53 protein-coding genes (2 of these 53 running past the window's edge) are annotated in these 57,671 nt (G+C 41.6%); 26 read left to right on the forward strand and 27 right to left on the reverse strand.

Going from position 1 to position 57,671, the window contains the following annotated elements:
• The 16 genes from DFQ04_RS13425 to DFQ04_RS13500 all read left to right on the forward strand — a co-directional run.
• Nucleotides 1-146, forward strand: the 3' end of a protein-coding gene (locus DFQ04_RS13425; RefSeq protein WP_133556671.1) for a quinol:cytochrome C oxidoreductase. Its footprint begins 1,150 nt before the window's first position; 146 of the gene's 1,296 nt are visible here — the last part of the coding sequence; its start codon lies off the left edge, out of view; its stop codon occupies nucleotides 144-146.
• A gap of 24 nt (nucleotides 147-170) precedes the next feature.
• Complete coding sequence (locus DFQ04_RS13430; protein WP_133556673.1) at nucleotides 171-1,208, forward strand: cytochrome c oxidase subunit II; 1,038 nt, start codon at nucleotides 171-173, stop codon at nucleotides 1,206-1,208.
• A 10-nt stretch (nucleotides 1,209-1,218) separates the two neighbouring features.
• Nucleotides 1,219-3,105, forward strand: coding sequence for a cytochrome c oxidase subunit I (locus DFQ04_RS13435; protein ID WP_133556674.1), 1,887 nt, complete (start codon nucleotides 1,219-1,221; stop codon nucleotides 3,103-3,105).
• Nucleotides 3,089-4,159 (forward strand): COX15/CtaA family protein, encoded by a 1,071-nt coding sequence (locus DFQ04_RS13440; protein WP_133556676.1) that lies wholly within the window; start codon nucleotides 3,089-3,091, stop codon nucleotides 4,157-4,159. Before DFQ04_RS13435 ends, DFQ04_RS13440 begins: the two co-directional genes overlap by 17 nt.
• Nucleotides 4,160-4,167: 8 nt before the next feature.
• Nucleotides 4,168-5,073: a heme o synthase gene (gene cyoE, locus DFQ04_RS13445; RefSeq protein WP_133556678.1), complete on the forward strand. Its 906-nt coding sequence runs from the start codon at nucleotides 4,168-4,170 to the stop codon at nucleotides 5,071-5,073.
• A 3-nt stretch (nucleotides 5,074-5,076) separates the two neighbouring features.
• Nucleotides 5,077-5,658 (forward strand): cytochrome c oxidase subunit 3, encoded by a 582-nt coding sequence (locus DFQ04_RS13450; RefSeq protein ID WP_133556679.1) that lies wholly within the window; start codon nucleotides 5,077-5,079, stop codon nucleotides 5,656-5,658.
• A 28-nt stretch (nucleotides 5,659-5,686) separates the two neighbouring features.
• On the forward strand, nucleotides 5,687-6,463 hold the full coding sequence (locus DFQ04_RS13455; RefSeq protein ID WP_133556681.1) for a cytochrome c oxidase subunit 3: 777 nt from the start codon (nucleotides 5,687-5,689) through the stop codon (nucleotides 6,461-6,463).
• Nucleotides 6,464-6,483: 20 nt separating this feature from the next.
• Nucleotides 6,484-6,813 (forward strand): cytochrome C oxidase subunit IV family protein, encoded by a 330-nt coding sequence (locus tag DFQ04_RS13460; protein ID WP_133556682.1) that lies wholly within the window; start codon nucleotides 6,484-6,486, stop codon nucleotides 6,811-6,813.
• Between the two features lie 74 nt (nucleotides 6,814-6,887).
• Nucleotides 6,888-7,556 (forward strand): SCO family protein, encoded by a 669-nt coding sequence (locus tag DFQ04_RS13465; RefSeq protein ID WP_133556684.1) that lies wholly within the window; start codon nucleotides 6,888-6,890, stop codon nucleotides 7,554-7,556.
• Nucleotides 7,543-8,097 carry a DUF420 domain-containing protein gene (locus tag DFQ04_RS13470; protein ID WP_133556686.1) on the forward strand — a complete coding sequence of 185 codons (555 nt, stop codon included), beginning with the start codon at nucleotides 7,543-7,545 and terminating at the stop codon, nucleotides 8,095-8,097. The genes DFQ04_RS13465 and DFQ04_RS13470 overlap by 14 nt, the downstream gene beginning before the upstream one ends.
• 21 nt (nucleotides 8,098-8,118) lie before the next feature.
• Nucleotides 8,119-8,364, forward strand: coding sequence for a hypothetical protein (locus DFQ04_RS13475; protein ID WP_133556687.1), 246 nt, complete (start codon nucleotides 8,119-8,121; stop codon nucleotides 8,362-8,364).
• A 53-nt stretch (nucleotides 8,365-8,417) separates the two neighbouring features.
• On the forward strand, nucleotides 8,418-12,119 hold the full coding sequence (locus DFQ04_RS13480; RefSeq protein WP_133556689.1) for an ATP-binding protein: 3,702 nt from the start codon (nucleotides 8,418-8,420) through the stop codon (nucleotides 12,117-12,119).
• 42 nt (nucleotides 12,120-12,161) lie between these two features.
• Nucleotides 12,162-15,626, forward strand: a complete 3,465-nt coding sequence (locus DFQ04_RS13485; protein ID WP_133556690.1) for a hypothetical protein — start codon at nucleotides 12,162-12,164, stop codon at nucleotides 15,624-15,626.
• 62 nt (nucleotides 15,627-15,688) lie between these two features.
• Nucleotides 15,689-16,393: an SDR family oxidoreductase gene (locus DFQ04_RS13490; RefSeq protein ID WP_133556692.1), complete on the forward strand. Its 705-nt coding sequence runs from the start codon at nucleotides 15,689-15,691 to the stop codon at nucleotides 16,391-16,393.
• Between the two features lie 3 nt (nucleotides 16,394-16,396).
• Nucleotides 16,397-18,379, forward strand: coding sequence for a (E)-4-hydroxy-3-methylbut-2-enyl-diphosphate synthase (ispG, locus tag DFQ04_RS13495; protein ID WP_133556694.1), 1,983 nt, complete (start codon nucleotides 16,397-16,399; stop codon nucleotides 18,377-18,379).
• Between the two features lie 152 nt (nucleotides 18,380-18,531).
• Nucleotides 18,532-18,726 carry a DUF6728 family protein gene (locus DFQ04_RS13500; RefSeq protein ID WP_133556696.1) on the forward strand — a complete coding sequence of 65 codons (195 nt, stop codon included), beginning with the start codon at nucleotides 18,532-18,534 and terminating at the stop codon, nucleotides 18,724-18,726.
• Nucleotides 18,727-18,748: 22 nt separating this feature from the next.
• Here DFQ04_RS13500 and DFQ04_RS13505 read toward each other — a convergent pair whose 3' ends face one another.
• Nucleotides 18,749-19,372: a hypothetical protein gene (locus tag DFQ04_RS13505; RefSeq protein WP_133556698.1), complete on the reverse strand. Its 624-nt coding sequence runs from the start codon at nucleotides 19,370-19,372 to the stop codon at nucleotides 18,749-18,751.
• A 10-nt stretch (nucleotides 19,373-19,382) separates the two neighbouring features.
• Nucleotides 19,383-20,633 carry an LVIVD repeat-containing protein gene (locus DFQ04_RS13510; protein WP_133556700.1) on the reverse strand — a complete coding sequence of 417 codons (1,251 nt, stop codon included), beginning with the start codon at nucleotides 20,631-20,633 and terminating at the stop codon, nucleotides 19,383-19,385.
• Between the two features lie 198 nt (nucleotides 20,634-20,831).
• Here DFQ04_RS13510 and ppsA point away from each other — a divergent pair, with 198 nt between their 5' ends.
• Together ppsA and DFQ04_RS13520 are read left to right on the forward strand one after the other, a co-directional pair.
• Nucleotides 20,832-23,231, forward strand: coding sequence for a phosphoenolpyruvate synthase (ppsA, locus tag DFQ04_RS13515; protein ID WP_133556702.1), 2,400 nt, complete (start codon nucleotides 20,832-20,834; stop codon nucleotides 23,229-23,231).
• Nucleotides 23,212-23,970 (forward strand): glucose 1-dehydrogenase, encoded by a 759-nt coding sequence (locus tag DFQ04_RS13520; RefSeq protein WP_133556704.1) that lies wholly within the window; start codon nucleotides 23,212-23,214, stop codon nucleotides 23,968-23,970. Before ppsA ends, DFQ04_RS13520 begins: the two co-directional genes overlap by 20 nt.
• A gap of 29 nt (nucleotides 23,971-23,999) precedes the next feature.
• On the opposite strand, the gene DFQ04_RS13525 is transcribed toward DFQ04_RS13520, so the two are convergent.
• A complete protein-coding gene (locus DFQ04_RS13525; RefSeq protein ID WP_133556706.1) occupies nucleotides 24,000-25,181 on the reverse strand; it encodes an MFS transporter in 1,182 nt (393 codons plus the stop codon).
• 166 nt (nucleotides 25,182-25,347) lie between these two features.
• Here DFQ04_RS13525 and DFQ04_RS13530 point away from each other — a divergent pair, with 166 nt between their 5' ends.
• Nucleotides 25,348-25,809: a GNAT family N-acetyltransferase gene (locus tag DFQ04_RS13530; RefSeq protein WP_133556708.1), complete on the forward strand. Its 462-nt coding sequence runs from the start codon at nucleotides 25,348-25,350 to the stop codon at nucleotides 25,807-25,809.
• A 72-nt stretch (nucleotides 25,810-25,881) separates the two neighbouring features.
• Here DFQ04_RS13530 and DFQ04_RS13535 read toward each other — a convergent pair whose 3' ends face one another.
• The 5 genes from DFQ04_RS13535 to DFQ04_RS13555 form a co-directional block, all read right to left on the reverse strand.
• Complete coding sequence (locus tag DFQ04_RS13535; protein WP_133556710.1) at nucleotides 25,882-27,024, reverse strand: BamA/TamA family outer membrane protein; 1,143 nt, start codon at nucleotides 27,022-27,024, stop codon at nucleotides 25,882-25,884.
• A gap of 171 nt (nucleotides 27,025-27,195) precedes the next feature.
• Nucleotides 27,196-27,948, reverse strand: coding sequence for a subclass B1 metallo-beta-lactamase (gene bla / locus DFQ04_RS13540; RefSeq protein WP_133556712.1), 753 nt, complete (start codon nucleotides 27,946-27,948; stop codon nucleotides 27,196-27,198).
• Between the two features lie 99 nt (nucleotides 27,949-28,047).
• On the reverse strand, nucleotides 28,048-28,797 hold the full coding sequence (locus tag DFQ04_RS13545; protein ID WP_133556714.1) for a DUF6090 family protein: 750 nt from the start codon (nucleotides 28,795-28,797) through the stop codon (nucleotides 28,048-28,050).
• A gap of 136 nt (nucleotides 28,798-28,933) precedes the next feature.
• A complete protein-coding gene (locus tag DFQ04_RS13550) occupies nucleotides 28,934-29,410 on the reverse strand; it encodes a DUF4188 domain-containing protein (RefSeq protein WP_133556716.1) in 477 nt (158 codons plus the stop codon).
• Nucleotides 29,411-29,429: 19 nt separating this feature from the next.
• Nucleotides 29,430-30,167 (reverse strand): hypothetical protein, encoded by a 738-nt coding sequence (locus DFQ04_RS13555; protein WP_133556718.1) that lies wholly within the window; start codon nucleotides 30,165-30,167, stop codon nucleotides 29,430-29,432.
• A gap of 291 nt (nucleotides 30,168-30,458) precedes the next feature.
• Here DFQ04_RS13555 and DFQ04_RS13560 point away from each other — a divergent pair, with 291 nt between their 5' ends.
• On the forward strand, nucleotides 30,459-31,178 hold the full coding sequence (locus DFQ04_RS13560) for a hypothetical protein (protein ID WP_133556720.1): 720 nt from the start codon (nucleotides 30,459-30,461) through the stop codon (nucleotides 31,176-31,178).
• Between the two features lie 18 nt (nucleotides 31,179-31,196).
• Here the strand turns inward: DFQ04_RS13560 and DFQ04_RS13565 are convergent, their stop codons facing one another.
• Together DFQ04_RS13565 and DFQ04_RS13570 are read right to left on the reverse strand one after the other, a co-directional pair.
• A complete protein-coding gene (locus DFQ04_RS13565; protein WP_133556722.1) occupies nucleotides 31,197-31,646 on the reverse strand; it encodes a DUF1569 domain-containing protein in 450 nt (149 codons plus the stop codon).
• Nucleotides 31,647-31,799: 153 nt separating this feature from the next.
• On the reverse strand, nucleotides 31,800-33,323 hold the full coding sequence (locus DFQ04_RS13570) for a sialate O-acetylesterase (protein ID WP_133556724.1): 1,524 nt from the start codon (nucleotides 33,321-33,323) through the stop codon (nucleotides 31,800-31,802).
• Nucleotides 33,324-33,584: 261 nt separating this feature from the next.
• Here DFQ04_RS13570 and DFQ04_RS13575 point away from each other — a divergent pair, with 261 nt between their 5' ends.
• The 3 genes from DFQ04_RS13575 to DFQ04_RS13585 all read left to right on the forward strand — a co-directional run bounded on the left by DFQ04_RS13575 (nucleotide 33,585) and on the right by DFQ04_RS13585 (nucleotide 36,925).
• Nucleotides 33,585-34,070: a hypothetical protein gene (locus DFQ04_RS13575; RefSeq protein WP_133556726.1), complete on the forward strand. Its 486-nt coding sequence runs from the start codon at nucleotides 33,585-33,587 to the stop codon at nucleotides 34,068-34,070.
• 284 nt (nucleotides 34,071-34,354) lie between these two features.
• Nucleotides 34,355-36,169, forward strand: a complete 1,815-nt coding sequence (locus DFQ04_RS13580) for an adenylate/guanylate cyclase domain-containing protein (protein ID WP_208110537.1) — start codon at nucleotides 34,355-34,357, stop codon at nucleotides 36,167-36,169.
• A gap of 192 nt (nucleotides 36,170-36,361) precedes the next feature.
• Complete coding sequence (locus DFQ04_RS13585; protein WP_133556730.1) at nucleotides 36,362-36,925, forward strand: hypothetical protein; 564 nt, start codon at nucleotides 36,362-36,364, stop codon at nucleotides 36,923-36,925.
• A 52-nt stretch (nucleotides 36,926-36,977) separates the two neighbouring features.
• Here the strand turns inward: DFQ04_RS13585 and DFQ04_RS13590 are convergent, their stop codons facing one another.
• The 4 genes from DFQ04_RS13590 to DFQ04_RS13605 form a co-directional block, all read right to left on the reverse strand.
• A complete protein-coding gene (locus tag DFQ04_RS13590; RefSeq protein ID WP_133556732.1) occupies nucleotides 36,978-37,754 on the reverse strand; it encodes a glucose 1-dehydrogenase in 777 nt (258 codons plus the stop codon).
• 267 nt (nucleotides 37,755-38,021) lie between these two features.
• The gene (locus tag DFQ04_RS13595) at nucleotides 38,022-39,743 is read right to left on the reverse strand and encodes a hypothetical protein (RefSeq protein WP_133556734.1); all 1,722 of its coding nucleotides are present in this window, start codon (nucleotides 39,741-39,743) and stop codon (nucleotides 38,022-38,024) included.
• 373 nt (nucleotides 39,744-40,116) lie between these two features.
• Nucleotides 40,117-40,872, reverse strand: coding sequence for a DUF6090 family protein (locus DFQ04_RS13600; RefSeq protein ID WP_133556736.1), 756 nt, complete (start codon nucleotides 40,870-40,872; stop codon nucleotides 40,117-40,119).
• Between the two features lie 60 nt (nucleotides 40,873-40,932).
• Nucleotides 40,933-41,823: a dioxygenase family protein gene (locus DFQ04_RS13605; RefSeq protein WP_133556738.1), complete on the reverse strand. Its 891-nt coding sequence runs from the start codon at nucleotides 41,821-41,823 to the stop codon at nucleotides 40,933-40,935.
• Between the two features lie 374 nt (nucleotides 41,824-42,197).
• On the opposite strand from DFQ04_RS13605, the gene DFQ04_RS13610 reads away from it, so the two are divergent.
• Nucleotides 42,198-42,674, forward strand: a complete 477-nt coding sequence (locus DFQ04_RS13610) for a hypothetical protein (protein WP_133556739.1) — start codon at nucleotides 42,198-42,200, stop codon at nucleotides 42,672-42,674.
• 542 nt (nucleotides 42,675-43,216) lie between these two features.
• Here the strand turns inward: DFQ04_RS13610 and DFQ04_RS13615 are convergent.
• From DFQ04_RS13615 to DFQ04_RS13650, 8 genes are all read right to left on the reverse strand, one after another.
• Nucleotides 43,217-43,711, reverse strand: a complete 495-nt coding sequence (locus DFQ04_RS13615) for a Mov34/MPN/PAD-1 family protein (RefSeq protein WP_133556741.1) — start codon at nucleotides 43,709-43,711, stop codon at nucleotides 43,217-43,219.
• Complete coding sequence (locus DFQ04_RS13620; RefSeq protein ID WP_133556743.1) at nucleotides 43,708-45,468, reverse strand: ThiF family adenylyltransferase; 1,761 nt, start codon at nucleotides 45,466-45,468, stop codon at nucleotides 43,708-43,710. Before DFQ04_RS13620 ends, DFQ04_RS13615 begins: the two co-directional genes overlap by 4 nt.
• On the reverse strand, nucleotides 45,465-46,535 hold the full coding sequence (locus DFQ04_RS13625; protein ID WP_133556745.1) for a cyclic GMP-AMP synthase DncV-like nucleotidyltransferase: 1,071 nt from the start codon (nucleotides 46,533-46,535) through the stop codon (nucleotides 45,465-45,467). The genes DFQ04_RS13620 and DFQ04_RS13625 overlap by 4 nt, the downstream gene beginning before the upstream one ends.
• Nucleotides 46,536-46,549: 14 nt before the next feature.
• The gene (locus DFQ04_RS13630) at nucleotides 46,550-47,170 is read right to left on the reverse strand and encodes a Cap15 family cyclic dinucleotide receptor domain-containing protein (RefSeq protein WP_133556747.1); all 621 of its coding nucleotides are present in this window, start codon (nucleotides 47,168-47,170) and stop codon (nucleotides 46,550-46,552) included.
• 129 nt (nucleotides 47,171-47,299) lie between these two features.
• Entirely contained in the window at nucleotides 47,300-48,397 is a 1,098-nt protein-coding gene (locus DFQ04_RS13635) for a DUF6544 family protein (protein WP_133556749.1), read from the reverse strand.
• A gap of 46 nt (nucleotides 48,398-48,443) precedes the next feature.
• Nucleotides 48,444-49,664 carry a DUF711 family protein gene (locus DFQ04_RS13640; RefSeq protein ID WP_133556751.1) on the reverse strand — a complete coding sequence of 407 codons (1,221 nt, stop codon included), beginning with the start codon at nucleotides 49,662-49,664 and terminating at the stop codon, nucleotides 48,444-48,446.
• A gap of 81 nt (nucleotides 49,665-49,745) precedes the next feature.
• Nucleotides 49,746-50,396 carry a DinB family protein gene (locus DFQ04_RS13645; RefSeq protein ID WP_133556753.1) on the reverse strand — a complete coding sequence of 217 codons (651 nt, stop codon included), beginning with the start codon at nucleotides 50,394-50,396 and terminating at the stop codon, nucleotides 49,746-49,748.
• 25 nt (nucleotides 50,397-50,421) lie between these two features.
• Entirely contained in the window at nucleotides 50,422-51,594 is a 1,173-nt protein-coding gene (locus tag DFQ04_RS13650) for a DUF1624 domain-containing protein (RefSeq protein ID WP_133556755.1), read from the reverse strand.
• A gap of 302 nt (nucleotides 51,595-51,896) precedes the next feature.
• Here DFQ04_RS13650 and DFQ04_RS13655 point away from each other — a divergent pair, with 302 nt between their 5' ends.
• Both DFQ04_RS13655 and DFQ04_RS13660 read left to right on the forward strand, forming a co-directional pair.
• Nucleotides 51,897-52,241 (forward strand): MmcQ/YjbR family DNA-binding protein, encoded by a 345-nt coding sequence (locus DFQ04_RS13655; RefSeq protein ID WP_133556757.1) that lies wholly within the window; start codon nucleotides 51,897-51,899, stop codon nucleotides 52,239-52,241.
• Between the two features lie 247 nt (nucleotides 52,242-52,488).
• Nucleotides 52,489-53,448, forward strand: coding sequence for an ABC transporter ATP-binding protein (locus tag DFQ04_RS13660; protein WP_133556759.1), 960 nt, complete (start codon nucleotides 52,489-52,491; stop codon nucleotides 53,446-53,448).
• 188 nt (nucleotides 53,449-53,636) lie between these two features.
• Here DFQ04_RS13660 and DFQ04_RS18470 read toward each other — a convergent pair whose 3' ends face one another.
• The 5 genes from DFQ04_RS18470 to DFQ04_RS13680 form a co-directional block, all read right to left on the reverse strand.
• Nucleotides 53,637-53,759: a hypothetical protein gene (locus DFQ04_RS18470; RefSeq protein ID WP_262709443.1), complete on the reverse strand. Its 123-nt coding sequence runs from the start codon at nucleotides 53,757-53,759 to the stop codon at nucleotides 53,637-53,639.
• 51 nt (nucleotides 53,760-53,810) lie between these two features.
• Nucleotides 53,811-55,331 carry an arylsulfatase gene (locus tag DFQ04_RS13665; protein WP_133556761.1) on the reverse strand — a complete coding sequence of 507 codons (1,521 nt, stop codon included), beginning with the start codon at nucleotides 55,329-55,331 and terminating at the stop codon, nucleotides 53,811-53,813.
• 108 nt (nucleotides 55,332-55,439) lie between these two features.
• Nucleotides 55,440-56,855 (reverse strand): alanine/glycine:cation symporter family protein, encoded by a 1,416-nt coding sequence (locus DFQ04_RS13670; protein ID WP_133556763.1) that lies wholly within the window; start codon nucleotides 56,853-56,855, stop codon nucleotides 55,440-55,442.
• Nucleotides 56,856-57,083: 228 nt separating this feature from the next.
• A complete protein-coding gene (locus DFQ04_RS13675; RefSeq protein WP_133556765.1) occupies nucleotides 57,084-57,356 on the reverse strand; it encodes a DUF4242 domain-containing protein in 273 nt (90 codons plus the stop codon).
• A gap of 207 nt (nucleotides 57,357-57,563) precedes the next feature.
• On the reverse strand, nucleotides 57,564-57,671 hold the end of the coding sequence (locus DFQ04_RS13680) for a sugar phosphate isomerase/epimerase family protein (protein WP_208110538.1). Its footprint extends 804 nt past the window's final position; 108 of the gene's 912 nt are visible here — the last part of the coding sequence; the start codon falls outside the window, past its right edge — the gene reads right to left on this strand; its stop codon occupies nucleotides 57,564-57,566.

The raw sequence follows: 57,671 nt of genomic DNA on the forward strand, positions 1-57,671 counted from the left end.
ATGGGGGTATTGGTTTCATGGAAGTAGGTATGTTCTTGGTTTATGGGTCCGCGGTGGCGTTGGTTGTGTTAGGAGGGTTGGCTAAGAAAAACCTGATAGCGAAAAATCATCCAATGCTTGAAGAAAGCTATCATCATCACATTTAATTAATTATCCGAAAAAAATAAGATATGTACGGATTTCTGATTGGAGTTGGGGTTTTACTGTTACTATCCATTATTTGGATGGTTTACAGAATTCAGACCTTGGTGTCTGTAGTCAAAGGCTCAGACAAAAAAATTGCAACAGGCAGTAACAAGGTAAATGCGATTTTATTCGTTATTTTCCTATTGGGTACTGGATTCCTGATGTTCTGGTATTCTATCAAAGAATTTGACAATTACCAGCTTCCGGTTGCTTCTGAGCACGGAGTGGTGACTGACAATCTTTTCTGGGTTACTATGGCAGTAACAGGTATTGTTTTCTTGATTACTCACATTTTGCTATTCATTTTCCCTTACAAGTATCAGTATAGAGAGGATAGAAAGGCAAGCTTCTATCCTGACAACAACAAGCTTGAAGTTATTTGGACAGCAGTTCCTGGTGTTGTTTTGGCGGTATTGGTTCTTACTGGCTGGATGGCTTGGTCTGATATCACTGCCCCTGCACCTGAAAAAGCCCATGTGGTTGAAATTATGGGTTATCAGTTTGCATGGGAAGTAAGATATCCTGGGAAAGACAATGTATTGGGAGATTATGATTATAGATTGATCACTGCTTCCAATTCTCATGGTATTGATTTTACTGATAAAAACTCTTTGGATGACTTCCCTTCTCCAAAAGTAGTTATTCCAAAAGGTGAACCTGTTTTGTTCAAAATCAGAGCTCGTGACGTGTTGCACTCTGTTTTTGCACCTCACATGAGATTAAAAATGGATGCCGTCCCTGGTATGCCAACTCGTTTCTGGTTTGTTCCTACCAAAACAACCGAAGAAATGAGAGCTGAACTGAATGATCCAGAATTTGAATATGAAATCGCTTGTACAGAAATCTGTGGGCGTGGGCACTTCTCAATGAAGAAGGTGATAGAGGTAGTAGAGCCAGAAGCTTATCAAAAGTGGTTGGCAGAGCAGAAATCTTTCATTCAGCAGAATCCTTCCCTAGCGGAAAATTTGCCAGCTGAAACGAAAGAATTGGCAGAAATTCAATTGAGCGAAAGTAAAAAATAAATTATAGGATATGGCTACAGCAACTGTCGCACATCATGAAGCAGCTTCTCACGATCATCACGATCATGAGCATCATGATAATTTTATAACGAAATATATCTTTACCCAGGATCATAAAATGATCGGTAAGCAATTCCTTGTTACTGGTATTTTCTGGGCTATCATCGGTGGTTTTCTTTCCATCCTTTTCCGACTTCAATTAGGTTTTCCTGATATGAATTTGGAATTCCTTCGTCCTCTTTTGGGAGGTTGGATTGATGAGTCTGGAAAATTAGATCCTACTTTCTATCTAGCTTTGGTAACAATGCACGGTACCATCATGGTATTCTTTGTATTGACAGCTGGTTTGAGTGGTACCTTCTCCAATTTCTTGATTCCTCTTCAGATTGGAGCAAGAGATATGGCTTCCGGATTTATGAACATGCTTTCTTACTGGTTCTTTTTCTTGTCCAGTGTGATCATGTTTATCTCTCTTTTCATTAAAACAGGTCCTGCAGGTGGTGGATGGGTTGTATATCCTCCTTTGTCTGCATTGGAGCAAGCTATTCCTGGTTCAGGTTTAGGTATGACCTTGTGGTTAGTAGCAATGACCTTCTTCATCGCATCGTCCTTGCTTGGAGGTATTAACTACATCACCACAGTGATCAACTTGAGAACAAAGGGTATGTCTTTCTCAAGACTTCCATTGACGATCTGGGCGTTTTTCTTGACTGCTGTTATCGGTCTATTATCATTCCCAGTATTGTTTGCAGCAGCTTTGTTGCTAGTATTCGATAGAAGCTTTGGAACTTCTTTCTATCTATCTGATATCTATGTAGCAGGTGAGGCTCTGCCAAATACGGGTGGTAGCGCAGTTTTGTATCAGCACTTGTTCTGGTTCTTAGGACACCCTGAAGTATATATCGTATTGCTTCCAGCATTGGGTATCACTTCTGAAGTAATCGCTACCAACTCTAGAAAGCCAATCTTTGGATATAAGGCAATGATCATTTCCATGTTGGGAATTACCATCCTTTCGTTCATTGTATGGGCTCACCACATGTTCGTATCAGGAATGAACCCATTCTTAGGTTCAATCTTCATGTTCTTGACCTTGATCATTGCGGTACCATCTGCTGTAAAAGTATTTAACTACTTGACTACACTTTGGAGAGGTAACTTGGTGTTTACGCCTGGTATGTTGTTCTCTATTGGTCTAGTTTCCTTCTTTATCTCTGGAGGTTTGACAGGTATTTTCCTCGGAAATTCCGCAATTGATATCCAACTTCATGATACTTACTTCGTAGTGGCTCACTTCCACTTGGTAATGGGCTCTGCTTCTTTCTTCGGTTTGATGGCAGGTGTTTACCATTGGTTCCCTAAGATGTTTGGTAGAATGATGGATGCTAGATTGGGTTATGTCCACTTCTGGTTAACCTTTACTGGTGTATACTTGGTGTTCTTCCCAATGCACTACATCGGTATTGCAGGTTTCCCAAGAAGATATTATTCCTGGACGAACTTTGAGTTCTCCAACATGTACACTGACTTGAACATGTTTGTTTCTGTGGCAGCGATCATCACTTTCGCAGCTCAGTTCATCTTCCTTTTCAACTTCTTCTACAGCATGTACAGAGGAAGAAAAGCAACATTGAATCCATGGAGATCAAATACTTTGGAGTGGACTACGCCTTTGCACCCAGGTCATGGAAACTGGCCAGGAGAAATACCTACCGTGTACAGATGGCCTTATGACTACTCTAAGCCAGGTGCTGCTGAGGACTTCATTCCTCAGACTGTTCCTCTTTCTCAAACCCCTGAATCCAATCTTCCTCATGAGCAAGAATTGGTGAAGATGGAATTGGAAATCATGAAAGATGAGGAGCAGGTTTTGGTAGCTAATGAATCCAAACATTGATAAATCTTTAAACAGCTTCCGCCGAACTTCCTTTGTTACGGTGGTAGCTGTTTATTTCCTGATATTGGTCGGAGGGATTGTCCGAAGTACCGGTTCCGGTATGGGATGTCCCGATTGGCCGAAATGCTTTGGGAGTGTGATCCCACCTACTAGTGTGAATCAGCTCCCATTAGACTATCAGGAGAAATATCTGGCAATCCGCCTGGCTAAAAACGAAAGGTTTGTAGCATTACTTGAAAAGTTGGGCTTCACAGAGACTGCAGAAGCAATAGCCAATGACAAGTCCATTTTGGTAGAGGAGGAGTTTAATGCAGTGAAAACCTGGATTGAATATCTGAATCGCCTTGTTGGAGTTGTAATTGGATTGTTGATAGTTCAAACAGTCTGGAAATCCTTGAAACTACGAAATGTTGATCCTTGGATTTTCATCTACTCTATCATCGCCTTGATTCTTGTTGTTTTCACAGCTTGGATAGGGTCAATTGTAGTTTCGACTAACCTTCTAGCCTGGATGATTACTTTCCATATGCTGTTGGCATTGGGAGTAGTTGCATTTCTATTGCTAGCCAACCATCGGTCTGAGCGTTTGGATCGTCAACATGGGGTGAAAATGGAAGTGCCAAGGAAAGTTCAGACCATTTTGATATTGGGTACGATCCTAATGTTGATTCAGGTGGTTTTGGGAACTCAAGTCCGGGAGCAAATTGATCGAATTTCCTTTTCATTAGGAGGATTGCTTCGAGAAGAATGGGTAGAAAGAGTAGGGGTGAATTTTCTTATTCACAGATCCTTTTCTCTTCTTCTTCTATCTATTCACGGATTGTACTTCTTTTGGGCTTTCAAATTCACGGTTAGAAAGACAAAAGTTAATCTGTGGAGTCAAGTATTAATAGGACTTATCATCCTTGAAATAGCGACAGGTATGTCGATGGCTTACTTCGGTATTCCAGCCTTCCTTCAACCTGTTCATCTTTTGTTGGGGTCCTTGATTTTGGGAGTTGAATTCGTTTTGATTCTCCAGCTTAAAGATCACATTCAGTTTAAGATTAATTAGAAAATAAAATGAGGACAGTTAATGTAACTGACCATTCACTTTCAACCTTTATTCTATCAAGAGTAAAGGCATATTCTGACCTGATTAAGGTTAGGCTTTCTGCTTTGGTTACCTTCTCAGCCGTTTTCGGCTTTATTTTAGGTGATCGGGGAGTAAGTTTTGGCTGGTCTGGATTCTTAGGATTAGCCTTGGGTGGATTCCTGATTTCGGGTGCTTCTGGCGCTGCAAATGAAATCATGGAAAGAGACTTGGATAAGCTAATGAAGCGTACCCAGAACAGACCACTTCCGCTTCAGATTATTTCCCTTCAGGAAGCCTATTGGTTCACATCGCTGGTAGCTTTGCTTGGAATCACTCTGCTTTGGGTATTCACTAATCCTTTGACTACCTGGCTTGGAGTATTGAGCATGGTACTTTACGTATTTGCTTACACCCCGTTAAAGAGAGTTGGACCAATCGCAGTATTCGTTGGAGCTATTCCTGGAGCAATGCCTCCATTATTAGGTTGGACGGCTGCTACAGGTGCAATTTCCCATGAAGCCTTAATCATCTTTGGAATTCAGTTTATTTGGCAATTCCCTCATTTCTGGGCCATAGCTTGGGTGAGCGATGAAGATTATAAAAGAGCTGGATTTAAGCTTTTGCCAAGTGGTGGCGGTCAGGATTTGAATACTGCTATTCAAATCATGATTTACACGCTGTTCCTACTTCCTCTCGGTCTATTGCCTACTTATTTTGGATTGACTGGCCTTAATTCTGGTATTGTTGCCACGATTTGCGGGGTTTTGTTTTTGGCTCAAACATTCTCCTTGATGAGAGATTGTTCAAGAAAATCAGCTTTGAAAATCATGTTTGGTTCTTTTCTCTATCTACCGATAGTGCAGATTGCCTATTTACTGGATAAAATGCCTTAAGAAATGGAAAGAGAATTAAAGTATATCGATATAGTCGAGCAGCCGATCAGCATGCATCCTAAGAAGTTTGCATTGTGGCTGTTTATGGTCACTGTGGTAATGCTTTTTGCTGCCTGGACCAGTGCTTATATAGTTCGTCAAGCTGAAGGAAATTGGCTGGAATATGATCTTCCTGAAATATTCTGGTTTACTTCTGGAGTGGTGGTTTTAAGTTCTGCTTTTTTGCAATGGGCTTATTACTCAGCAAAGAAAGATAACATGACCAATGTGAGAATCGGGATGGTAATTACCGTAATCCTTGGAGCAGTTTTCTTAGTAGGGCAGTGGTATAGTTGGGTAGCTTTAGTGGACAGAGAAGTCTTCTTTGTAGGTAATCCTGCCGGATCTTTCCTCTATGTCATTACAGGAATGCACGCATTACACTTAATCAGTGGTTTAATATTTCTGATTATTGTGCTAATTTCGAGCTTCAGACTTAAGGTCCATTCCCAATCCATGAACACCATGGAAATGGCCACAACTTACTGGCACTTCTTGGGAGGACTTTGGCTCTACTTGTTTATGTTTTTGCTATTGAATCATTAAAATAAAACCTGGTACAAATCAATAATTTATGTCTGCGCATTCTACTGCTATAGGAGTAAGCTCGAAAAGAGGCGTTTGGGGTGGAGGTAACGAACCCCTGAAAGCTAGCTATGGAAAACTCATGATGTGGTTTTTCCTGCTCTCCGACATTTTCACTTTCACTGCGTTTTTGATCACCTATTTGGCGATTAGAGTTAGTTACCCAGCTTATGCAGGGTCTTTGGATTCTTTCACAGGATCTAATGAATACTGGCCAGTTCCTGAATTGGTGTTTGAGGCTGTTCCATTCCTTCACGGAATTCACGCTCCTCTAATTTTCGTAGGTATCATGACCTTTGTTTTGATCTCCAGTTCCGTAACCATGGTATTGGCAGTAGAAGCTGGTCACAGAAATGATAGAGGAGATGTAGTTAAGTGGATGCTTTGGACTATGCTTGGAGGTATTACTTTCTTGAGTTGCCAAGCTTGGGAATGGAATCACTTCATCCATGGAACTGAAGGCGGATCTGTTTTGACCTATATTAACTCTATCGGCCAAAATGTAACAGAAACCGTATTTGGAGCCAATTTGGTCGTAAATGAATATGGACCGCCTGCGTTCGCACAATTGTTCTTCTTCATTACTGGTTTCCATGGATTCCACGTAACCATTGGTGTGGTACTTCTCTTCTTAGCCTTCTATCAGGCGGCTGTTGGAGTATATGACAAAAGAGGCCATTATGAAATGATCGAAAAGATCGGACTCTACTGGCACTTTGTTGACCTAGTTTGGGTATTTGTGTTTACTTTGTTCTACTTGATCTAAGCGTTCAAAAATTTTGAAATATGGAAATCCAAGAAAATAAATCAACTCTCCAAGTTGAGCCTAGAAACGAGGAGAAAGTAAAGAAAATCTGGAAAACCGCCGGAATCCTTTTGGCGATCACGGTAGTTGAATTTATCATGGCATTCACTCTTCCAAGAGGCCTGATTCTTTACGCACTGTTTATCATTCTAACTGTGTGGAAAGCAAAATACATCATGATGGAATTTATGCACTTGGGCGACGAAGTGAAGCCTTTGTTCTATTCTATCATCGTTCCTTTGATCTTCTTGGTTTGGTTGCTGATTGCTCTCGCCAAAGAAGGAACTGATATTTTCATGTTGCGTTGGTAAAAATCCATTCAATTTGATAAAAAAAGTGGGTTGGGGTGAATCACTTCAACCCGCTTTTTTGTTACTAGGCTATTATGCGAAGTTTAAGAATTCTCCAAGGTCTTGTCCTGGTTTGTATTCTATTGATTCCAGTTCTGATTTTCATGTTTCTCAGAGGATTTGGAAAAAATGAATACGATTTACCCATCTATTTCCAAAACGGCGTAGATAATCCCTTTCAGGAATGTCCAGCCACTGATACCACCCAACATTACATTCCCGAATTTTCCTTTGTCAATCAGGAAGGGAAATCTGTAGGCAGAAGCCAAATGGAAGGAAAAATTACCATTGTTGACTTTTTCTTTACTTCCTGTCCATCTATCTGTCCGATCATGTCCAAAGAGATGGAACGGGTAAATGATATGTTCAGAGATGAGGATCAGGTGCAAATTATGTCCATCAGTATTGACCCGGAATATGATACTCCTGAGATTTTAAAAGAGTATGCAGATCGGCATAATGCGATTCCCGGGAAATGGCATTTTCTCTCGGGACCAAAGGAGGAAACGTATCAACTTGCCCGATGCGGATTTGTTATCCCAACTATAGATGGAAATGGTGTTCCAGATGACTTTGTTCACACCGATAAATTCATGCTAATTGATGAGTTAGGGAGAATTAGGGGCTATTATAGCGGAACAAATCGTGAAGATGTTGATTTATTAATGTTGGAAACAAAAGTCTTGTTGCATGGAAAAAAGTAATGAAGGAGTCCTTCAAGAAGAAGGAAAAGTGAAGGGTTGGATAGTTGGAATTTCCGTAGCTATTCCCATTGCAGTAGCGGTTTTGCTATTTATGCCTGCAAAAATTACAGCCTTGGGTGATTGGGTTTATTTTCTCCCACATTTGAATGCAGTCATTAATTCAGCTGCGTCACTTGCTTTGATTTTGGCTTTAGTATTTGTTAAAAACAAAAAATACGCTCTTCACGGTGCGACTATGACTGTTGCCTTTGTTTTGGGAGCCATATTTCTTGTTTCGTATGTGATTTATCACAGTGCAGCAGAAAGTACAAGTTTCGGTGGAGAAGGAATCATTAGGCCTATTTATTATTTTCTGTTGATTACCCATATCATCTTTGCTGCGGTGGCTTTGTTCCCGATCTTATTCGCTTATTACTATGGTTACACCGATCAGCGAGCAAAACACAGAAAAGTGGTTAAATTTGCTTATCCGATCTGGTTGTATGTATCGGTAACCGGCGTAATCGTTTACCTGATGATTGCCCCTTATTACACCCATTAATCATCTCAAAACCTCTAAGTCATGAAACTCAAATCAATTCTTCTGCTGGTTTTATTCTTTGGCGTACAGGTTTCGTCTTGGGCTCAATGCGCCATGTGTAGAGCTTCGGTAGAAAATAACGTGAGCAACGGAGATACGACTATCGGGGCAGGATTGAACAATGGGATTCTGTATCTATTTGTCATGCCGTATTTGATGGCAGCAATTGTGGGTTATTTCTGGTACCGCTCAGCAAAAAAACGGAAAGCTAAACTGTCAATTCGATAAGTGATTGAAAGCAAAGTTTGATACCAGACTTTGCTTTTTTATTTTTAGATCAAATGAGCATTCCCTCCCGAAGTCTTTTAATTCTGCTGAGTATTGTTTCCTTCCTTCTGGTCCTGATTCTGAATTTTTTTGTTTTTCAGAAAAGTGAGGAGGATAAGTATTTGGAGGCGATTCAGCAAAAAGTCCAAAAAATAGATGAGCAATTCGATGCCGACTTTATTAATGTCTTGATGAATGTGCGGCCTGAGGATCCGGTCACTTTCACCCAAATCAGCAATCCCGATCACCAGTATCCCATGTTTCTTTTGGATCTGGAAAAAAATCTACTTTTCTGGTCTGATTTCACGGTTAATCTCAACTTTTCCTCAATCGATTTTTCCAAAGAATATCAGATTCTTGAAGATCCTTTTGGGACTTTCCTGATCAAAACCAGAAAGGTCAAAAGAAACTCCAATGAGTATTTCCTGGTACATGCCTTTAGACTGATTTGGCCAGGATCAATTGAAAATGATTACCTGAAGACTGGGCCTAATCCTGATATTTTCGGGAATGATCGATTTCAACTCTATTCCGATCCTGCAGAAGCAAATTTTCAAGTCATAGCCAAAAGTGGTAAGCCGATTTTTGGGATAAATTTTCTTTTGGGATATCAGCCCGTAAGTAGGGTTTCCAATACGGCTCTGCTAATTTTTATTTGTTCCATTTCATTGCTTTACTTTTTAATCAGCTTTGATTTTCTCAGGAAAAAATGGAAGAAAGGACATCGCTGGCAGGCGATAGGATATGGGGCCTTATTGTTTGTAGTAATCCGGCTTTTAATGGTGGGTTTGGATTTTCCGGGTGGATATCTGGAATCTTCTCTTTTTAATCCTCTGAATTATGCCTCCTCTTGGATCAATCCCAGCTTGGGAGACTTGCTGATCAATACTTTAGGTTTGGTATTTCTTTTGGGATTGGTTATTTACGAATTGGCTTCCAAACCTACTATCCAAAAGGCTGAAAGGATCGTGAACAAAATCAGTCTCCGAAATGCCCTAGGTATTGTATTCCTAGTCAGTAGTGGATTTTTCTTTCTGGTATGGTTTCTCCCAAGAGATTTGATTTTCAATTCTCAATGGGTCTTGGACATTCGATCTATCCCTTCTTTTGATTGGTTTAAGGGAATAAGCTTTTTGATTCTCTTTCTTTGGGCTGCTGTTTATTCGCTACTGACACTGACTTCATTTAGCCTGCTTCTTCAAGCCAAAGGAAGTAAGGACTTTTACTACCGATGGATTCCAGCTCTGGGTGGAATTATAGCCATAGGCTTGTTTTTCTATTCTTTCTGGTTGGGGATTGCATGGATCATCCATGTGGTTTTTATCCTTTCGGTGGTGAAGTATGAGCTCTACAGAAATGTCTTTCGCTTGGGACTGGACACCTTTTTGACCTTTTTCTATGCTGGACTTTTACTGGCTGGAATTATGGGTGTCAGTACCTTCCAGACAGAAAGAGAGCGTTTGGTCCAGTCCAAGACCCGATTTGCCACGCAAAACTTGATCGAAAATGATGTCATGACCGAGTTTTTCTTGGGTGATATTTTCGGCAGGCTGAAAAATGATCTCTTTGTTCAAAACCGGTTAGCCGATCCTCTTCTTTCAAAGGATCCGGTGGAAACCAAAATCAGAAAGATTTATCTGGATAATTACTTCGATCAGTTTGAAGTGGTCATCCGGATTTTCTCTCCTTCGGGTCAGCAAGTCCTCGGTCCTTTGGAAAGAGTAGAATTGCCGACTTTGCAAAAGGAGTTTATCAAAAGTGATTATGCCACTGGTGTTAGGGACCTATATTTTATCAGGGGAAGGGAGACTGGAGCGAATAAAATGGTTGGCTTTGTTCCTATCGTTAAAGAGGATAATCTTCTTGGAACTGTTTTCTTGGAGCTCAATCAATTGAGAATCCAGCCGGGTAGTGTTTATCCAAAATTGCTCCTAGATAGAAAATATGCTGAGAAGCTTGAACCAATAACTTATCCCTATGCCGTATTTCGGGAGGGAGAGCTTTTGCGTAGCGCCGGTGTTTTCAATTATTCCCAAGCCACATTCCTCAAAAACCTTACTCGAGATCAGCTTTTTGAGTCTGGAGTAACCAGTCAAGGCTATCACCACTTTGGGATAAAAAATGGTGAAGAGGTCATCATCATTTCTTCCCCAACCTGGACGGTTGCTCAGTTTTTTGGGAATATTTCTTTGTTCTTCGTGGCTTTCGTCTTCCTGACCTTCTTGGCAATTCTACTAAATACCTTTTTCAAAGGATATAAGAATTTTGAATTCAACTATTCCACCAAGCTTCAGCTTTACCTGAACTTTGCCTTCTTTTTCCCGATCATAATCATTTCTATAATCACCATCGGCTTGTTGACAGGTAGCTACAAGGATGATCTGAACAGGCAGTATGTTGAAAAGGCCAATTTGATTCGCTTTAATTTGGGAAGCCTGCTCAATAATCAGAATCCAGCCAGTGTGGACAGGGATTTGTTGAATGAAGAAATCAACTCCCTTGCGAATACCGTTGCCAGTGATATTCTTTTTTATACCCCGGATGGAGTTCTTGAATCCACCAACCGGCCAAATATTTTTGATAAAAAGATCTTGTCCCAATTGATCAATCCAGTCGCTATGGCTGGGATTATGGAGCAAAATCAAATCGAATTATTACTTCAGGAGCAAATAGGAAAACTGAGGTATCAGACCGTTTACTTAGGAATTCCATCCCAACTCGATCAATCTATTTCAGGGATTTTGGCTGTTCCGTTTTTTGAATCGGAGACGGAATTGAATTCTTTGATTTCAGATGTCCTGAGTAATATTTTCAATGCCTTTGTTGTCATTTTCATCCTGTTTTTGATTGTGTCCAGCTTTGTGTCGAGGAACCTGACCTTGCCTTTCAAAATCCTGACTCAAAAGCTCAAGGCAACTAATTTGGAAAACAACGAACCCATGTATTGGGCTGCAAAGGATGAAATTGGGCTTTTGGTCAATGAATACAACAACATGTTGTATAAGTTGGAAGCCAGTAAGAAGGTCTTAGCTTCCACAGAAAAGGAGTCTGCATGGAGGGAAATGGCAAAGCAAGTGGCGCATGAGATCAAGAACCCACTTACTCCGATGAAATTGACTTTACAGCATCTTATTCGCTTGGAGCACGAGGGTAAATTGGAGGATAAAGAAAAGCTCAAAAAATCCCTGGAAACCCTAATTCACCAGGTAGATGCATTGAGCGGAATTGCTTCCTCATTTTCCACCTTTGCTAAGATGCCTTTGCCGAAAAACGAGCGCATGAACTACAAGGCAGTTGTGCTAAAAGTTCTGGAGCTTTTCCAAAACGATAGAAGGGTTAACCTGGAATTTCAGGATGATTCGTATACGGATGAGATTGCAATTATGGGAGATGATAAGCTTTTCGGAAGAGTCATTGCCAATCTGATCATTAATGGAATTCAGGCTGTGGAGCCGGATCATAAGCCCCATATCCGGGTTTGGTTATGGATGACTGAGCAAGCGGTTTTCTTGGAAATTACGGATAATGGCAAAGGAATTCCTCCTGAATTACGAGACAAGATTTTTATTCCAAACTTCAGTACCAAATCCCAAGGCTCAGGTTTGGGATTGGCAATCGCAAAAAGTGGAGTAGAGACTGCTGGCGGGAAAATCTGGTTTGAAACCGAAGTAGGAAAAGGGACCACATTCTATCTCACATTTCCTCTGGCCGAATAGTTTATGCTTTTTAGTACCTTAGAATAAAAAGCAAAGTCCAAAATGCGCCTTAGGTTTTTTTTCCTGATTTCATTTTTTGTTTTGGCTTGGGAAAGCCAAGCTCAGGAAAAATGCCGATGGTTTCCTTCAGCCGAAGTTGAGAAAGCCTTTTACTTAGATTCTTTGATAGCTATCGAAGAAAGCATCCGAGTAAAGGACAAAAACGGAATCTTCTATCCATTTACGTATTATTCTGCCAACAAATCTCTTCAGGTCCTTTTTGAAGAAGGGGGAAAGCCCGACTCAGTTCAGGTTTGCTATCAAACTTTGGGCGTACGATTGGATCGCACCTTTGCTCGGAGAACACTTTTGGCGGATTATGATTCTACGGCGATTTTTAAGGATACCAGAGTCCAGAAACTTCCTGATTTTGACATTCGAGAGGAGCTTTTTCCCAGTACAAATCTTTATAAAACCGGAAGTCTTACTAGAGGGGTTTCTTTTGGGAATACCCAAAATGTCTTTGTCAATTCTGCTCTGAGTCTTCAGTTGGATGGGGAGATTGGAGAAAATCTAAAGATCCGGGCGAGCATTACCGATCAGAATGTTCCTTTTCAGCCGGAAGGAAATACCCAGCAAATACAGGATTTCGACAATGTGTTAATTGAATTGTATAATGATGACTTCAGTTTGGCAGCAGGGGATGTGGTCTTGCAGCAGCGGCAATCGGAATTTCTCAGGTACTACAAAAACGTTCAGGGACTTCAACTCACGACGAAATATAAAGTGAAGAATGGCTGGGAAGCAAGTACGCAAGGGTTTGCTTCAGTGGCCAAGGGGAAATTTGCTTCTATTCAAGTTCCCATTTTGGAAGGAGTTTTGGGTCCTTACCGACTTAATGGCCCTCAAGGTGAAAAGTTTGTCATCATCATGGCTAATTCGGAACGGGTCTTTTTGGATGGAAAACAGCTTCAGCGGGGCTTCAATGCAGATTATGTGATTGACTACAATCAGGCAGAAATCACCTTTACTCCCAAAGTCCTGATCACTCAATATTCCCGGGTACGAGTGGATTTTGAATATGCGGAGCGAAATTATTCCCGCTTGATTTTGGGAGCCAATCACCTCCAAACTAATGGGAAGGTGGATTTTTATCTCAATTACTATCAAGAAAAGGACAATAGAAACCGACCGCTCTTCACGGATTTTACTCAGGAAGAATTGGTCTTATTAGCCTCAGTAGGCGATCAAACCCAAAATGCCACTATCCCAAGAATTGACTCAATTGCCTTTGATCCAACCCGGATTTTATATGAAAAAATATCCGAGGTGGATAATCAAGGAAATCTTTTGGTATTCTACAGGTACTCCACCGACCCTGAAAAGGCCCACTTTGCCTTGTCTTTTTCTCAGGTCGGGGCTGGACTCGGGGATTACAAAAAAAGCAGACAATTAGCCAATGGGACTGTTTTTGAATATGTGCCAAAAATCAATGGGCAAAGCCAGGGGGATTACTCGATTTTGACCCAACTTCCAGCTCCCGACTCTAAAAGAATGTTGACTGGAGGCACAAGAATCAAACTCGGGGAGCACGAAAAAGTCTACACAGAATTGGCGCTTTCTTCCCGAGATAAAAACCTGTTTTCTGAATTGGATAATGAGGATAATCAAGGTTTAGGCTGGAAGCTGGGAATACAGTCAGAAAACCGAGAGGTGGGTTGGCTAAAAGGTTATCGATTCAAAGGACAAACTGAATTCGAGTACAATTCCACCAATTTCAATTTCATTGATCGATTTAGATACATTGAATTTGATCGGGATTGGGGATTGAATGTGGAGGATTTACAAAAAGCGGCTGCAGAGCGACTATTTTGGACTCAAGTGGCTTTGGAAAAAGATGCCAGCAATAGGTTTCAATACCGACTTTACCTTCGGAATCGAGCAGAAAAGCTAACAGGAACCCAGCATGCGGCTACTTGGAATACAGAGTTGGGAAAAAGATTTCGGATCACTCAGGACTTCTTTTCCCTGAATTCCGACAAGGATACTCTAGCTAATCAATGGCTGAGATATTTGGGTAATGTGAGTTATCAATCCAAAATTTTTGTTCCGGGATATCAGTTTTCCCTAGATCAAAACGAAGTCAGAAACTCCAAAAATGACTCGGTAATCAGCACGGCGATGAATTTCAAAGAGCATCTGGTTTATCTGAAAAGCAATGATACCCTAAATTTTTCCTTTGTGGCAGATGCGGCTTGGAGAAGAGACCGACTTCCGATCTCCGGAAATCTTTTGGATAATACCCAAGCCTTTACTTCCAATTTTTCCCTGAGAAAACAATGGCAAAATCACAACCTTACCGGAACATTCACCTACCGGGAGTTGGAATATCTTCAGCGGGAATTACCTCAGGAATTAACCTTGCTGAGTAAGGTGGACTATTCTGGGGCTTTGGGTAAAAATCTGATCCGAAATGAAATCAGTTACGCCATAGGCAATGGACAGGAACTCCAACGGGAATTTATTTTCCTTCCTGCCCCAAATGGAGACGGAACGCATACTTGGAGAGATGACAACGGAGATGGAATTCAACAGCTCAATGAGTTTTATCTGGCCATAAATCCCGAGGAAAAGCTTTACATCAAGATCTTTGTCCCCACCGATACCTATGTTCAGGCATACACAACGCTATTGAATTACAGGATTCAGGCTAGATTTCCTGATTCGTGGAAACAGAGTGGTGGATTGAAAGCCTTTATGCATAAGTTTTCCAATACCTCCAGTTTGAGTGTGGAAAAGAAAGTGACCTCGGATGAATTCGGAGATAGAATCAATCCATTTATCGGGGGGATCGATCGAGATCAAATTCTTTCTCTTCGACAAATCATCCGAACCAGCTTCTTTTTCAACCGTGCTTCTGCAGTTTATGGGTTTGACCTTTCCCTTTTTGATTCTCAGTTGAAGCAGCTTTTATCCGGAGGATCCGAAGATCAAATCCAACAGGATTGGAGATTGAATAACCGATATAATTTTAATTCTTCCACAACGCTGAGACTTCTAGGAGCTATTGGGAAAAGAGTCTCTGCATCAGATTTTTTAGAGAACCGAAATTATACTCTGGATCAATTTACCCTCGGTCCCGAATTGGCATGGCAGCCCAATCCATATTTTAGGATAACAGGGACTTACTCATTTACTGGAAAGGAAAATATTGAAAATGTAGAGTTTGAAGAGAAATCACTTCTTCACCAAATCGGTATGGATGTACGCTATGCCAAAGCCATTAAAACTACCTTGACGGGAAATCTTAAGTTGATTCAGATTGACTACAATGGTCAAGTCAATTCTCCAGTGGGTTATGAAATGCTTCAGGCATTGACTCCGGGAACCAATATCACTTGGACTTTAAACTGGCTTCAAAAGATAGGAGAGGGCCTTCAACTTAATTTGGTTTATGAAGGGAGAAATTCCGAAGGTCTTGACCGCGTGGTTCATATCGGAAGAATGCAAGTATCAGCGCTCTTTTGAAAAAAAATGTAACTTTGCTCTCTCTAGTTAGTTGTCATACTAACTATTAAACTACTAATCAAATGCCAAAAAGTATCTTGGTCACAGGAGGTACCAAAGGAATCGGAAGAGCCATCGTCGAGCGCTTTGCCAAGGAAGGATTTGATGTCTTTACCTGCGCAAGAAATGCCCATGATCTTGCAAACCTGAAAGCCCATTTGGAGGAAAATCATCCGGGGATTACAGTCATAGCTGAGGTGGCTGATTTGTCCAAAAAAGAGGAAGTTCAATCCTTCGCAGAAATGGTAAAAGCTAAAGGCATACCGGATGTTTTGGTAAATAATACAGGGATTTTCCTTCCCGGAGCTTTGCATAATGAGCCAGAGGGGAACTTTGAATTTATCCTTCAGACCAATCTCTTTTCAGCCTATCACTTGACCAGAGCATTTGTCAATGATATGATAGCACGCAAGTCAGGGCATATTTTCTCCATGGGTTCCATCGCTGGATTGACAGCCTATCCCAATGGAGGAAGTTATGCTGTTTCAAAATGGGCTATGTTGGGCATGACCAAATGCCTTAGAGAAGAGCTCAAGCCTTTTGACATTAAAGTAACCTCAATTCTACCTGGAGCGACTTTTACAGACAGCTGGGCTGAATCTGGTCTTCCTGAGGAGAGATTCATGCGTGCCGATGATGTAGCAGAAAGCGTGTGGGGCGCTTATAACCTTTCCCCTCAAACCGTTGTTGAAGAAGTAATTATCCGCCCCCAACTTGGAGATATTTAAGCTATGGATTCCCTGATCAAATCTCTTGATTCCCTGTATTGCGATAGCCTGACTAGCTATTCCCGAAGAAAAACCATACCTGTCCGCGTGGGGGATGTGATAATCGGAGGAGAAAATCCAATTGTGGTTCAGTCCATGACAACCGTGGACACCATGGATACCAAAGGTTCGGTGGAGCAATGCATCCGAATGATTGAATCCGGCTGCGAATTGATTAGAATCACAGCACCTTCTCTCAAGGAAGCGGAAAATCTAAGAAATATCAAAGCCGAGCTTCGCAAAAGAGGCTACCAAACTCCTTTGGTTGCCGATATTCACTTTACTCCTAATGCAGCTGAGCTTGCTGCCAAAATCGTGGAGAAAGTCCGAATCAATCCAGGAAACTATGCGGACAAAAAGAAATTTGAGGTCATAGACTATACCGATGCCAGCTATGCCGAAGAGCTGGAAAGGATCAGAGATCGATTCTTGCCTTTGGTGAAAATCTGCAAGGAAAACGGAACTGCCATGCGAATCGGAACCAATCACGGTTCCCTTTCAGACAGGATTATGAGCCGCTATGGAGATACTCCGCTTGGGATGGTGGAATCGGCTTTGGAATTCCTGAGAATTTGCGAAGATGAAAAATTCTTCGACATCGTGATTTCCATGAAGTCTTCCAATACCCAAGTCATGGTTCAAGCCTATAGACTTTTGGTTCAGAAGCTCAATGAAGGAGGATTTAAGCCTTATCCTTTGCACTTGGGAGTCACTGAAGCTGGTGAGGCGGAAGATGGCCGAATCAAATCTGCAGTAGGAATTGGGACTTTGTTAGAAGATGGTTTGGGCGATACTGTTCGAGTTTCATTGACAGAGGATCCTGAGTTTGAGGCCCCAGTTGCAAGAGCCTTAATTGATCGCTATACCCATCGTGCTGCGCATGCTCCAATCCGGGAAATCGCGAATTATCCGATTACCCCTTTTGAACACAACAAGAGGCATGTGGCTGAGATTTACAATTTCGGAGGTCATAATGTACCTCGAGTTATTACAGACATTTCCAAGGTTGAAAAGATCTCCGATCGGGAAATGAAGGCGGTTGGTCATTTCTATTTGCCTGAATTGGACAAGTGGAAAATGAATGATATCGGATGTGATTTTGTCTATTCCGGATCAAATCCGATTCCTTTCATGCTACCCAATGGGATGAAAGAAATCCAAGACTTTGCTATTTGGAATCAGGCTCCTGATCAGGTGAATAAGTTTCCTTTATTCCACTTGGATGAATATAAAAAGGCTTCAAGATTTCATTCTGAGATCAACTTCCTGGAAGTTTTGGATACAGAAATCGAAGAAACTATTCCTGCAATTCAAGACAGAACGGATACTGTTTTTATCCTAAAGACCAACAACACGCATAGCATGCCAGCACTGAGGCGAGCTTTTGTGAGTCTTTTGGAAGCGAAATCCACTATTCCGGTTGTTGTCAAAGTGAGTTATCCTGATCAGACTGCGGATATGACCATGCTTTATGCTGCCACTGATGTGGGAGGATTATTGGTTGATGGCTTGGGAGATGGGATTTTCATTTCCTTGGAAAAAGAAGCCGAGCATTCCCGTCAGGAAGTTTTGGATCAAATCAAGCTTCACAATTCAGTGAGCTTTGGTGTGCTTCAGGCAGCCCGTACCCGAATGTCTAAAACGGAATACATTTCCTGTCCTTCTTGCGGCCGAACCTTGTTTGACTTACAAGAAACCACTGCTATGATCCGAAAGCGTACTGATCATCTTAAAGGGGTGAAAATCGGAATCATGGGTTGTATCGTAAATGGCCCAGGTGAGATGGCAGATGCCGATTATGGCTATGTGGGTTCTGGAAAAGGTAAAATCACACTTTACAAAGGAAAAGAAGTAGTCAAACGCTCTGTACCTTCAGAAAAAGCAGTCGACGAACTCATCGAAATCATCCGTGAAGACGGGATGTGGATTGAGCCGGAGACGATTTAAATGTTTTGTCTGATAACTGATGTAGGATGACCGGTAAGCGGAGTTGGAAGGTTGAAGTTTAAAGTGAAGAGTTTAAAGTGAGGGATCAGGGCTGAGTTTTCCATAAAGGCCGTAAATCGTACTTCGTCAATCGTAAATAAAAAAAATGAATCATGTCAGAAAAAAATAAAGTTCAGGAGTTCTTCAAATTAGGTGAGGTGGGCAATTACTTCCTGAGAGTATTTCAAAAGCCTGACCCAAACAAACCTTCTAATTTCAACCTAAGAATGATGCATGGAATCAATAAGATTTCCATTCTCATCTTTCTGTTTGCGATTATTGTCTGGACTATCAAGCGGTTTATTTGATTTGATTGGATACTAAATCCTATCAAAACATCAACCCCATCCTGAACACAAAGCTGTGGTATAAGAAAGCTGTTTCAGTGACTGAATTATATCCAGGAGGTAAAAGGGAGGTCGTAAAAGGCCTGACATTTCCCCGTTCGAAATACCCCTGGAAATACGAAAATTCCTGTCTTTTGTAAGCGAAAGTAAATGAAAGTGCAGTTTTGCCTTTTCTAGACGGAAGTTTAAATCCAGCCATGGGACTAAACATAATTCCTCCTTCGTACCAACTTTTACTCCATTCGTCTTCTTGCTTTTTCTCCAAAACAGCTGATCCTCCGCCTAAATCCAAGCCTCCAAAAATCTGTGGTTTCCCTTCTTTTCCAATAAAACCCCGATAGCCCAAGGCGATAGGCAGCAAAGAAATATCTTGATATTGATCTAGTCCCACCGAAAAACCAATAACCTGCTTTGGCGTGAACCGTGCTCCGTGAAAAGTCTGAAAAGTGAAATCCATTCTTTCCTCACGCTTTCCTTCCCAATTTTCCATTCCTCGTCCATATAGAAAACCCAGTTCTGTCTGGCTGAAATAGAGTTTTTCCTGTGCCAAGCCCTTGACACAGGAAAAATAAAGGCCGATGAAAAGATAGATGAATCTAAACTTCATGGCTCAAAGATCAATTGATAATTACTGGATTGGTCACCTGGATGCAGCTCAATTTTTTCAGTTGATTAGGTTTGGAGTAATCGTATTGACAAACCCCATCTGGCCCGATCACGATCAAGGACTTTGGCCCTGGGATTAGGTCAACAGATTTCATGGAGGTCAAAAACTCAAGTTGGTTTTTATCGATGGCCATCACATCACTTACATTAAAGCTTTTTAGGCCATGCTGCCCCTCAGCTACATAAAGAAAATCTCCCGCCAAACCCAGACCATGAGGATTGAGCATAGGGTAGGCTTTCTTCAACTTGGGTTGATAAGGGTTTTTAATGTCCACGACTTGAAGCTCATTGATTCCATTCCAGCAGGTATTTCCTGTTCGGAGTGTCACGAATGCATGGTCTTCATTGACCACCACAGGGTCACAGGCCATGACATGCTCAAATACCGACATTCTGGTAGGTGAGCTAGGAGTGGAGGCATCATAAATATGCATGCCCCGATTGGAACCGATGAACAGTTTATTTTGGAAAGGAAAAATAGTCTCGATTCCCCAACCCAAATCCACTGGTTTGACGAATTTGGGATCCTCGGCTTTGGTGACGTCAAAAACTCTCATTGTGGATTCATCTACAGCATACAAGTGGTCATTCATCAAGGTAAATCTCGCCATGGAGCCACCTGTGCCATAGCTTTTTGCAGCTGCAGAAAAATTAGCGGCGAAACTCATATCTGAGCGCATCAGCCAGCCTTCACCTCTCCATCCATTTCCATCCGTCACCACCACGGAATCTTTAAAGGTGATAATCTGACCTGTATCGTGCCGATAGAGATGGGTAAAGACATTCTCTACCCGCTTGATCAGGCGGATATCACCCATGTTGCTCAGGTCAAATGCCAGAAGATCCACGTAGTTATCTGCATAAAGAATATTGTTGTTCACTGCCAAATCCACATTTCCCTCGATAGGTATAAACCTCAAATTGATGGGATTGGAAGGTTTGGTATTGTCCAAAATATGAATGCCTTTGGTAGGTTCATTGACAAAAAGGTAATCCCCATAAATGTAGATTTTACCCGGATTGTCTAAGGGCTGAGCTGGTTCCGTCGTGATCAAACGGGCTCTGACATCACTCATTTCCAGGTAAACCGGCATCATGGTCCTATAGGTGTAAGTCGTCGTGATTTCATCCTGACAGGAGGAAAACAGTCCCAGAAAAAACAAAACCAAAAGGAAAGGAAGTAGCGTGGATTTAGTTTTCATGATCAAAGGGTTTGGAATTTATAAAAATGAACAATCAAATCTATTGACGAAGATGGGTTTGACATTGCTACAAGGAGTTCAATAATTCCTGAATTTTTTACCTGATAATAATCAGGAAATCCTCTCTTTCCAGTCATGAAAGTGCCGTGATCAATTGCCTAACTTGAATCATTGAAATTCTAACCAACCCAAAATGCCATGGAAGCTTTGATTATTCCCTTCGAAAAAATAGGAATTGAGGATGTACCCAAAGTGGGTGGTAAAAATGCGTCCCTTGGCGAAATGTACCAAAAGCTCAATCCATTGGGAATTCGAATTCCCAATGGATTTGCAATTACAGCGACCGCTTTTCGACTTTTTTTAGAAGAAAACAAAATCAAGGAATCCATTCAGGATGAATTGAAAAAACTTGATTTGGAGAGTTTCTCCAACCTTTCCCAGGTTTCTTCGAAAATCAAATCTCTTATCCTCAAGGGCCAGTTGCCTGAAGTCTTGACTCAGGAAATCATCCAGCATTATCAGGAGATCAAGGGTAAAAAGGGGCAAGAAGTAGATGTTGCCGTTCGAAGTAGCGCAACAGCAGAGGATTTGCCAGGGGCAAGTTTTGCAGGGCTGCATGAGTCTTTTCTTAATATCCGGGGAACGGCCAATCTTTTGAAGGCAGTTAAGTCCTGCTTTGCCTCCTTGTACAATGGTCGAGCTATCAAATACAGGCACGACAAAGGCTACGACAAACATGAAATAGCCCTTTCGGTTGGGGTTCAGCGAATGGTCAGGGCCGATTTGGCTTCAAGTGGAGTTTGCTTTTCCATTGATCCGGAATCTGGTTTTCAGCAGGCAGTTTTGATTACTGGATGCTGGGGATTGGGAGAAAATATCGTTCAGGGAGCGGTAATTCCGGATGAGTTTTTAGTCTTTAAACCTTCCCTAGAAAAAGGGAAAAGGGCCATCATTTCCAAAAAAGCAGGTTCCAAAACAAAGACCATGGTTTATTCCAAAAAGGGTGGAACACTAAATTTGGATACCCCTAAGAAAAAGCAAAAAGAACTGGTTCTGAATGATGAAGAAGTGGAGACTTTGGGTAAATGGTCTGTCCAAATCGAGAAGCATTATGGTCTTCCAATGGATATAGAATGGGCTAAAGACGGAAAAACAGGTGAACTTTTTATTGTTCAGGCCCGACCTGAGACCGTTCATTTTGAGAAAGATCCGTATAGGCTTAAGGAGTTTATTCTGACTGAAAAAGGTAAAGTAGTAAGTACAGGTTATGCCATTGGATCAGGGATTACATCAGGCAATGTGAAAATTCTGAAATCTCCTACCGAAGCTTCAAAGCTAAAGGAAGGGGAAATTCTTTTGACAGAGATCACCAATCCGGACTGGGATCCCATCATGAAAAAGGCAGCTGCTATCATCACCACGAAAGGTGGGCGAACTAGCCATGCAGCTATCGTAGCCAGAGAAATGGGAGCCTTGGCGATTGTGGGTGCGGAAGATGCCTTGGATGTACTGAAAAATGGTGACGAAATAACACTAGATACTTCCTCCGGGAAGATGGGAAAAATCTATCGGGGTAAGCTAGAGTGGAAGACCATTGAGCATAATTTTCACGGACTTCGAATGCCCAAAACCCATCCTATGTTTATCCTGGCCGATCCGGAAAAAGCCTTCAATCTTTCCTTTTTTCCAAATCAAGGCGTCGGTTTGATGCGGATGGAGTTTGTGGTCAATAGTTCCATTCGGATTCATCCTATGGCCTTGGTTCATTTTGACCAACTGAAAAACAAAAAGGAAAAATCCAAAATCAAGTCCCTTTGCTGGGGGTATAAGGACAAGCAGGAATACTTTGTGGACAAACTTTCCCAAGCTATTTCCACCATAGCTGCAGCTTTTTATCCCAAGGAAGTGATCCTTAGAATGAGTGATTTCAAAACCAACGAATACGCCAATTTGCTGGGAGGACATCAGTTTGAGGCCCAAGAAGAAAATCCAATGCTTGGTTTCAGAGGCGCTTCCCGCTATGATCATGAGCGGTATCGAGAAGGATTCGAACTGGAATGTCAGGCTGTGAAACGTGTGAGAGAAGATATGGGTCTGGAAAATCTGAAAGTAATGATTCCTTTTTGCCGGACTCCTGAGGAGGGGAAAAAGGTGATCACCTTGATGAAAAAGCTGGGATTGGTTCAAGGTAAAAATGGACTGGAAATCTATGTCATGGCAGAAATTCCATCCAATGTGATTTTGGCCAAGGAATTTGCCAAGATTTTCGATGGGTTTTCCATTGGCTCCAATGACCTCACTCAGTTAACACTGGGAGTTGACCGGGATTCTGAGATCCTCAGTGAGATTTTTGACGAGAATAATCCCGCAGTCAAATGGATGATTTCTCAGGTAATCCGAGAGGCCAAGGCAGCAGGGAAGAAGATTGGCTTGTGCGGACAAGCACCGAGTGATAATCCTGCTTTTGCCAAGTTTCTTATCGCTGAGGGAATTGACAGCATATCTTTCAATGCAGACGCATTGCTCAAGGGAATAGAAAATATGAATCAGGCGGAAGCCAAAACTAAATCTAAAACCAATGAAAAAACTGGAAAATAAAATCGCAGTTGTGACCGGAGCTGCCTCCGGAATGGGAAAAGCCATTGCTGAGCTTTTTGCTCAAGAAGGAGCCAAAGTCATTGTGGTCGATCAAGTAGGTGCGGATGCAGAAATCGTGGCTGAGGGAATCCGTGCCAAAGGAGGTCATGCCATTGGCTTGAAATGTGATGTTTCGGATGAGGAACAAGTCAAAAAAATGATCCATGCCGCAGTCATTGAATTTGGTGCCTTGGATATTTTGGTCAATAATGCTGGCATCATGGACAACTTCATGCCTTTGGAAAAAGTCAGTGATGCTCTCTGGAACAAGGTCCTTGCTGTCAACCTCAACGGCCCTTTTTATGCCTCCCGAGAAGCTATTTCCCAGATGCTCAAGCAGGGAAAAGGAGTGATGATTCACATCGCTTCTGTTGGGGGTATCAATGGAGCGAGGGCTGGATTAGCCTATACTACCTCCAAGCATGCGCTTGTGGGGATGAGTAAAAACATTGGATTCATGTATGCGAAAAAAGGAATCCGAAGCAATGTAATTGCGCCAGGGGGAGTCAATACCAACATCATGAAAGACGCTAAGCCAGATGAGGAAGGTGCTGCTTTGTGTAGTTCTGGTGCAGGTTCCATGCCAAGAATGGGTGAGCCTGAGGAAATTGCAAAAGCAGCTTTATTTCTGGCTTCTGACGATTCCTCTTTTGTGAATGGGGAAGTGCTGACTGCTGATGGAGGTTGGACTGCTTATTAAAAGTGCCTAAATAAATGAATCCCGGTTTCCTAATTGGAGGTCGGGATTCTGTTTTTCTTAACCACCCGATTTAAATCCACGGTAAGCAAAATCTTCACCATCAGTATAATTCCTAAAAACCAGAAAAGGGAGGAATAAGTCAGGTAAACTGCCAATTCTCCGAAAATCAAGGGCATGATTGTTATCCCAACATAAGCACTTGCCATCTGTAAGCCCATGATTGCCTGAGAATTTTTCTCCCCAAAATTCCTTGGAGTCTCATGCAAAAGACTGGGGAAAATGGGAGCGCAACCTAATCCAATCAATAAAAACGCAGGAAGCAAAGTTATTTGAAAGGGTAGGGAAAGGGTAATCAATCCAAGAATCAAAACCCCCTGACCTCCATAAACCAATTGCTGATTGGTAAATCGCGTGGTCAGAAATCCTGAAAGAAATCTGCCGATGGTGATTCCTCCGTAATAGAAGGAAACCAACTTGGCCGCATCCTGAGGCTTAAATTCTCTGATCAATACCAGATAACTAGCTCCCCAAAGTCCAAAGGTGGCTTCAATGGTGCAGTAGCAGAAAAATACGATCAAGGCCTGACGGATTCCTGGGATTTTCAAAATTTCGCGGTAAGATGATTTTTTGGATGGCCCATCTGAATTACTTGAGGATGGATTTCTTTTTACCCAAAGCGGAATGGAAAATAAAAGAATGGCTACCAAACCCAACTGAATCCATCCAACCGTGAGATACCCTGAAGACCAAGATTCCCCCCGGGCAAAATAGCTCGACATGATTACTGGGCCAATGGCTGCTCCCACACCCCAGAAACAATGAAGCCAATTCATATGGCTGGCTTTATAATGAAGGGCTACATAATTATTCAGCGCAGCATCCACACAGCCTGAACCCAAACCCAATGGAATTGCCAAAAGAAATAAGTAGATGATGTTATTGGAATAGGCAAAACCAATAATGGCCAAAGCAGTAAACAAAACACTGACTGTAGTCACCACAGCTACCCCAAATCGCTCTATCAGTTTGGTACTGAAAAGACTGGAAATGACTGTTCCTGCTGCTACAATCATGGAAATGATCCCTGCATAGGCGATAGGTACCTTTAGTTCGGGATACATTTCCGGCCAAGCAGCCCCCAATAAGGAATCGGGTAAACCTAAGCTTATAAAAGCCAGATATATGATCAGCAGGAGGACTTTTTTCTTCATGAAATTCAAAAGTGGTTTGAAATTAGTCCATTCCAAACTTGATTTAGAAGTTATACTGTTCTTAAAATAGCTCAAAATCAAACCAAGCCCAAATCAGTCAATTTTTCCTTGAATTTAGGCGGTATCTATTGCATATTCGTTTTTTCAACCAAGCTGCTTACCCCTTATGATTCTCACCCATACAGTTAAATCATTTTATGAGCTCAGCCTCGATGAACTGTATGCTTTGCTAAAATTGCGAAGTGAGGTATTTGTCGTGGAGCAAAACTGTGTCTTTCTGGACCAAGACGATAAAGACCAGAAATGCTATCATTTGATGCTTTACAAAGAAGGTGAGTTGGTTGGGTACAGCAGATTGGTTCCTCCGGGACTTTCTTATTCCGAGACGGCCATTGGAAGAGTGATTACAGCACAGAGCGTAAGAGGAACAGGACTGGGTAAAGTGTTGATGGAATTGTCTATCACGTATTGCCATCAATTTTTTGGTAAGGGGCCTATCCGCTTGGGTGCACAGGTCTATGCGCTTGATTTTTATTCAAGATTGGGTTTTGAAGTGGCAGGAGAGGAATACGACGAGGATGGAATTCCACATGTGGAGATGATTTTTTGGAATTTAAAGGACCGTTAAATACGCCTTCTTTTTCAGCTCAAGCCAAAGCTAAAATTCTTGATCTTTCTAGCCAAGGCAGGCTAGGGAAGCTTATCTCCAAGCGGAACCAAAAACGATGTAGTACCCAAAATTGTCATTGGAAAAGGCAATATCCAACCCCATGCGGATTTTGAATGCCCTTGCTACTAAGTAGCGAACACCTGCTCCGTAGTTGTAAATCCATGGAGAATCTGCAAAGGTGGATCGTGGGGAGACTGCTTTTCCCGTGCCTGCAAAGGCTATCCCGCTCCATCTCAAGCTGAAATCATACCGCTGCTCTGTCTCCACCAAATAGGTGGAAGTTCCTTGATAGCGACCTGCAGGGACGCCTCTCAGATTGATGGATGATTCTAAGAAAAAAGGTACATCTCCAAATTGCTGCTTGGTCTCTGCCCTAAACCCACTGATCCATTTCTTCTGAAGTTGGAAATACTGAAGGATATAGGCTTTGAAAGCCTGGTTGGTATAGTCTGAACCAGTCCAATCTGCATTAACATTGAAATTAGCCTGAAAATAAGTTCCTTTATCTGGGGTGAAGATATTATCCCGCTTATCAAGCTGAAGGATAATTCCTGGGGTGCTTTGCCGGGTTTTTAACGATCCCTCTTCGATAAAGTCAGGGAGGCTTTCACCAGAGGCAAGAAACTCAGGAATCACCTCTGTATTCAAATAAAGGTATTGCATACCAGCGTAAAAATCCGATTTCCCGATCCTCTTGATAAGTTTTCCATAGATCGGAAGGGTTTTGAATTTAAAAGCAAATTCCGTTTCTCCCAGAATAGGCAGATCACGATATAAGTTCATGTTGATCGTGCCATAGCCTGCAAACACGGTATACCGTAGATAGTGTTTGGTTACAGTCCCCGCTCGAAATCCACCCACAAACCAGGATTTGTTGGCCGTATACATCCCCGCTACGGCAGTTAAGGTGGGAGGAGTGTATCGATCTGGAAAGGGATGTTTATTGGGTTGAATGAATAGTGGAGCGATCAACATTCCTATCCCTCCTAAAGCGGGTTCGGTGATCAGTTGTGGCACTGGGATAAAACCATTGGCATCCAAAAGAAAGGAGCTGAAGTCAAACTTCCCATCCAAAGTGTCCTTGAGACTAGGTCTAGACTTTGTCTTGACTTCTTGAGCAAGAGTTAGGGTACCGAGTAGGAGTCCAAAGAGCGTAATAATCCAGGATTTCATGGGAATGGGATGAAGGAGGATTTGGGTAAGGAGGCTCAAAAAATTAGTCTTTTTCACTTTTTTGGGGTTAAATGGGCAAAAATCAGAGCCTAGCCTAAAGATGGAAAGAATCACGTTTGCCAAGTTTAAGGTAATTCTTTAGCGTTTGACTTCCAATAGGGGATGTGGCCTTTAGTCCATGGTTTTCATGACTTTGGTTTTCTTTTTCAGTTTCCTTGCTAAATCAATGGAGTGGTCCAGAGATTCCCCTTGATCATAGGTACTATGGGACAGGATAATCCAACTCGGATTGGGATATTTTTCTTTAACATTCTGAAGAGTCGCCCAATAGTCCAAAGGATTTGCATCCCCCATGTACCCCAGATTTTTAGCGTCAGTTCCTTTGATCAGACAGCCTCCATAGAGAATTTTTTCCTCGCCAAACCACAAGACGAGATTGTCCTTGGTGTGCCCTTCTCCTGGGTAAAAAGTTTCGAAGGCATAACTACCTACTTGAAATACGGTGTCCTGACGGATCATATGCTCGGCTCTTTTTTGTCCATTTTGCTTACTCAATTGATCAGTGAGTTCGGTTGTATAAGTTTGTATTCCCTGTTGGCGGTAGTATTCCAGTCCTGCCGTGCGGTCGCTATGCCAATGCGTGGCAATGCAAAGTTTGACTTTCTGCTGATGCTTGGTCCAGATGCTATCTAGCAGGGGTTGAAATTGCGTGGTGTCCCAAGGGGTATCCAGGAGTACTGCCCCTTCCTCAGTCAGAAGGTAGAGACCATGGGCTGGAATAGCATTGCCCTCATAGGTGCTGTAGGTGGTATATAGGTAGAAATCCCCTTGTAACTGAGTGATTTTTAGCTTCTCCTCCTGAGCTTGGAGAAAAAAAGAATTCCCTAGGAAAAGTAAAAAGAAGGCAGAGCAAAAGGTTCGCATCGGTTCAGGTAAGTGGGTAAAGAAGGACAAAGACTGGACGAAATTCGATAAGAAAATGCTTCCAGACCTAATTTCGGAAGAAAAATAAGCAGATAGGTTTCATTGGTTAGTTCCGCCCTTACACTTTTCACTTAAAAGCTGAAAGGGAGCTTCCATCAATTGATGGATTGTTGCCAAATGCTGCTTTTCCCTTTCTGCCATAGTTAGGTTAAATAGAATTACCTGCTGAAATTTTCGGTAATGGACGTTGTTTTTATCCTTAGTCCAATCCACATTCGGAAGAGTTGCGATAAGCTCTGAGCCCAATTGTTTTTGGACATAATCGTATTCCTGAAGGCCTCCAAAGTCCGGGGAATCATTGAGCATTTTAAATATTTCCTGAATTACCTCGTCACGGTTTTGTTTGAGTTGCACCTGTTTGTTTTCCTGTTCAGCATAGAATTGAATGAGGCTGTTTTTTATCTCGATATCCTGTAGGAGCTTCAGATTTCCGGAAGAAATAAGATCCTTATAGGTAGCATTTCTGGGTACATAAGCCTCACCACGAATGGCTAGCAAGAATTTATTCAAGAGATTTGTTTTGTCCTGAGTTCCTGCATCCAACTCCTGTAAAAGTTCTCTGCTAGTAGCTATTCGTTCATTCGCAAGCTGAATTCTTTCATCAATCAGCTGCTGATCCAGTTTAAAATCATCCAATATTCTGCAATAATAGGCCAGCTCTGCAGCCTCACTTTTCTTCTGATCATTCCAGGTATTCACCTGCAAGGCCAGAAGAATACCAATCATTACCAGGGCGATTTCGCCTAAAGCATAGGCGAGGTATCGGGTTATTTTATTTTGAACGAGCACTTGTTGGCGTATTTTTCTAAAAAAATGAATCATTGCCTAGAATAAGGTAGGTAGAATTTGACTTTTCTGAAGATAGACCTTTGGGCTATGACTTGCAACTAGTAGCCTAATCTGTTAAAATTTAAAAGCTGGGTGTTTAAACTTGGGCTGAAATCCTTTCTGCGGCAGTTTCTCTTTTTCCAGAGACAGGAATTAATTCGCCTATTTTTCCAAGTCCATAAATGGGCATATTGTTGTAGATGCACTCATAATCTCCCGCTTTGACCTTGTAGGTTTCGTGCCAAATGCCCACATCACCATTGCTTTTGATCTTCTTATTGAATTCTCTCCAGGCAGGATAATGCAAACCATCCCTATCCTTGGCGTAGGCCTCCAAATGCTCGAAAGACCTCCAATATTGAACCATGACTGGTGATAATCCACCAGCAGATTGGACTCCCAAAAAACCACTTTCAGGCTTTTTTGAAAGTTCTTCCAGCATCTTTGGCATGGCCATAGCCACTGGAAGCCATTTATGAAACTTCCAAAATCGGTTGATCCGCATACCGATAATGAATACCACAAAATCCCCTTCGATTTTTGCAGTCATCCGTTGATTGATTGTTCTAGCCATGGTCAGGATTTGTTAAATATTAGTACAAAAGGTCTGCATACCCTTGAGCGAAGTTTTGCCAAAACTCACTGTAGCAATACTGCCAAAGAATAGCTCCGACCAAAAAGAAGGTAAATACGATGAGATAAGGTTTGGAATCCTTTTTTCTCGCGAAATCATATCCGATAAACACTCCTGCAATCAACAAATCCAGTACATCAGTGATTGTCAGGGCTGAATGTAAAGAAAGATCAAAAGTAGCCATCAATCCTCGACCTACTCCAGGGCCAATAGCCAAAAGGCCTGTGGCGATCATGTACCGCATATGTGATCCGGAATTTTTTCGATAGGCCATGGCCAAGGCCCAAAAGATGGCGAAGGTGACAAATCCCCGAATGTCCAAAACCATCACGGCAAGGTTGTCACTAGCCGTAAAGCTCCCAGGATTTTGACTGATAAAATCCAATCCTCTCCAATACGAGCCTCTTCCGACTAAAAACATGGAAATGATAATCATTGGGCCCAGGATCCAAGAAATTTTCCCGATGCTTCTGTGAAGTTTTACCTTTTTGAAATTGATCAGCAAGGGTTGAATAACCAAAAGCATCATCCAACCCATCAGCAAAGCTCCATGAATATGAATGACAGGGGTGGCATTAGTGAAGGTGGGAAACTGACTTAAATAGGGTCGATAAAAGCCCCATTGCACGCCTGCGATAATGAGAATCATAAACACTGAGGTAAGCCTGTAGGTGTCCTTGGCTTGTAAAGTAATCATGGCTGGGGTTGTTTGGTATAGGTCTAATCTATTGATTTTCTTTCGTTTGTTAAATAGTTTGACCCGATTAATTGCTGGCCCAGATTACCTCCCTTACTATGTTTTTCAAAAACCATAAAGAATTCAAATTCTGATTCAGGGTTAACTATTCTCTTTTAAATCATCTAGGTTGATGTTCAAAACTGAATAACCGATGCAATTCCCCAATCTTAAAAGGTAAAAGCTAAGAGGATTCTTTTTCTTATATTGATTCAATTAACTTGTTTTTCAAGGACTTAATAACAGCTCTAAATGATATTAGCTGACTTTAAAAATGCCCATAAATGGCTTATTATCCCTTTAGTGGTTGCATTGATCGGATTTTCCAGAGGTTACTTTTTTCGCTTAGATGAAGCTACTTGGCATCAGCACATGCATGGGCTATCTGCCATTTTATGGTATTGTATGGTAATCATTCAGCCTTATTTGATTACCAGAGGCAAAGTGAAGCTGCATAGGAACTATGGGGCTCTATCTTTATTTCTGGCAGGAGGGGTGACCTTTTCAGCGCTCACCATCATTCCACAAAATCTTAAAGCCATTTCTACCCTGGAACCCAATCCAATCGTTGATTCAGACTTTTTTTATGGGGTATCTTTTACGGATATCATCACCATTATTGGCTTTGCGGCGAGTGTATTGATTGCTATAAGCAAGGCGAAAAACCTGGAAGATCATGCGATGTGGATGATTTCCACTGTATTTTGGGCTTTGATGCCTGCCTTTGGGAGAATGCTGATGATTCCAAATATGGTGTTCTTTGGCTCAGCTCCTTATGATTTTATTGATGTGCTCTTTTTCTCCACCATATTTTGTGTGCTTCCTATCCTTATTATTTGCTGGAAGTTAAAGCGTTGGCATCCGGCATTGCTTTTAGTGGCAGGGGCAAATCTACTATACCTATTTATCCGGCCTATAGGAAGCAATGAAGTTTGGAGAGCGATTGCGGATGAACTGTTTAAGTATTCTTAAGCTAGTTTTTGTCCTTACTTAGCTACCAAACTGTTTTAGGTGATGATCAAGATGTTTATAGATTAACCTGGCCCAATCTTTCTGATTCAGTTTTCCGAATAAGGGATGTGGAGCCAATCCCCCTTTTTTCCTGGCTTTTTCGATATAAGTCAGCAATTCATTTTTCTCGGATTCAATATCCTCTAAGGGATAATTATTGGCCAAAACATCCATTTCCTTGGGTGTATTTGCTCCCTTAGGCCAGGGGAGATTCGAAAAGATCAACCATTGGATTAATTTGGTTCGCATCAAAGCTGGACCCTGAATTTGGGCTGGAACCTCCCCAAGTCCCAATTTGAGTTGCATTTGGCAATGAACCAGCATCTGTTGGACATTCATTTTACCCCATTGTTTGGGACTTGATGAAGAAATAGCCAAAATCCTAAGTCTGATTTCTTCATAATCAGCATCGTTTTGAATGTTTTTCATGGGAGGGTCATTTGGTTGCCTTAGGAATTCACGCTCTAGATGAAGTTAGGGTAAAACTTTTCGGTTTATCATTAATCCTTCATTTAAATTGCCAAGGTCATCTATTTAAGTTGTTCAATACTTTATCCAAGACTGTTTACCCCATCCTAAGTCTCATTCTGCCGGCAAGTAAAGAGTCATCGTCCCTTTCTTAAACCGTACCTCGTCCAAATGCCCCATTTTTTGTCGGTCTGCGGTGATAAAGTGCATGTGCAGAAAGGTGTTATGATGGGTGAAAATGGTTTTGTGCTCAGTTGAGAAAAAGCCTAGAATGTCTCCTTGTTCGTTTTCCAGTGGGTAATTTACTTGACCCTGATGGGCTTCGGCTGGGGAACTGACCTTTGCTCCCTCAGGTAAATTGACCACATGGATAATTGCCTTTTCTACTGTCCCGTTGAGTTTGAATAGAAAAGGCCTTGGGGAGTTTTTGGTGATTTTATCCAGGTAGCTTTCCAAGTCTTTTATGGTCTCAATGCTGTCGGGCAAGGATTGGGGTTTCCATTTTGAAATGTTTGCATACCCAAAAAATGGAGCTTTGATCTGGAAGGTTTGTTCCACCTTCATTGTTGAGTCTGAGATAACGGTTGATTTGTAGGACTTCCCATCAAGGATCATTATTTCCCCTTTCAAGTAATCCACAGGACCTAGCCCATATAAATGGGTTTTGTTCTTCAGGGTGTCCAAATCAATATTTCCAAAAAGCTCTCCCTTCCACATCACATTTTTCATTTCTCCGATAAGGGTTACTTGGTTATCAGCCTTTTTGGATCTGGCATTCACCAGTTCCAAATACTTGGCTGCATACCTTTTCCCCATAGTTCTTTGGGATTCGGAATCAAAATGCACCTTATCTCCCTTGTGCTTTAGGTCTTGGGTTTCTACCAATGCCAAATTAGAATCTCGATCCACCACTTGATGGATAATTGAATTGATTGCCTTCCAGTTATTTCGGGATTCTTCAGGTTCTGAAAAACTGCCCAGTTCTCCCAAAACGATGGGAAGTGTCTCATTCTGAACAATGCCTCTAAACTCAGCCAATAAGGAGTCTAGCCTTTGCTCAAAAAAGGGGATCAAATCAGCCTTTGCATTGCTCTCTCCTTGATGCCAGAGGATTCCTTTGATGGTTCCATACTCTTTTGCTAAGGCGACTTTTTCTTTGAAATTATCCAATAGGGTCACCCCTCGGTAGGTCTCATTGCTTAGCCATTGTTCGGTAGAACTCCCACCCACAGCGCAGGGTATAATGGCGATGGATACCCCTTCAGGTAAAGAATCTAGCAGCGTTCTAGCAAAGGACAATCCACAGTCCAAGCCGGTCAGGTTAGGCTCGTAAAAATGAAGGGGCTCTTTGGCATATACCCATGTATTGTTCTGATCTATGGTCAAAATTCTGGGATTCGGAATAGTATCTAAAGGCTCCACAAATCCCCTTCCCGCCATATTAGACTGACCCGCCATGAAGAAGATAAAGAGGCTTTCCGGATTGGGAAGCTTTTCTACCACCTCCTTGGTTTTGGGGAAATTAATCCTCCAATCTTGAGCTTGATTATCTTGCCCATAAAGGCTGGAGGATAAAACCAACAAGAATCCAATCCCTAAAATGAGGAAGATTATTCTTGCATATAAAGGGCTTTTCATGGATGATTTTGCTTTTATGGAGAGTTCTTTTGTCTTGAGTTAATCAATTCTTTTTCAATATCCATCCTCAGCTTTTTAGCCCCAAAAAATCCTTGAATTTTCTGTTTAAATGCGTGTCGAATAAACAACTTCCTAAAGACTCAAAGATCAGATTTAGATAAATCCCGATTTAATCCAATCAAGAGATATTTTATATTAGTGATGGCTTTGAAATATTTTTCCTATATTCTTACAAATAAATTATCACCAATAATGTTCGCTATGAAAAACAACAGCTTTTTATTCACATTTCTGATCCTCATGCTTTTGGGATTAGGACCTGCTTTTGGTCAGGGAGCTAAGGATATTACCATTAATTTTAGAATCAATGCCGAGGCAATTTTCAATGGAGGGGATGTAGCCGAAAACACTAGCCTTTCCGATGACAACGGTGGTTCAAGTGAAAGTGGAAATCCGGTTGATTTTGAGTCAAGAGCCTTCGCTTCCAAATTTATCAATTGGGAAATTTTCGACGTAGGTCCTAATCCAGATGGCTATCAGATTAAATTTTTGGATTTCCCTTGGACTGGAGATGTTACAGCTTTTGCACAGAATCCAATCCCTGGAGGAGGAAGGAAAGCCAAAGTAAAAGTAGAGGATAATACTGCCGGTGGAAATGTGAAATATACCATTCGCTTTACCATCAGATCTAATGCAACAGGAGAGACTTTCACCTATCAGCTCGACCCTAAAATCAGAATTATCTAAGCGAATAAGGTATCCTTTGATCCTGTCGATGTATTCTAAATTCAGTCTATTTTAAAATCAAAAGGGAATCTGATTTTTTGACTCGGGAAAGGCGGGAAAGATCCCTCCATCAAATCAATGTAGATCCAAATCAAATAAATCCTAGGGAATTGGAAGCAATAGCTTATTTTTCCCTAGGATTATTTATTCAAATTTTCAGTCTATTCAGGAGCAAAGAGCAAAAAATACTTTATAGATTTAAAAATAAGACATATCCAAACGTCCTAATTAGCTCACAGTTGAACTTGAAAAATCTAGTTTTCTTTTTCCTGTACTTTTCGATTTTTAATCTGGCTCTTGCCCAGTCTGGGGAGGAATCGGGTCAGATTCGCTTCAAAGCCGACAGTCTAAAGCAATTATACTATTCCACGGGAGAAAAAAATCTGGATTATTTGAATAGTTTGATTGAGTTTGAAGCTAACCCGGATAGCTTGTTGAAATATGGGGAGATCTACCTGGAAAAAGCCTTAGAGGGTTCTTTGGATAACCATATAGCCAGTGCCAATATTATGCTTGGCTATGCCTACAAATTCAAAGGTGATTTGTCCAAGGCTCTGGAATACTTTTTTGAGTCCTTGAAATATGCCCAAAAGTCGGGTTCAATGAGAGCCCAGGGCAGATCTTACATTACGATCGCAGACACTTATTCCGCCAGCGAAAACAGTCAAAATGCCAGCATTTACTACAGAAAAAGTATTGAAATCCTGGAGCAAGAAAGTGATTCTATCTCCTTGGGATCTGCCATCTTCAATGCCGGGGATGAATATTTGAAGATGGGGAAGTTGGACTCTGCCTTGTCCTTTGTCGAGCGGGCTCAATTGATCTTCGAAGCTATAAATTTTGAAATCGGGGAGGCCTATTGCCTTGGCAACCTCGGAATGATCTTGGCAGAATATGGAGACAAATTGACTTCCGAAAAACGCATCAATCAGGCCATCGAGATTCTGGAAAAGTACCATGAATACTATCCCATTTCCGACTATTTAAACTATATGTCCAATATCTATCTGGATAAAAGGGATAGGCAAACTGCCCTGGGATATGCCCAGAGAAGCTTGGATCTTGCGAGTAAGTACGGATTAAAAGACCAGATCAGTGAAGCCAACCTACTGCTCTCGGTCATTTATGAACAATTGAATAATCCTGCAAAAGCCCTGGAGTTTTACAAAAAGCATATCCAATACCGGGATAGTGTGAAAAACATTCAGGCTGTACAGGAAATGGCCAACCTGAGAACAGACTACGAAGTATCCCAAAAACAGGCCGAGGTTGATCTCCTGGAAAGTGAGGCAACCATCGCTACCCTCAGGGCCAAGCGCCAGACCATGGTGCTCTATGGAGTTGTGGTAGTGCTCTTATTGGTGGCCTTATTGGCAATTGGTGCATACAGACGATTCAAATTTGAAAAGGAGACCAATAAAATCATCGAAGAAGAGAAAAACCGATCCGAAGAACTCCTGCTCAACATCCTTCCTGAGGAAATCGCCGATGAGCTCAAGCTTTATGGAAAAGTAAAAGCCCATCGCTTCAATTCAGCCACAGTACTCTTTACCGATTTCAAGAGTTTTTCCAGCATGGCTGAAGAGATTTCCCCGGAGCAACTGGTCGAAAGCATAGACTACTATTTCAAGGAGTTTGATGTGATTACAGACAAGTATGGACTGGAAAAGATCAAAACCATTGGAGATTCCTATATGTGCGCAGGCGGTCTTCCTACCGAAACAGAACGGCATGCATTTGATGTGGTCAAGGCTGGTAAGGAAATGATGGACTTTATCAAAAAGCCAAAACCGGAAGGCATTGTCCAATTTGAAATGCGGATAGGAATTCATACCGGGCCTATTGTAGCGGGTATTGTAGGGGTCAAAAAGTGGCAATATGATATTTGGGGAGATACGGTAAATATCGCCTCGAGAATGGAAAGCAATTCAGAAGAGGGCAAGATCAATATCTCTGGCACCACCTATGAGATCATCAAGGATGAATTCGAATGCGAATACCGAGGCAGTATCGAAATCAAAAACCGGGGAATCTGGGAAATGTATTTTTTGAAAGGCTGATTAGTAGGCAGTTGGCAGTCAGCAGTTTGCAGTAGGCAGGTGGACATCTTATGGATGTCATTTCGGCGAAGTGAAATCAGACCCCAAGGCTTTAAGAAAAATAGCCACTTTGGAGAAATCTGGGAATGGGTATTCTCAGTTTCAAGAATGTTATATTTTCGTTTCCTTGAGCTTATCAAGTTCCAGTTATCCATGTCCGAAACCACCTATTCTTTCCGCAATTCCGCTCTGGAAAAAGAAGAAACCGTCTACCGCTTGACGGATAGGGGATTGGAGCTAGTTTACCCTACCTATACTCATCCCATTGCTTTTTCGGAAATCAAGGAGATCCGTCTGTACCACGATCCTACCCGCTTTGCGATGACCAAGTACCAATGCGATATCACGCTGCACTATGGAACAGTTTTTACTCTGAAAAGCGTGCACTATCGGGGATTTGCTGATTTTGAAGATCGGGGAGCAGCTTATGCCGCCTTTATCCGAACCTTACATGATCGCCTAAAAACCTTTCCCGGCATTGTCTACCATAGTGGCAACCGTCCCGGATGCTTTGCCGGAAATCTTGCTATCCTGATTGGAACGGTACTGCTGGTAGGGTCGGTGCTATTTTTTCTGGGTGCTCCCGGTACTTTGGGAGGTTTGTTCAAGTTCCTGGTCGTGGTGGTGATGGTTTATTTCTCTATTCAATACCTACGAAAAAACAAGCCAGCCACTTATTCTCCAGACCACTTGCCGGAGAAGGTCCTGCCAATGTAGAAATCCAAAGGATTAGTACCTTCAAATATAAAATACCTGTTGAGACAGGTGACTAATCCAAGGTTTGAATCCCTCCACCGTTGACAAATAATACCTGCCCACTTACCCATTCTGAAATAGGAGAGGCAAAGTAAAGAACAGCCCCGGCAATGTCTTCTACTTCTCCCAGCCTTTTGATAGGGGTCCCATGAAGCATTTTTCCTTCGATTTCTGGAGTTAGCACCTTTGCCAATGCAGCCGTTTTAGTCGCTCCTGGGCCTACGGCATTGACTCTGATACCCTGTGGACCGTAGTCAAAGGCCAAATTTGCAGTCATGTGGTTAATTGCTGCTTTGGAACTTGCGTAGGCACTGATGTTCGGACTTTTATTAATGGAGCTCATCGATGTAATATTGATAATCGAACCATACCCGCTTTTCTCCATTTCTGGGGCACATAGTTGGGAAAGTCTCCAGGCACTGAATACATTTAACTGGAATACCCATTCAAAGTCCTTCACCGAAATTTTGTAGGGATTTTCTCTTCCAGCTCCTCCGCCTCCGGCATTGTTGACCAGAATATGGATGCCCCCGAAGGTGTCTAAAGCAGTCTTAACCAATTGGACAAGTTCCTCATCCTTGGTGACGTTACAGGCTACAGCCAGTGCCTTGCCTCCTTTTTCCTGAATGGCCTCAGCTACTTGTTGAGCATCTTCCACCTTTAGGTCAGAGACCACCACATTTGCTCCGTGGCTGGCCAAAATTTCGCAGCAAGCCTTGCCGATTCCGTTGCCACCTCCTGTGACAAGAGCAGTTTTACCGATAAGATTGAAAAGATTTTTTACTTCCATATGTCAAATAGTTAAGTGGCTTTAGTTTAAAAGATCATTTTCCTCCGAAGAGTCTGCATAAAAAGGGGTAAAGAAAAAAGGTCTGATTTTCCGATAAAAAGTAAGAATTTAAGTTTTCATTACTGTATATAATCCGCAAATCCCAGTTCTTTAATTTAATAAACGAGAACCGGAAGTCCATAACTATGAGCATGTTCTCATAAAACGAGGAGAAGAAATCTATTTTGAGGGAAAGACTTCTCACATCGTGCAAGATTGTCACTAAAATCAATTAGGCCCACAAAAGGAAGCAGCAAGTAAGACCAAAGAATTGGGGGATTTGGAGGTAATAGTCAAAGCCATATCTTTCCTTTTTTCTGGGTCTACTTCCGATCCCTTCAATTCAATATCCGCCAATTTCCAGGATTCTTGAAACTCTCTGCTTGCCTCTTCACCTTCCTCCAGTTTTCCTTGGGCCTTTAAGCTTTCTGCCAATCCATTTAAAGCAAAGCCGTTTTTAGGCCAGTTGAACAGATCTTCCCGGAAGATTTTTTCAGCCTGGATAAAATCTCCTTTGGCTAATAATAGATTTCCCAGAACATGCCGAACAGAGAAGAACCAATCTGGTGGCTCGGTATAATTTAGCTGATCTTCTACCGCTATGGCTTCATAAAGTAAGGCAATGGCCTCATCCTTTTTTCCCTCATCAGCTTTGAGCTTGGCATTTAAGACATTGGAGGCTATCTGGCAGACCTCAGTCACTTTGTTGATTCCCCAGTTCAACTGGTTTTCAATGCTGGTGTCCTGCCGAAGAATATTCAGGCTATCTAATTCCTGATAGGCTTCTTGAGTCCTTCCCAAATTTGCCAGTGCCATACCTCTGGCATAGTGCCAGATGGCTCGGGGATAAATCAAGTCCTCGGAAGGTTTGGGTAAGGCCAATATCTTTTCCCATTGGGCAAACTTGACCAAAATATGATTGGGAATGGTCAGGTAATGCTGGACCATTTCGAAGCCCGGTTCAAAGTAATAGGCAGGGTCCACCAATCCGGCTGTTTGGTAGGCGGCCTCAATCGATCGGGCAGCCCGACCTTCAAATGCCGCCGTAGCGGCCAAAAAGTGGTAATTGTGGGTGTAATACATCTGGGGATAATAGCCCTGAGCCTGACACTGGGCAATGTAAATGCTATCGGCAAGGACTGCCCGCTCATTGGCCAAGGATCCCTCATGGTAATCCCCGGTATTGATGTAAATATGGGAAGGCATGTGAACCAGGTGCCCGGCAGCAGGGACCAGATTTTTGAGTCGTTCTGCCACTTCTAGGGCCTTTTCCAAGTTCCCGCTTGCTTCTGTGGCATGGAGATAGAGGTGATTGGCAAGGGGATTTTTGGTGTCTATTTCCAGCACTTTTTCCAGTAAAGTGACGATTTCCGGAGTCCAAGGTCTGGGAGCCCCACCTCTTCCTTCATAAAAATCCCAAGGGTGGAGGTTCATTAGGGATTCAGCATACAGGGTTGCCACAAAAGAATTGTCCGGGAAATCCTCATGCACCTGCTTCATGGCCTGAGAGAAACCCTCATCATCCGAAGTGGAATTTGTTTCCGGAAACTTGATCTGAATGGCTTTGATCAATCCTTTTTCCCAGGGACTTACCTTTTCTAGTAGGGATACCGCTTTTGCAACCGCATTACGGATTTCTTCTACCGTACCCATACTTGCTTCGGAATTGAAATTAGGCCCTAAAACATAGGCAATTCCCCAATAACCCATGGCCAAATCAGTATCCAGGCGCACAGCTTCCCTAAATGATCGCTCTGCCTCAGCATGGTTGAAATTGTTGGCCATGATGATGCCTTGGTTAAAGAACTGCTGGGCATACGCCGATTTGGTGCTGACCTGAATCTCATAAGCACCCAGGTTTTCCAATAAGGGAGCTTGGAATTCAGGGGACTTTTCTTTGCAGGAGTAAGCCAAGGCTATTCCTAACAGAAGTAATCGGAATGATTTCATATGCATGGGGTTTGGATTAAGGAAATCAATGGAAGAAAAAAACCGGCTCTTCAAAAAAACAAAACCAACCCTAAGCCGGACCAATAGCGAAAATGTATTCAGGTTTACCTCCTGAAAATCATAGAATTAAAGGAAAGAAAATATTTTGAGAATTCAATCTGGACTCAGCAAAGTAGTGATGTGGGATTCCTTGGAAGTGAGTGAAAGAGAGAAATTACAAATTCCTAAAAAACAGAAAGGCGTTTTGCTCTCAATAGTTATCGAGGACTACACCCAGTCTTAATTTAACATTGACTACGCTGAGGGGGGGGCTCAGTTAACCTGTTAATTTTAGTCTTTTTGGACTTTTCTTATTTTATCAGCTGCTCCTATATTAATTCAGCTGCTCAGAAAAAATATCAATTTCTTGAACTAAGGCATTTCCTAATTCTATTAAGCCGGCATAATTTCTAACATAACTTTGATCGTCCATGGTTCTGAATACCGACATTTTGAATGCATGGTTATGGATGAGAGGCAAAGCGTCTTCAAGATCATTCGCACTAATCTTTTCACCCTTCATTACTTTATGACCGATAATTTCTAAAGCAGTGGGATCTACCTCTGAGTTAATTTGTGCCTCCATATTTTCAATGAAATTGTTATAGCTTAACTCAGATTGATGAGTTTTTTCTACAAGTCTGTAATAACTGGTAAGTAAACTATCGACTTTTGTGTTATTTATTTTCCCTAAAAAGGCTGAGTTTTTCAGTGCTTCAAATCCGCTTTTGTCAGGGATAAAATAAAATTCTTGAACGACAATACTGCCCGGTAAAATATTCGAGAAGTCAGAAAAATCTCTCCTCATTAATGCCTGTCCAGACCTTGTAGCCGCAGCTCGTACAGAATCTCTTCTTGTTTTTAAGGAATTGATCTGTAGGATGTCTTGAGATACATTTTGTGATATTTTATGGAGATATCCCTTGAGTTGACGGTCTTCTTTTCTGTTTTCGTTCCAATTGTTTAATTGCAGTGCAATCAAAATTCCAATCACTACCAATACAATTTCCCCGACCGCATATTTCAGGTACTTGCCTATTTTTCCATCTGAGAGGAGACTCTGTCGGATTTTTCTAAAGAACTGGATCATAGAAGGGATTTTGTTGGGGCTATCCGCTTTTAGTTTGGTTTCAAATTCCCTTACCCAAGATTATCCCTCACTGTATTTTAAGAATTTCTCACCCGTGAAGGTGTTGTCCCTCGTAGTAACGACCACTTTAGCATCCCCTTTGGGTAACAACTCGAAGGTTGCTTTTAGAGATCCAGTCCCAGCTTCAAATGTATTGTTGCCTATGTACTTAAAACTTGCGATCAATTGACCGTTTCTTTTCATGAACAATAAGTCGTCACTCTTTATAAACTCCAAGGTATTGTTGCTGTCCATCCTGTATAGACCGGTGATCTTATTGTATACTTCCTGGTCGAGCGGAAATTCTTTACCCATTACCACGTCAAAGTTCACTGAACTCTCTCCTGATCCATTTTTGACAATTTCCAAGATTCTGTTCACAGCCTGAGGAGAGGATGCCGATGTGTCCGTATCATTGTATTTGTCGCCTTTAAAATAGATTTGCGTAACTAAGTCTTGTTGTTCGGCTACGGAAACCCGCATATGGATATGGGCTGGTCTCCAAGATTCATCATTATTCGGGTCAGCTTTGTAGGGAACTGGCACAATAGTTTTGAAGGCATACTTTCCGTTCTTTTCAGTCTTTATTGCTCCTCGGAATAAGAAACTATCGGAAGTATTGTCATAATGTTCATTCTCATCACATTGCCATATTTCAACGAGTACATTGTTCAATGGAGTTTTTCCATCTTCTTTAAAAATTGTTCCAGTTAGGTTCATCGGAATTCCTTTCGAATCAGGAGGAATAATATTGCTTCTCATTGGCGCACCCGGCCGATAAAAGGGTCCAAGAATGTCAGTGGTTGTGGGAGTGTCTCCTACAAAGCTCTTCCCATTCCATTGAATGGATCCAAATGCACTAATGCTCAGAGCGGTGAGAGATGAGTTTTTGATAAACGTTCTTCTTTTCATAGTGCTGTTTTTAAATGATTTATAAGTTACTGGTAAAGGTAAGATACGTTTATTTTCGAATTTTTCCAGTTGTTCTGAATTGTCCAGTGGCTTGTCCGCAAAGGTTTCGGCTAGGAGTAGATGCGTGTTTTAGTGATTAATTTTGCAAGTAAACACCGAGTTAGGCTAGGACAAATCTTTAGCTAATGGTCAGTAGGCAGTGAACAGTGGGCAGTAAGCAGTAGACGGTGCGCAAGTAGCAGTGAGCAATCTCCTAAAAAGAACGTAGATTTTTCACCTAAACTCTTGATTTTTATAAAACACTGATTTACATTTATATACAGTTGAATTTTTTCAAACTGTTTAATCTATTTCTCACATTAAATTTTTAACCCATGAGTACAAATTTTTATGTGGAGCTCACAGCTGCTGAGCTTCAGACCCTCAAAGATGCGCAGGCTTCAATCCTGAATGTCCTGGCGCCAAAGCTCAAAGCTCTCAGTCCAGATGAACGACGTGATTCTGTGAAAATGGGAGAGGCCTCCATTCCTTTCGTGCGGAAGATTATGGAGTATGTGGTTTCCAACCCTGAATTTACCCCGGCTTTTGTTAAGCCGGAGGTAATGGAAAAGCAATGGAAATCTATCGATGAATTAACTCCGTTTTTCAATGCCCTGGAGCAGCTCGTCAGCAACCTATCCGATTCGATTCTGGATATGGGATCCCAGCTGATGAAATCCTCCAATGCCTACTACAAACAGACGCAGGTGGCAGTGGAAATGGACGTTCCAAACGCCAAGCCGGTCAATGCGGATCTGAAGGTTCGCTACGAGCGCAAGCCCAAGCCGGCGGTCAATGGAATAGAGTCCTGATCCAAACGGAGTACATTTTTCACTTTTCCTGCCGGCCTGTAAAGGGTCGGCAGTTTTTTTTGCCTGGGCTTTCCCTTGATTTTTAGGACTTTTTCATGATAGCTTGGTAAGATTACAGCAAAAAGCCTCAAGCTTTCAGCTCAAAGCTCGGACCTTTCGGCTCGGAGCTGGAACATTTCACCAAAAAGCCTGAAGCTTTCACCTTTGAGGCTGAACACTTCAGCAAAAAGCTGCAACTCTTCAGCTCAGAGCTCGGGCATTTCGGCTCAGAGCGGCAAGGTTTCAGTAAAAAGCCTGGAACTTTCCCCAAAAAGCCTGCATGTTTCAGCTCAGAACTGGAAGCTTTGGGTAAAAAGCTCAGATGTTTAGGCTTTTAGATTGGATTTAGAATTTTAGGGATTGAATGGGAATTGGAAATTTTTGGAAATAAAAAAGCGGAGTTGGAAATTCCGATTAGTTTAAATAATAATTTTACTTCCAAAAGAAGATAAATAAACTTCTTAAAAAAATAATTAAAATAATAAGAATTTTTTATGTTTTAACTAATCTATTTTTGAGAAATTTTCTTTTAATGAGGTCCATGCAATATTTGTTTTTTCTATTCCTACATTATCTAAAATTCCAATATATAAACTTTCAATTCCTACAATTATTAAAAAAATAAATTTTTCATTTAAATCATTTTTTTCGAATTGGTCTTTAATCATTCTCATATCCTGATTTGAAGGTGTTGGAAAATTCTCAGGGTGAGAATGCCATTCACCTAAATATATTGTTTTTTTTCCACTATTATAAAATTCATAGTTTATTATTGATTGGGCAATTTCTTTGTTTCTAGTAAATCCTGTTCTATGGAACTTATCTTTATTGTTTGGAGTACTTGCCCTTAACAAATAAATTATATTATCCTTTTTTTGGCCTAAAAGAATTCCACCTGATTCAGGTTTTCCTTTTTCAATTTGCCTGTAGTTATAAATAAGTTCAATTAGATTTTCACTTAGAACTATATTGTATTGTCCTATTAAAAATTCTTTCATCTATGAGAAATCAAAGTTTCATCTTTAAAATCATATACCCAATCTTCAAATTTTATTTGACCTTTCAATGATTCTTCTTCATAACCCTTCCAGGTAAAAGATTCTGATTTAGTTGGCTTTTCCTCAATCCAAGATTTTAAATGTGGGAATAATTTGGATAAAAACATGATTACTTTTTCTTTAGAATAAGGTCTGTAAGATGATTGACATCCTGACTCCCTTAAGGAAAGCAATTTATTACCTGCTAAATACTCAGTTGAAGAAATAATATTTCTTTCAAATAAATCATTTTCATTAAAAAATTCCTTGAATCGGTTATCATTGGGATGAATATATAATGCATGCCCTCCTAGAAGGTAAGGTTCAACCCAAATGAAACAAATGGGTATTTTAATTTTTTTTTCAATTTGGGCATCTGATATCCATTTTTCAATATTCCAATTTCCTATGCAAACAAAAAGTAAGTCATATTTATTTATGGTCTCTGGAGAATTTTCAATTTCAGTGATAATAGAACCTATGGAGGATATTATTTCAATATTTGGATTGTAATGTTGAAAAAAGTATTTCAATGCTTTAACTTTTGATCTTCCAGTATAATTAAGTCCTAAGAAATGTCTAGATATATTTTCAGTTTGAATAGAATCTGGATCAATTATGTTAAAAGATGGATTTGGAAAGGAGGAAAGAAAATACATTAGATTTGAACCTATGCTTCCTAAACCAGCAATCACAAATCGATTTTCTTTTCTAAAATTGTTAACAACACCTGCCGTTCTTATATGAAGTCGATTTGAATCTATTGGAATAATTGATAGTCGAGTAATTTTTTTTTGAGATTCTATAGATTGAAATGCCAATTTTGCACTGATTTTTCCTTTTCTAAATCCATTACCTGAAATTGGTAGTTGACCGATTTTTAATCCTTGGATACTTCTTGTTCCTTCTAATCCTGTATCAAATAAAACAATTTTTGAACCTTGGTTTAGACTTAGAAACTTAAAAAATTGATTTTGTAATCTTCTTTCTTTAAGACGTATATGTTTGTTTAAATCTTTGTTTTTTAATTCAAATGGTGGTTTTTTAAAATCTATTTTTCCTACAAAGAATGCTCGTGATTCATTATACTTATAATTCCATTCATCCAAAAAATATTGAATTTTTTTTGAATTTTGGCTATTTCCTAGTAGTATATAATCAAATATTCCAAGTTTATTGTCTAAAACCAAAAAACTTATTTCAGTTCCTTCTGTAAGTTCTTCATTTATAAAAGAAAGTACACCGCTAACTTTAGATTCCTCATTTTCATATGTCTGTTCCCAATATGCAATAAATTCATCTTTATAATCTTCAAAATTTTCTTCCTTTAATCCGGCTTCTAATATTTTTTTTGCTTTTAACAAGCAAAATTGAATCTGTTGGATTGGTTTGTTTGGGTTAGGTATGGACCTTTCTTCATCATAAGTACATATTAATCTATTTTGATCAACATGAGGTAGAAATAGTAATTTTCCGTTATAATTTCTCGGTAAAAAAATTTTTGGTAAAACCAATGGGAATTCTTGGGGAATTCCTACAATTAAATTCAAAAAATCAAATTCAAATAAAATTGAATCAACTGGAACCTTTACTTGCCAATAGTGAGATAATTTGTGTTTTCCTGGAATCTCTAAAGATTTATTTTCAAGGACTAAGATTTCATATTGATCGCTTAAAGCTTCAAGTGCATTTTTTTTTTCTTCTTCAAAATTAATCATTTGGCGCTTCTTGAATCATCTGATTTTATGACTGCAGGTCCAATATATTGTTTTGCACCTTCTATTTCATCTATTGCTAGGCTACAAGGAAATCTATTTCCTAGTGATTGCTTCCATAATAAACAGGCTTCTTTTTGGTTTTGATTATTAATTGCCTGTTTTGCTCTGTTTATGAATGAATCAAGTCTATCTGAAAAATATTTCTTTCGGGTATCAGAATAATTTTCAAATAAGTCTTGACCTTTTGGTTCTGTTGGTCTTGGACACTTGAAACCATTTCCATGCAACCAACTTTTTATACTAGTTAAAGTATCCCTAAGGGATAAATCATCTCGTTCATTAGGGCAATAATTCTCTCCTGCTAAAATTGTCATAACTATTCCTGGTGGCATTTCTCCTCTTAATTCGTCTCCCCATGCTTTAAGATATCGAACTATTCTTCTTAACTGAACATCTTTTTTTCTAATATCAGATAACCAACTTTTATATTCATTCTTGAAGGATAATGATTCATACAAAAATGCTTTTTTGAAACCAGATTCTGTTTTTTTCTCAAACCATTCTATAAATTCAACTGGGTTACTTAACGTCCATTCATTTTCAAGGCATCCAAGGTCTGGACATTCTATATTATCAGTATAATAGCATGGTAAATCAATATGAAAGCCAGCGTCTTTCCCGCTTAGATTTTTATATTTTACACGAATACATGAAGTTTTTTCTTCAATTTTTTCTACTCCTGAAAATTGTCCAATTGACTCAATAACCCATTTATGGTACTGTTTTACAGAAGGTCTATCTTTCTTATTTAAAGATCCTATTAAGTAAATTCCATCATCCAAATCAAAATCATCATCTTTTGGTTGAATAATGGTATCCATAACAAAAGAACCTTGGCTTTGAAAATCTAGTTTGTGGTTAAAATTGTCTTTTTTTGTAATACCGAAGAAAGAACTACTTATCCTTGTTCTAAGGGAGTCCCTTGCTTCAATTAGTGTAATCCTTTTTTCTTCTGAAAGCTGGATTCTCCTATTGAAGTCTAGAAATAAATTGTGACAGTTAGCCATTCTAATTATTTTATTTAAAATTCTCCTCTTAATTTCTTTGATTCAAATTCAACTTCTATGATTCCTTTTGTTTGGACTTGTCTATTTGTAAAATAGTTTCCAATCAATTTCGCTTTTTTATCTTTGGTGCTAGGAATAAATTTAAATGAATTTGCTCCCTCATGGCAATCTAGGGAACTATTCTCCAGGGTACCTGTATTTAAATAAAAAAAATAAAGTTGATAAAAGCCATCTTCCTCTTTTATTTGCTCGATAAGGCTTTTCGAAGAGGTCTTTTCGCCCTCTTCGTTGTTGAAATAGGAGCGAATTGAAATGGAAGATGCTGTCTGACTTATCTCGATCTTACAATCTTTGATTTTGTTCTCGCCATTCCAGTTGGATTTGATTTTTCCAGAGTACCTTCCGCGCATATCTGGGATATTAACCAATTTGTTAAAAATAGGTAAATGCCAAAGGTATTGATTGTGAATACCAAGGAATAATGCAATCAATGCAGAATTACTAGGTGCTCTAATAATTTCAATGTTTGGAAAGCAATTAATAAGAGTCGATATAAAACTATCAAAAATTAAGGCAAGAACAAGAATAACAGGGACAAGAATAGTTGATTTATAATATTTTAGAGAAAATTGCATAATGCTTTTTTTATCGTTGAAATTTTAAAAAAAATGCCCGTTTTAATATTCAAAACCTTTTGATTAAAGACTCTTCAAAAGAAAAAATATATCATTAAGATTTCAATACCCACTAGTTGGTATTTTTTGTTAGTTCAGGGCATTTTGGTTGTAGCGGATCTCCTTGACTTGAAGCTTCAGCCAGGTCCAGCTTTGGTTTGGATCTTTCCAAGTAGAGTGGACTTTACTGGGGACTTGGATGCCTTCGAAAGTTTCATAGTCCTCGATATCCATAATCCATTCCTTTCTTTGGGCATCCGGCTTATTTCCCTGATAGCGTAGGGCAGAAAACTTAGTGACTTCTCCCTTGGAGTTGAATTCGAAGATGCCACTGCCTTCGATCTCTCCATAGCTTAGGGTGGCTTTTGCACTGCTGTCACTGAGAGTTTCCCAGCGTAAGTATGGACTCAGGGCGAAGGAGGGAAACCAGACCATTTCTCCCAAAAAGCGCTGCAAGGTGCCCTCGTCCAGTTTTTCTCCCTGTTCGTTTACGATAGGAATCAGGGAGTTGAGTTTGATCAGCATCTGACCTTTTCCTTCCTCGTACTTATCCCTTCCCCGAAAACTCAGGAATCCATTCATCTTTACCTCTACGCTCCAGATAAAGCCCGGGGAATCCAGAGTGCTGTATTGGATGGCTTGGGCACTCATCCAGTTCTGATCGGGTTTGAGTTGCATCTCTGCTTCCTGGATGACCTTTGCGATATGGATTCGGGGTTTTCCAAGCATTCCCGACTGACGAAGCCAGTTCTTTACAGGTTCGGGTAGCTCTTCCAGATCTTTTTCCTGAATTACTTCAGTGCTTGGAGCTTGGGAAGTTTGGAGTAAGGCTGCGGTTTCTTTTTCCACCATTCGGCTAAACTGGTACTGACCCCAAGCCATCAGGGAGACAAGCAAGATCAGCAGGTTGGGTAGGGTTGCGAACTTGGCATCCTTCCAGAAGATCACGATCAGGACTTGGGAGAGTACAACAGCCAGTAAGCCGATCAGCCAGGAGTATTTCCATTGGCTTAGATAGGAAATCGCATAGAGCAGCAGCACTCCTGCTGCCATCAGCCAGAGGAATCCCATGGGTTTGGAGATCGGAAGGCTTAATTCCTTGACTTCTTTGAGGCCGAAGCCTTTGATAAATCCCAGCAGATGGATTAAAGCATGAAGAAAGACTAAGATTAAAAAGAGGATTCTCATTGCGTTTAGGGTTTTCTCTAAATGGCTAAAGGGAATTTGAATATACTTATTCCACCTTCATCACGGTAGAAGCAGTCAGGAAAGGATTGGTGAAGGTGGCGAGTTCTCCGGCTAGCTTGCCGGGGATCAGAAAGAGTCGGGCGGAAAGGGCCTTGTTGGTATACTTCAGGGAGAGTGCTGCCACATCTGCATAGATCCGCTCGATAGCTTCCACAGGAGTATCTCCGGGGATAGGTACTACATCCAGTCCGGTACCGGATACAGAAGAAAACAATAAGAGTTCCTGAATGGTAAAGCGGTTTTCCATATTCCGCTGAGCCAAGACATTGTCTTCTATGATCGGAAGCATCAGGCCGGAATAGCCCAGGATTTTCAGGTCCAAGCCTTTCAATACATCCGTGATCAAGGCACAGGCTCTAAGTGTGGATGGCCCCCCGAAGGGCTGTTGGGTAAGTGTTTCTATGGCTTCTCCTATACTTGCTCCCGGACCGGGAGCAGGGGAGGTATCTATCCCGTTATAGGTCCAGTTCTTGGATTGGGCGATTCTTTGGGCGATCCCCTCCAGAGGTTTGAGATGGGATTCCAGTGTGGTTTTGAGATTGGTTTGGGCATTGCTCCAGTCAGAGTGCTGGAACACTTCCCTCAAGATATTCGGGGTTTCTACTCCGATGCCGAAGCTTCGGGCTCCCCGGTGGGTGGCAGCTGGAAAGAAGGGGATTTCCGAAGGGCAGTTGGCCGAAGCCGTAAAGCGGAAGTTGGCTTCCCCTCCCGCGCTGTTCTCGGAAAGAGCCTTGGCAATTTCCGCTGCCGCCCGGATGGAATTGGGAAAAGCTCCTTTTTCACTTGTTGAGATGGGCAAGCTGAAGTAAAGATTTTGGGTTTGAGTGATTAGGGTTACGGTCCAGTCGGCGATAGCAGGGTCGTATTCATCGGGAGGGAGGAGTTCTCCGATGGAGAGCATCAACTCTTCCCTGACGGCGATTTGATCAAGGATTTTGAGGAAAGGAAGGGCTTCTGAGTGGCTTTTGTTTCCCAGAAGTTCGTGGAGATTTTGGGTTACTAGGCGGAGGGTTTGCACCTCATAGCCTAGCTCCGTGTATTCCGCTTTGGCCTCCTTTAGAAAAGCAATTGCCTCATGGACAGTCACCGTGTCTGATAGGTCTTTCAGGGTAACTCCCGCGGTAATAGTTCGAATATTGAAAGGGTACTTTTGTCCAAAAGTGCTCAGGGAAGTAAAAAGGAAGACGACAAGAAGGATTTTTTTCATGGCGTTTGAGGATTTGAAAGTCTGAAGAATTGGTTTTAGCCGAACTGAAAAGTTCTTGATAAAAAAGGGAGAATTCAGCGCTTATTGTTCTGGAAGTCGGCCCCGGATGTATTTAAACTGACCATTGTGGTTGGATTCGTGCTCGCAGACATGAAACCACTTGCAGTAATTATTGGTAGGTCCCCAAGGCCAGGATTCATCTACCTTCATTAGCCACTCATCATCCCTTTTTTTGAATTCAGTGAGGGAAATCTCCCGCACCTCTTCCAAGGTGCTCAAGTAAAAGTCAAGGGAATTGCCTTTGATTTTTTGGCGGGCATCTTCTCCCAGATTCATCGCTACTTCAAATCTATCCTTGTCTTTTTTACTCCAGTCTCCCCAAGCTTTTCCTTCCAGGGTATGCACCTGATAAAAGCGCTCCGTAGCTGCCAGATGCAGGAGCATGGAGCCTATAGAATTGGATTGTTCGTCCAGTAGGTAATCCAATTGTTCGGTATCAAGGTCCATTACCGGCATCAGAATTACATTTCTCATCCAGGTCAGCATGGAGACCAGCGTACCCAGCTGTGGGGAATACCCATCTCTTGGACCGATGACATTTTCTCGGTTGTCCGCCCGAAGAGGACTGGCAGAAGTAACCAATGGAATACTCGCCATGCCTAATGTCGCGGAGGTCAGGAGAGTGGATGATTTCAGGAAATCTCTTCGGGAGTTTGATTTATTTTCTTTCATATTGATTTTTAAAAAAGGGGTTAGTTTATAAATAGCTCAGCCACCACTTTTCAGGATGCTGGGTTTTGTATCGATCGTATTTTTTGCAGAGGAAATAGGAGAAAGCAATCACGCCAATCCAAACCAGATAGACCACACCCAAGCTGTATCCATAACCTTGGAGATAAGGGAGTTCTAAGATCCAGTCAGGCAAGACCAAAAGCATCCAGCCATATCCCACGAAATAGCCAATGACCGCCGCCAAGGCATGAATCAGGTAGAGGTGGAAGATGTAAAAGAAGAAAGGAACCCGTCCAAACACAGTGAAGAATTGAACGATTGGCCCTTTAAACTTCTCCGTATTGCCCAAGAAAAGCAGCATCCCGCTTAGGGTTACCAGGAGGAAGAGTAGGGAAGGTGGGTATTTGCTGACTTGGAGAAAAGACATGAGGCTCTGGTCCAGATTTTCATAGTTGACCCAGAGGTTGGAATCCCCATAGAAATTGGTGGCTCTAAGCAGGAAAAACAAAACCAGGGCACCCAAACCTATTTGGGTAAAGGTTTTTTTTCTCTTTTCCGGAGTAAAGGAAGCCGAATAAAAGTCGCCAAAACAAAAGCCCAGGGCCATCACTGCAAACCAAGGAACTAGGGGATAGTCATTGTACCAGACCAATCCACTGGGATAGGTGATCATGTCCTGCTGATGGATTAGCCCCCAAACCATGCTCCCGGGATGCTGGATGGAGTCCAGGAGATTATGTCCCAGAATCACTAGAATGCTCATCCCGAGCACCAGATTTCTGGGAAGATGAATTAATCCTGCAAGGATGATCATGGAGGAGCCAAGCATGGAAATCACCCCAAATCCATTCATTCGAAAGTAGGGATCAAACTGCCAGGCAAAGACGACTACTGTAAATTCCAGGAATACCAGCCAGAGTCCCCGCTTGATCAGAAAGCTGCTGAGTTCTGCCTTCGTTTTTCTCCGACTCACCATAAAGGCCGAAAGTCCTGCCAGAAAGCAGAAAGTTGGGGCACAAAAGTGGGTAATGAATCGGGTGAAAAACAGGATCAGATTGGACTGGGTAGGATCAGTCGGGTCAAATAGATAGGCCGAGGCATGAAAATAGTCCCGAACGTGGTCGAGGGCCATGATCACCATCACCAATCCTTTTAACAAATCAATCGAAGCTATTCTAGTTTTTGGTAGGGAATTCATCAATATGAGGCTAGTGAAAAAGGAAGGCTGGGGAGTTTGGTACTAAAAATCATTCAAAAAGATAAAACAGGATAGGCTTGATTCCTAGCTAATTGACGAGAGAAGCAAATTTTTTTAAATTCAATAGCTTCATTTCTTTAACCGCAAAGACGTGGAGAGAATTGCTGAAGGAAAAACCGAAATAAAATATTGAACATCGAACATCGAATATCGAACTTCGAACAACCAACATCGGTCATCGGACACCGGTCATCCGACATCCCACTAAAAACTTTAAACTTTACCCTTTAAACTTTCACCTCATGACGCTCGACTACTTCCGAGACTATTGCCTGAATCTCCCCCATGTGACCGAGGACACTCCCTTTGGGCCGGATGTGCTGGTTTTTCGGGTGGGAGGAAAGATTTTTGCCCTGATGGATTTGGAGACTTTTCCCTATGTCAATCTGAAATGCGATCCCGAGCGCGCAGTCGAACTCAGAGAGCAATATCCTGGAATCACTCCCGGCTATCATATGAATAAAAAGCTTTGGAATTCAGTCAGTACCAAGGGGAATGTGCCGGATGCCTTGATTCTTGAGCTGGCTAAGCATAGTTATGAATTGATTCGGGATAGTTTGCCTAAAAAGGTAAAGGAGAGTTTGTAGTGAAAGGTAGTCCAATCCCCCTTACCCCCTTGCTAAGGGGGAATTTGTTCGCATTTAATTCAGAAATAAGAAATCAAAAGTAAGCTTAGCTTGGGCCTGCCAAAAGCTTGAGGTTCAAAGTGGCCGGACTCCCCCTTTCTTAAAGGGGGCTAGGGGGATTTATAAAAAGTTTCTTATCCTCCGATTTTTCAATTATTATCGAATACCAAACACCTAACTTTAAACTTAACCCTTTAAACTCTCCCAAATGTCCTACTTTTCCCTCCGCCAAATCACCAAAACTTACGATTCACAGACTGCATTGCAGGAATTCACTTTAGAGTTGGAAAAAGGAGAGATGATTGCCATCGTGGGAGAGAGTGGTTCCGGAAAGAGTACCCTGCTTCGGATTGCAGCCGGGTTGACTGCCCAGACAAGCGGAGAGGTTTGGTTGGGAGATCAGAAGATTCTCAATCCAAGTCAGAAGTTGGTGCCTGGATACGATGAGATCAAGTTGATTCATCAGGATTACCAGCTTTTTCCTGCAGTGACCGTGGAGGAAAATATCGCGAGGCCTCTTTTGCAATTTGATGTGAACTATCGAGAGCAGCGCATTCAGCGACTCCTAGATCAGTTGGGATTGAATGCCTATAAGGAGCGATTGCCGAGGCAACTCAGTGGAGGACAGCAGCAGAAAGTAGCGATTGCTCAGGCCTTGGCGGTGGAGCCGGAGGTATTGCTTTTGGATGAACCCTTTTCCCATTTGGATGCAATCCAGAAGAGAAAGTTGATTTTAGAATTGAAAGAACTTCTTCAGGAGATGGGGACTACAGTAATCTTTGTGACCCACGATTTGGATGATGCACTTCGCTTGACAGATTCTGTGGTGATTTTGCAAAAAGGGAAGGTAGTTCAGAAAGGCAATTCCAAAGACCTTTGCGAGCATCCCAAGTCCAGATATGTCGCTCGGCTTTTTTCATCGATCAACCTGATTCCAGACCGCTTCAATAGCTATATCCGACCTTCCGATATCCGACTCCGCACCAAGGGGGAAATCCTTGGTCATGTGATCGATAGCCGTTTTTTAGTCCATTACAATTCCCTTTTGGTTCGCCTGAAAAATGGAGGAGAAATCTGGGAAGTGGATGATCCTGTCCGCAAATACAAGATTGGAGATCGGGTGTATTTGCATTTTGATGAGGAAAAGGTGTTGGTGTTGAAGAGTTGATAGGGGGCAGTAGGCAGTGATCAGTAGGCAGTAGGCAGGGGGCAGTATGCAGTTATCAGTAGGCAGTGGGCAGATGGCAGGATGAAGTGATCAGTAAAGAAGGAGGGGATTCAGTAAAATCTGTGGGAATCTGTGATTATCTGTGAGAATTATTAAAAGTTAGAGGCTCAACAGAATATAAATTAAAACTACTTCTCCTCTTCTTTTTTCTCACTCTTCCCCATCACCTTGTAAAGCAAATACCCAATTCCAAAAAGGAAATGTGCGGCTAAAATGACTACGACGACAATAACTGTGTTGGAACTTCCCATTCCTTGAAATTAGCTCTACTCCATCGATTTTCCAGTGACAAAAGTCCAAGGCTAGGGGTTGCTGACTTTCTTTTTCCAGTCCGAAAACAAAGCAGAAAGCTCCTGAACCTTTCCCGAATTCTCATTGGCTAAATTGTTGGTTTCATAAGGATCTTGACTCAAGTCATACAATTCCCACTCTGCTGATTTGCCGTACGCTACCAGTTTCCAGTTTCCTTTTCTTACGGCCTTTCCCACTGACCATTCCCAAAATAGGGGAGCGTTTCTGTCAGAAACCTGGCCATTTGCCGCTGGAAGCAAACTAAGCCCTGAGCTGGGTAAAATCTTCTCTCCATTCAACTCCTCAGGATACTCCGCATCTGCCAAGTCTGCCAAAGTGGGTAAAATATCAATCAAATGAGCCGGGAATGGACTGATCGCATTCTTCTGCTTCAATCCTTTGGGCCATGAGATGATTAGAGGAGTTTTGATTCCTCCTTCGTGGGAGTAGTTTTTGTAGAGGCGGAGAGGAGTGTTGCCCACATTAGCCCAATCCTGTCCCAAGGAAGTCCATTGGCCAACAGTTCCGATCTTGCCATCTCCCGGAATAGTTACCATTTCAGCCGAGGCTCCATTATCTGAGAGAAAAATAAAGACGGTATTTTCCAGTTTGCCTATCTCACGAAGTTTTTGGATCACTTCTCCTATCTTTTGATCCATACGGTCAATCATGGCAGCGTACACTTCCATTTTCTGCTCTTCAATCCTTTTCAAGGAATCAGAAAGAGAATTCCATGGAATGTGGGAGGCTTCACTCAGGGGAAGATTAGGGTCTATCAATCCCAATTTTTTCTGCTTTTCGAATCGGGCAGCCCGGATAGCTTCATAGCCTGCTTTGTATTTTCCTTTGTATTTGGCAATGTCTTCCGGCCAAGCCATTAAAGGATCATGAGGGGCTGTGTAGGCCAGGTAAAGGAAAAATGGATTTTCTTCTGCCTTGTATTCTTCCAACCAAGACAAGGCAAACTTGGTAAAATAGTCTGTAGAGTAATAGTCTTTGGGAGGGGAATAGGGTTGATAGAGAGTTCGGTCCTCATAGAAAGGTCGGTCAGGTCTTTTTTGGGCAGGCTGGGCTTCCCCTTCTCTTTTTGGACCGGGATTGAAATGATTGGATGCCCCTTCTTTGAGTCCATAATATCTGTCAAAACCTCTATCCATGGGATGATCAAAGCCGTGATGCTTTCCTGCCCAAAGGGTACGGTATCCAGCTGATTGAAGGAGTTCCCCGAGTGTAATTCCATTTTTCAAGGGCTGGTTATAGGTGGCTTCGTAGCCCACTTCCTGAGCATAGAGTCCTGTCATCAGTGCAGCTCTGGAAGGATTGCACTTTGAGGTATTGTACATCTGGGTGAAGCGCACTCCATTTTCTGCCAGCCAGTCCAGATTGGGTGTTTCGACTTCGCTTCCATAGCATCCTATATCCGACCAACCCAGATCATCCGCCAGAATCAAAACGATATTGGGCTTGGCATCAGGTTTTTCCGGATTGGGGAAAAGGGGAGCTAGTAAAAGAAAAAGCAGGAAAATCGGCATGGTCAATCTGGATTAGGAATTAAAAAAGATAAGGAATCTTTCCAGAAAGACTATCAGGATGCGAAGGGTCAGAAACAAAAAAAGCAGGGGATTAGCCCTGCTTTAGTTTTATTTTTCCGACGATTCCTGGTCAAACCCCTCGAAATTGTAAACCGGATCTTTTCCGGCATCCTTTTGCTTTTTGTAGTCTTTAAGCGCTGCCAATGCTGGTTTTCTCAGGAGAAGAATAGCAATCACATTCAGCCATGCCATCAAACCTACCCCGATGTCCCCAAAAGTCCATGCAAGTTCGGCTGTGCGAATAGATCCGTAATAGGTAGCAATCAAGATCAGAATTCGGAGTACATGTAGCGGCCATTTTTGCTGCTTATCCTTCATCAGATAGCTCAAATTGGTCTCTGCGATGTAGTAATAAGCCATAATGGTCGTAAAGGCAAAGAACATCAGAGCAATGGCCACAAATCCTGAACCTACCAAAGGAAAATGCTCGCTAATGGCCATCTGGGTAAATTCGGGACCAATAGTGATTCCGGGGAGATTTTCCACGATATAGCCTCCCTCAGGATCCATGACATTGTATTGTCCGGTGAAAAGGATCATAAAGGCAGTCGCAGTACATACAAACAAAGTATCGATGTAGACTGAGAAAGCCTGAACCAAACCCTGCTTAGCTGGGTGACTTACCTCAGCAGCCGCAGCAGCATGTGGGGCGGTACCTTGTCCAGCTTCGTTGGAATAAATACCCCGCTTGATTCCCCAAGAAATAGCCATTCCGAAAACTCCGGAAAACATAGCTTCGGTATTGAAAGCCGAGCTGATGATCAGTTTGAATACATTAGGGATCTCTGAGAAATTCAGAGAGATGATAACTACTGCCAAAATGATATACCCCATGGCCATAAAAGGAACCACGAATTCAGCTACTTTTCCGATTCGCTTAATTCCTCCGAAAATGATCATTGCCAAGAATAGGCAAACGACTAATCCCGTGATCTCAGTAGGTACTTCAAAGGCAGTACTCATGCTCAAGGCGATGCTGTTGCTTTGAACTCCCGGAAGAAGAAAAGACATACTCAACATGGTCACCAAAGCGAAAAGCACGGCATACCATTTAACTCCCAATCCCTTTTCGATATAAAAAGCAGGTCCACCTCGGTATTGTCCGTCTTGGACTTCCTTATAAATCTGGCCCAAAGTGGCTTCGATATAGGCTGAGGCTGAACCTAAAAAGGCGATCACCCACATCCAAAAGATGGATCCCGGTCCTCCCATTCCGATTGCGGTTGCCACACCGGCGATATTTCCTGTTCCAATTCTTCCAGAGAGTGCCAAAGCAAAAGCCTGGAAAGAGGAAACTCCTTGTTGGGATGATTTTCCGGAGAAAAGAAGCCTAAGCATTTCTCTGAAATATCGGACTTGAACAAATCCTGTACGGATAGAAAAATAAATGCCTGCTCCCAGGCATAGTAAAATTAAGGCGTTACTCCAGATCAGGTTATTGATCGAGTAGATAAATTGCTCCATTGGTTTTGTTTTCGTGGTAAGGGTCTGGGGAAAGGCTCCAAAATGGGAACGTTTCCCTTGCAAACTCATTGAAGCTTTCAAATATAGGGGCTAAAGCTAGTTTTACCCAGAATTTTGGGATAAAAGGCCAATTTGGAGACCGGATTAACTCAGAAAGTAAGGTTTAGCTCAAAAAAAAGCCGTAGCGAAAAAATAGGGCTACGGCTTCAACATGGAAAACAAAAAGTATTATTCGGCGGTCGTGGGATCAATAATGGCACTTACTTTAGCGACCACATTTGCAGGAAAACCTCCCTGGGTAGCATGCTCTCGTACCATATCTTCATTGGGTGCATTGTAGATGCAATAAATTTTGTCACCGGTCACATAGCTATGGACCCACTGAATTTCCGATCCCATTTTGGAAAGGACTCCGCAAGAAGTTTGAGAGATGGCTTTCAAATCAGCAGCTGAAAACTTTCCTGCTCCGGGGATTTCTCGTTCAATTACGAATTTTGGCATAATTACAAAGTTTTTGATGGCCTACTCTAAATGGTTTTCGGCATCTCCAATTCGAAAAAATATGGATCTATTTTTCTGAACGTAAATAAGTTAGATTTTTTTTTGATTCCTTTTTCAAATTATTTTTTTCGAAATTCTGCTTTAGTAAAAAATGCAAAAAAAAGCCGGTTTTAAACCGGCTTTCTATGTTTAACACTGGGTTGGAATTTATTCAAACCCGAATTTCTTTAAGCCTTCGTGGCTGGTTTTGATAGCTTCCATAGGGTCTACGCCGAAGGTATTGTCCTGCTCTACCAAATAGAATTCCATACCTGA

Origin of the sequence: Algoriphagus boseongensis (genome assembly GCF_004362805.1) — a bacterium.
In the GTDB taxonomy this organism is placed as follows: Bacteria; Bacteroidota; Bacteroidia; order Cytophagales; family Cyclobacteriaceae; genus Algoriphagus; species Algoriphagus boseongensis.

Bases quoted from the DNA above. Each gene is read 5' to 3' on its own strand.
- DFQ04_RS13430 (WP_133556673.1), top strand. From the start codon at position 171: ATGTACGGATTTCTGATTGGAGTTGGGGTTTTACTGTTACTATCCATT.
- DFQ04_RS13435 (WP_133556674.1), top strand. From the start codon at position 1,219: ATGGCTACAGCAACTGTCGCACATCATGAAGCAGCTTCTCACGATCAT.
- DFQ04_RS13440 (WP_133556676.1), top strand. From the start codon at position 3,089: ATGAATCCAAACATTGATAAATCTTTAAACAGCTTCCGCCGAACTTCC.
- cyoE (WP_133556678.1), top strand. From the start codon at position 4,168: ATGAGGACAGTTAATGTAACTGACCATTCACTTTCAACCTTTATTCTA.
- DFQ04_RS13450 (WP_133556679.1), top strand. From the start codon at position 5,077: ATGGAAAGAGAATTAAAGTATATCGATATAGTCGAGCAGCCGATCAGC.
- DFQ04_RS13455 (WP_133556681.1), top strand. From the start codon at position 5,687: ATGTCTGCGCATTCTACTGCTATAGGAGTAAGCTCGAAAAGAGGCGTT.
- DFQ04_RS13460 (WP_133556682.1), top strand. From the start codon at position 6,484: ATGGAAATCCAAGAAAATAAATCAACTCTCCAAGTTGAGCCTAGAAAC.
- DFQ04_RS13465 (WP_133556684.1), top strand. From the start codon at position 6,888: ATGCGAAGTTTAAGAATTCTCCAAGGTCTTGTCCTGGTTTGTATTCTA.
- DFQ04_RS13470 (WP_133556686.1), top strand. From the start codon at position 7,543: ATGGAAAAAAGTAATGAAGGAGTCCTTCAAGAAGAAGGAAAAGTGAAG.
- DFQ04_RS13475 (WP_133556687.1), top strand. From the start codon at position 8,119: ATGAAACTCAAATCAATTCTTCTGCTGGTTTTATTCTTTGGCGTACAG.
- DFQ04_RS13480 (WP_133556689.1), top strand. From the start codon at position 8,418: ATGAGCATTCCCTCCCGAAGTCTTTTAATTCTGCTGAGTATTGTTTCC.
- DFQ04_RS13485 (WP_133556690.1), top strand. From the start codon at position 12,162: ATGCGCCTTAGGTTTTTTTTCCTGATTTCATTTTTTGTTTTGGCTTGG.
- DFQ04_RS13490 (WP_133556692.1), top strand. From the start codon at position 15,689: ATGCCAAAAAGTATCTTGGTCACAGGAGGTACCAAAGGAATCGGAAGA.
- ispG (WP_133556694.1), top strand. From the start codon at position 16,397: ATGGATTCCCTGATCAAATCTCTTGATTCCCTGTATTGCGATAGCCTG.
- DFQ04_RS13500 (WP_133556696.1), top strand. From the start codon at position 18,532: ATGTCAGAAAAAAATAAAGTTCAGGAGTTCTTCAAATTAGGTGAGGTG.
- DFQ04_RS13505 (WP_133556698.1), bottom strand. From the start codon at position 19,372: ATGAAGTTTAGATTCATCTATCTTTTCATCGGCCTTTATTTTTCCTGT.
- DFQ04_RS13510 (WP_133556700.1), bottom strand. From the start codon at position 20,633: ATGAAAACTAAATCCACGCTACTTCCTTTCCTTTTGGTTTTGTTTTTT.
- ppsA (WP_133556702.1), top strand. From the start codon at position 20,832: ATGGAAGCTTTGATTATTCCCTTCGAAAAAATAGGAATTGAGGATGTA.
- DFQ04_RS13520 (WP_133556704.1), top strand. From the start codon at position 23,212: ATGAAAAAACTGGAAAATAAAATCGCAGTTGTGACCGGAGCTGCCTCC.
- DFQ04_RS13525 (WP_133556706.1), bottom strand. From the start codon at position 25,181: ATGAAGAAAAAAGTCCTCCTGCTGATCATATATCTGGCTTTTATAAGC.
- DFQ04_RS13530 (WP_133556708.1), top strand. From the start codon at position 25,348: ATGATTCTCACCCATACAGTTAAATCATTTTATGAGCTCAGCCTCGAT.
- DFQ04_RS13535 (WP_133556710.1), bottom strand. From the start codon at position 27,024: ATGAAATCCTGGATTATTACGCTCTTTGGACTCCTACTCGGTACCCTA.
- bla (WP_133556712.1), bottom strand. From the start codon at position 27,948: ATGCGAACCTTTTGCTCTGCCTTCTTTTTACTTTTCCTAGGGAATTCT.
- DFQ04_RS13550 (WP_133556716.1), bottom strand. From the start codon at position 29,410: ATGGCTAGAACAATCAATCAACGGATGACTGCAAAAATCGAAGGGGAT.
- DFQ04_RS13555 (WP_133556718.1), bottom strand. From the start codon at position 30,167: ATGATTACTTTACAAGCCAAGGACACCTACAGGCTTACCTCAGTGTTT.
- DFQ04_RS13560 (WP_133556720.1), top strand. From the start codon at position 30,459: ATGATATTAGCTGACTTTAAAAATGCCCATAAATGGCTTATTATCCCT.
- DFQ04_RS13565 (WP_133556722.1), bottom strand. From the start codon at position 31,646: ATGAAAAACATTCAAAACGATGCTGATTATGAAGAAATCAGACTTAGG.
- DFQ04_RS13570 (WP_133556724.1), bottom strand. From the start codon at position 33,323: ATGAAAAGCCCTTTATATGCAAGAATAATCTTCCTCATTTTAGGGATT.
- DFQ04_RS13575 (WP_133556726.1), top strand. From the start codon at position 33,585: ATGAAAAACAACAGCTTTTTATTCACATTTCTGATCCTCATGCTTTTG.
- DFQ04_RS13585 (WP_133556730.1), top strand. From the start codon at position 36,362: ATGTCCGAAACCACCTATTCTTTCCGCAATTCCGCTCTGGAAAAAGAA.
- DFQ04_RS13590 (WP_133556732.1), bottom strand. From the start codon at position 37,754: ATGGAAGTAAAAAATCTTTTCAATCTTATCGGTAAAACTGCTCTTGTC.
- DFQ04_RS13595 (WP_133556734.1), bottom strand. From the start codon at position 39,743: ATGAAATCATTCCGATTACTTCTGTTAGGAATAGCCTTGGCTTACTCC.
- DFQ04_RS13600 (WP_133556736.1), bottom strand. From the start codon at position 40,872: ATGATCCAGTTCTTTAGAAAAATCCGACAGAGTCTCCTCTCAGATGGA.
- DFQ04_RS13605 (WP_133556738.1), bottom strand. From the start codon at position 41,823: ATGAAAAGAAGAACGTTTATCAAAAACTCATCTCTCACCGCTCTGAGC.
- DFQ04_RS13610 (WP_133556739.1), top strand. From the start codon at position 42,198: ATGAGTACAAATTTTTATGTGGAGCTCACAGCTGCTGAGCTTCAGACC.
- DFQ04_RS13615 (WP_133556741.1), bottom strand. From the start codon at position 43,711: ATGAAAGAATTTTTAATAGGACAATACAATATAGTTCTAAGTGAAAAT.
- DFQ04_RS13620 (WP_133556743.1), bottom strand. From the start codon at position 45,468: ATGATTAATTTTGAAGAAGAAAAAAAAAATGCACTTGAAGCTTTAAGC.
- DFQ04_RS13625 (WP_133556745.1), bottom strand. From the start codon at position 46,535: ATGGCTAACTGTCACAATTTATTTCTAGACTTCAATAGGAGAATCCAG.
- DFQ04_RS13630 (WP_133556747.1), bottom strand. From the start codon at position 47,170: ATGCAATTTTCTCTAAAATATTATAAATCAACTATTCTTGTCCCTGTT.
- DFQ04_RS13635 (WP_133556749.1), bottom strand. From the start codon at position 48,397: ATGAGAATCCTCTTTTTAATCTTAGTCTTTCTTCATGCTTTAATCCAT.
- DFQ04_RS13640 (WP_133556751.1), bottom strand. From the start codon at position 49,664: ATGAAAAAAATCCTTCTTGTCGTCTTCCTTTTTACTTCCCTGAGCACT.
- DFQ04_RS13645 (WP_133556753.1), bottom strand. From the start codon at position 50,396: ATGAAAGAAAATAAATCAAACTCCCGAAGAGATTTCCTGAAATCATCC.
- DFQ04_RS13650 (WP_133556755.1), bottom strand. From the start codon at position 51,594: ATGAATTCCCTACCAAAAACTAGAATAGCTTCGATTGATTTGTTAAAA.
- DFQ04_RS13655 (WP_133556757.1), top strand. From the start codon at position 51,897: ATGACGCTCGACTACTTCCGAGACTATTGCCTGAATCTCCCCCATGTG.
- DFQ04_RS13660 (WP_133556759.1), top strand. From the start codon at position 52,489: ATGTCCTACTTTTCCCTCCGCCAAATCACCAAAACTTACGATTCACAG.
- DFQ04_RS18470 (WP_262709443.1), bottom strand. From the start codon at position 53,759: ATGGGAAGTTCCAACACAGTTATTGTCGTCGTAGTCATTTTAGCCGCA.
- DFQ04_RS13665 (WP_133556761.1), bottom strand. From the start codon at position 55,331: ATGCCGATTTTCCTGCTTTTTCTTTTACTAGCTCCCCTTTTCCCCAAT.
- DFQ04_RS13670 (WP_133556763.1), bottom strand. From the start codon at position 56,855: ATGGAGCAATTTATCTACTCGATCAATAACCTGATCTGGAGTAACGCC.
- DFQ04_RS13675 (WP_133556765.1), bottom strand. From the start codon at position 57,356: ATGCCAAAATTCGTAATTGAACGAGAAATCCCCGGAGCAGGAAAGTTT.